Annotated in this window: 57 protein-coding genes and 5 tRNA genes (2 of these 62 running past the window's edge); 41 read left to right on the plus strand and 21 right to left on the minus strand. The window is 37.6% G+C overall.

All coding sequences use genetic code 11. The features are described from left to right. From coaE to ACFO5T_RS04965, 3 genes are all read left to right on the plus strand, one after another. A protein-coding gene (gene coaE, locus ACFO5T_RS04955) for a dephospho-CoA kinase (RefSeq protein WP_021778423.1) crosses the window boundary here: on the plus strand, positions 1-127 show its 3' portion. 473 nt of this gene lie to the left of the window's left edge; the window shows 127 of its 600 coding nt (coding positions 474-600); its start codon lies off the left edge, out of view; it ends in the stop codon at positions 125-127. A gap of 70 nt (positions 128-197) precedes the next feature. Next, positions 198-1781, plus strand: a complete 1584-nt coding sequence (locus tag ACFO5T_RS04960; protein WP_038600932.1) for a sensor histidine kinase — start codon at positions 198-200, stop codon at positions 1779-1781. A 1-nt stretch (position 1782) separates the two neighbouring features. After that, a complete protein-coding gene (locus tag ACFO5T_RS04965; RefSeq protein WP_021778425.1) occupies positions 1783-2493 on the plus strand; it encodes a response regulator transcription factor in 711 nt (236 codons plus the stop codon). Between the two features lie 48 nt (positions 2494-2541). Here ACFO5T_RS04965 and miaA read toward each other — a convergent pair whose 3' ends face one another. From miaA to ACFO5T_RS05000, 7 genes are read right to left on the minus strand one after another with little or no spacing between them, the layout of a single operon-like run. Continuing rightward, positions 2542-3495 (minus strand): tRNA (adenosine(37)-N6)-dimethylallyltransferase MiaA, encoded by a 954-nt coding sequence (gene miaA, locus ACFO5T_RS04970; protein WP_380032972.1) that lies wholly within the window; start codon positions 3493-3495, stop codon positions 2542-2544. Then, a complete protein-coding gene (locus ACFO5T_RS04975; protein WP_375251940.1) occupies positions 3446-4306 on the minus strand; it encodes an ion transporter in 861 nt (286 codons plus the stop codon). Before ACFO5T_RS04975 ends, miaA begins: the two co-directional genes overlap by 50 nt. A gap of 39 nt (positions 4307-4345) precedes the next feature. After that, positions 4346-5725 (minus strand): exonuclease domain-containing protein, encoded by a 1380-nt coding sequence (locus ACFO5T_RS04980; protein ID WP_380032974.1) that lies wholly within the window; start codon positions 5723-5725, stop codon positions 4346-4348. Between the two features lie 59 nt (positions 5726-5784). Next, positions 5785-6432 carry a YggS family pyridoxal phosphate-dependent enzyme gene (locus ACFO5T_RS04985; RefSeq protein ID WP_380032535.1) on the minus strand — a complete coding sequence of 216 codons (648 nt, stop codon included), beginning with the start codon at positions 6430-6432 and terminating at the stop codon, positions 5785-5787. Next, positions 6432-7652: a DUF1015 domain-containing protein gene (locus ACFO5T_RS04990; protein WP_375251942.1), complete on the minus strand. Its 1221-nt coding sequence runs from the start codon at positions 7650-7652 to the stop codon at positions 6432-6434. Before ACFO5T_RS04990 ends, ACFO5T_RS04985 begins: the two co-directional genes overlap by 1 nt. Before the next feature lie 29 nt (positions 7653-7681). Further along, positions 7682-8569, minus strand: a complete 888-nt coding sequence (locus ACFO5T_RS04995) for a 3-hydroxyacyl-CoA dehydrogenase family protein (protein ID WP_298347872.1) — start codon at positions 8567-8569, stop codon at positions 7682-7684. A gap of 56 nt (positions 8570-8625) precedes the next feature. Continuing rightward, positions 8626-9585: a Gfo/Idh/MocA family protein gene (locus ACFO5T_RS05000; RefSeq protein ID WP_375251943.1), complete on the minus strand. Its 960-nt coding sequence runs from the start codon at positions 9583-9585 to the stop codon at positions 8626-8628. Between the two features lie 181 nt (positions 9586-9766). Here ACFO5T_RS05000 and ACFO5T_RS05005 point away from each other — a divergent pair, with 181 nt between their 5' ends. The 4 genes from ACFO5T_RS05005 to ACFO5T_RS05020 all read left to right on the plus strand — a co-directional run bounded on the left by ACFO5T_RS05005 (position 9767) and on the right by ACFO5T_RS05020 (position 13649). Beyond that, on the plus strand, positions 9767-10408 hold the full coding sequence (locus ACFO5T_RS05005; protein WP_375251944.1) for a protein-L-isoaspartate(D-aspartate) O-methyltransferase: 642 nt from the start codon (positions 9767-9769) through the stop codon (positions 10406-10408). A gap of 58 nt (positions 10409-10466) precedes the next feature. Beyond that, positions 10467-11084 (plus strand): recombination mediator RecR, encoded by a 618-nt coding sequence (recR, locus tag ACFO5T_RS05010; RefSeq protein ID WP_035325222.1) that lies wholly within the window; start codon positions 10467-10469, stop codon positions 11082-11084. 35 nt (positions 11085-11119) lie between these two features. Continuing rightward, positions 11120-12250 carry a glycosyltransferase family 2 protein gene (locus ACFO5T_RS05015; protein ID WP_380032539.1) on the plus strand — a complete coding sequence of 377 codons (1131 nt, stop codon included), beginning with the start codon at positions 11120-11122 and terminating at the stop codon, positions 12248-12250. 79 nt (positions 12251-12329) lie between these two features. After that, entirely contained in the window at positions 12330-13649 is a 1320-nt protein-coding gene (locus tag ACFO5T_RS05020) for a dihydrolipoamide acetyltransferase family protein (RefSeq protein WP_380032541.1), read from the plus strand. A gap of 74 nt (positions 13650-13723) precedes the next feature. On the opposite strand, the gene ACFO5T_RS05025 is transcribed toward ACFO5T_RS05020, so the two are convergent. Together ACFO5T_RS05025 and ACFO5T_RS05030 are read right to left on the minus strand one after the other, a co-directional pair. Further along, a complete protein-coding gene (locus tag ACFO5T_RS05025) occupies positions 13724-14377 on the minus strand; it encodes a hypothetical protein (RefSeq protein ID WP_380032543.1) in 654 nt (217 codons plus the stop codon). Next, positions 14370-14840, minus strand: a complete 471-nt coding sequence (locus ACFO5T_RS05030; RefSeq protein WP_380032545.1) for a hypothetical protein — start codon at positions 14838-14840, stop codon at positions 14370-14372. Before ACFO5T_RS05030 ends, ACFO5T_RS05025 begins: the two co-directional genes overlap by 8 nt. Before the next feature lie 98 nt (positions 14841-14938). Between ACFO5T_RS05030 and ACFO5T_RS05035 the strand changes: the two genes are divergently transcribed. The 7 genes from ACFO5T_RS05035 to ACFO5T_RS05065 all read left to right on the plus strand — a co-directional run bounded on the left by ACFO5T_RS05035 (position 14939) and on the right by ACFO5T_RS05065 (position 18707). After that, positions 14939-15712, plus strand: coding sequence for an exonuclease domain-containing protein (locus tag ACFO5T_RS05035; protein WP_380032547.1), 774 nt, complete (start codon positions 14939-14941; stop codon positions 15710-15712). A 3-nt stretch (positions 15713-15715) separates the two neighbouring features. Next, positions 15716-16330, plus strand: coding sequence for a fumarylacetoacetate hydrolase family protein (locus tag ACFO5T_RS05040; protein ID WP_380032549.1), 615 nt, complete (start codon positions 15716-15718; stop codon positions 16328-16330). Between the two features lies 1 nt (position 16331). After that, positions 16332-16667, plus strand: coding sequence for an Hpt domain-containing protein (locus tag ACFO5T_RS05045; protein ID WP_021778441.1), 336 nt, complete (start codon positions 16332-16334; stop codon positions 16665-16667). Then, positions 16668-17918 carry a competence/damage-inducible protein A gene (locus ACFO5T_RS05050; protein ID WP_375251950.1) on the plus strand — a complete coding sequence of 417 codons (1251 nt, stop codon included), beginning with the start codon at positions 16668-16670 and terminating at the stop codon, positions 17916-17918. 191 nt (positions 17919-18109) lie between these two features. Continuing rightward, a complete protein-coding gene (gene rpmB, locus ACFO5T_RS05055; RefSeq protein WP_021778443.1) occupies positions 18110-18349 on the plus strand; it encodes a 50S ribosomal protein L28 in 240 nt (79 codons plus the stop codon). A 19-nt stretch (positions 18350-18368) separates the two neighbouring features. Next, complete coding sequence (rpmG, locus tag ACFO5T_RS05060; protein WP_013749890.1) at positions 18369-18551, plus strand: 50S ribosomal protein L33; 183 nt, start codon at positions 18369-18371, stop codon at positions 18549-18551. A 3-nt stretch (positions 18552-18554) separates the two neighbouring features. Continuing rightward, on the plus strand, positions 18555-18707 hold the full coding sequence (locus ACFO5T_RS05065) for a DUF4295 domain-containing protein (protein WP_021778444.1): 153 nt from the start codon (positions 18555-18557) through the stop codon (positions 18705-18707). Between the two features lie 177 nt (positions 18708-18884). Here ACFO5T_RS05065 and ACFO5T_RS05070 read toward each other — a convergent pair whose 3' ends face one another. From ACFO5T_RS05070 to ACFO5T_RS05100, 7 genes are all read right to left on the minus strand, one after another. Continuing rightward, positions 18885-19382 (minus strand): DUF192 domain-containing protein, encoded by a 498-nt coding sequence (locus ACFO5T_RS05070; protein WP_375251951.1) that lies wholly within the window; start codon positions 19380-19382, stop codon positions 18885-18887. Beyond that, positions 19369-20307, minus strand: a complete 939-nt coding sequence (gene lgt / locus ACFO5T_RS05075; protein WP_298347884.1) for a prolipoprotein diacylglyceryl transferase — start codon at positions 20305-20307, stop codon at positions 19369-19371. The genes ACFO5T_RS05070 and lgt overlap by 14 nt, the downstream gene beginning before the upstream one ends. Before the next feature lie 96 nt (positions 20308-20403). Further along, positions 20404-20658, minus strand: coding sequence for a membrane protein insertion efficiency factor YidD (gene yidD / locus ACFO5T_RS05080; RefSeq protein ID WP_375251954.1), 255 nt, complete (start codon positions 20656-20658; stop codon positions 20404-20406). After that, the gene (gene cysS / locus ACFO5T_RS05085) at positions 20658-22142 is read right to left on the minus strand and encodes a cysteine--tRNA ligase (RefSeq protein ID WP_375251955.1); all 1485 of its coding nucleotides are present in this window, start codon (positions 22140-22142) and stop codon (positions 20658-20660) included. The genes yidD and cysS overlap by 1 nt, the downstream gene beginning before the upstream one ends. 115 nt (positions 22143-22257) lie before the next feature. Next, a complete protein-coding gene (folE, locus tag ACFO5T_RS05090; protein WP_375251956.1) occupies positions 22258-22941 on the minus strand; it encodes a GTP cyclohydrolase I FolE in 684 nt (227 codons plus the stop codon). 120 nt (positions 22942-23061) lie between these two features. Beyond that, the gene (locus ACFO5T_RS05095; RefSeq protein WP_380032555.1) at positions 23062-23760 is read right to left on the minus strand and encodes a LytR/AlgR family response regulator transcription factor; all 699 of its coding nucleotides are present in this window, start codon (positions 23758-23760) and stop codon (positions 23062-23064) included. Further along, positions 23757-24809, minus strand: a complete 1053-nt coding sequence (locus ACFO5T_RS05100) for a sensor histidine kinase (protein ID WP_380032557.1) — start codon at positions 24807-24809, stop codon at positions 23757-23759. The genes ACFO5T_RS05095 and ACFO5T_RS05100 overlap by 4 nt, the downstream gene beginning before the upstream one ends. Positions 24810-25020: 211 nt before the next feature. Between ACFO5T_RS05100 and ACFO5T_RS05105 the strand changes: the two genes are divergently transcribed. Beyond that, positions 25021-25398 carry a MotA/TolQ/ExbB proton channel family protein gene (locus tag ACFO5T_RS05105; protein WP_021778453.1) on the plus strand — a complete coding sequence of 126 codons (378 nt, stop codon included), beginning with the start codon at positions 25021-25023 and terminating at the stop codon, positions 25396-25398. Between the two features lies 1 nt (position 25399). Here the strand turns inward: ACFO5T_RS05105 and ACFO5T_RS05110 are convergent, their stop codons facing one another. From ACFO5T_RS05110 to ACFO5T_RS05130, 5 genes are all read right to left on the minus strand, one after another. Continuing rightward, positions 25400-26248 carry a phosphatase PAP2 family protein gene (locus ACFO5T_RS05110; RefSeq protein ID WP_035325205.1) on the minus strand — a complete coding sequence of 283 codons (849 nt, stop codon included), beginning with the start codon at positions 26246-26248 and terminating at the stop codon, positions 25400-25402. Between the two features lie 52 nt (positions 26249-26300). Continuing rightward, on the minus strand, positions 26301-27038 hold the full coding sequence (gene lptB / locus ACFO5T_RS05115) for an LPS export ABC transporter ATP-binding protein (protein WP_021778455.1): 738 nt from the start codon (positions 27036-27038) through the stop codon (positions 26301-26303). Positions 27039-27136: 98 nt separating this feature from the next. After that, positions 27137-27496, minus strand: coding sequence for a carboxymuconolactone decarboxylase family protein (locus tag ACFO5T_RS05120; RefSeq protein ID WP_380032560.1), 360 nt, complete (start codon positions 27494-27496; stop codon positions 27137-27139). Between the two features lie 70 nt (positions 27497-27566). Further along, a complete protein-coding gene (gene tatC / locus ACFO5T_RS05125; RefSeq protein WP_298347891.1) occupies positions 27567-28406 on the minus strand; it encodes a twin-arginine translocase subunit TatC in 840 nt (279 codons plus the stop codon). After that, the gene (locus tag ACFO5T_RS05130; protein ID WP_380032563.1) at positions 28406-29371 is read right to left on the minus strand and encodes a KpsF/GutQ family sugar-phosphate isomerase; all 966 of its coding nucleotides are present in this window, start codon (positions 29369-29371) and stop codon (positions 28406-28408) included. Before ACFO5T_RS05130 ends, tatC begins: the two co-directional genes overlap by 1 nt. A gap of 85 nt (positions 29372-29456) precedes the next feature. Here ACFO5T_RS05130 and ACFO5T_RS05135 point away from each other — a divergent pair, with 85 nt between their 5' ends. From ACFO5T_RS05135 to ACFO5T_RS05260, 26 genes are all read left to right on the plus strand, one after another. Next, positions 29457-31652 carry a RecQ family ATP-dependent DNA helicase gene (locus ACFO5T_RS05135; protein ID WP_380032565.1) on the plus strand — a complete coding sequence of 732 codons (2196 nt, stop codon included), beginning with the start codon at positions 29457-29459 and terminating at the stop codon, positions 31650-31652. 103 nt (positions 31653-31755) lie between these two features. After that, positions 31756-31986, plus strand: coding sequence for a hypothetical protein (locus ACFO5T_RS05140; RefSeq protein WP_021778460.1), 231 nt, complete (start codon positions 31756-31758; stop codon positions 31984-31986). Further along, complete coding sequence (locus ACFO5T_RS05145; RefSeq protein WP_380032567.1) at positions 31983-33002, plus strand: potassium channel family protein; 1020 nt, start codon at positions 31983-31985, stop codon at positions 33000-33002. Before ACFO5T_RS05140 ends, ACFO5T_RS05145 begins: the two co-directional genes overlap by 4 nt. 97 nt (positions 33003-33099) lie before the next feature. Next, positions 33100-34785, plus strand: a complete 1686-nt coding sequence (locus ACFO5T_RS05150; protein ID WP_375253098.1) for an alanine/glycine:cation symporter family protein — start codon at positions 33100-33102, stop codon at positions 34783-34785. Between the two features lie 11 nt (positions 34786-34796). After that, complete coding sequence (locus ACFO5T_RS05155) at positions 34797-35681, plus strand: helix-hairpin-helix domain-containing protein (RefSeq protein ID WP_380032569.1); 885 nt, start codon at positions 34797-34799, stop codon at positions 35679-35681. Between the two features lie 54 nt (positions 35682-35735). After that, positions 35736-36920: an acyl-CoA dehydrogenase family protein gene (locus tag ACFO5T_RS05160; protein WP_375253094.1), complete on the plus strand. Its 1185-nt coding sequence runs from the start codon at positions 35736-35738 to the stop codon at positions 36918-36920. Between the two features lie 83 nt (positions 36921-37003). Further along, on the plus strand, positions 37004-37198 hold the full coding sequence (gene rpsU / locus ACFO5T_RS05165; protein WP_013749868.1) for a 30S ribosomal protein S21: 195 nt from the start codon (positions 37004-37006) through the stop codon (positions 37196-37198). A gap of 161 nt (positions 37199-37359) precedes the next feature. After that, on the plus strand, positions 37360-38250 hold the full coding sequence (locus ACFO5T_RS05170; RefSeq protein ID WP_380032572.1) for a tyrosine-type recombinase/integrase: 891 nt from the start codon (positions 37360-37362) through the stop codon (positions 38248-38250). A gap of 68 nt (positions 38251-38318) precedes the next feature. Beyond that, entirely contained in the window at positions 38319-38624 is a 306-nt protein-coding gene (locus ACFO5T_RS05175; RefSeq protein ID WP_021778466.1) for an HPF/RaiA family ribosome-associated protein, read from the plus strand. A 109-nt stretch (positions 38625-38733) separates the two neighbouring features. Continuing rightward, a tRNA-Thr gene (locus tag ACFO5T_RS05180) sits at positions 38734-38807 on the plus strand. A gap of 101 nt (positions 38808-38908) precedes the next feature. Beyond that, positions 38909-38990, plus strand: a tRNA-Tyr gene (locus tag ACFO5T_RS05185). A gap of 45 nt (positions 38991-39035) precedes the next feature. Further along, a tRNA-Gly gene (locus tag ACFO5T_RS05190) sits at positions 39036-39108 on the plus strand. A 48-nt stretch (positions 39109-39156) separates the two neighbouring features. Beyond that, positions 39157-39228, plus strand: a tRNA-Thr gene (locus ACFO5T_RS05195). A gap of 117 nt (positions 39229-39345) precedes the next feature. Continuing rightward, on the plus strand, positions 39346-40533 hold the full coding sequence (tuf, locus tag ACFO5T_RS05200; RefSeq protein ID WP_021778467.1) for an elongation factor Tu: 1188 nt from the start codon (positions 39346-39348) through the stop codon (positions 40531-40533). Between the two features lie 131 nt (positions 40534-40664). Beyond that, a tRNA-Trp gene (locus ACFO5T_RS05205) sits at positions 40665-40737 on the plus strand. A gap of 102 nt (positions 40738-40839) precedes the next feature. Continuing rightward, the gene (secE, locus tag ACFO5T_RS05210; protein WP_021778468.1) at positions 40840-41043 is read left to right on the plus strand and encodes a preprotein translocase subunit SecE; all 204 of its coding nucleotides are present in this window, start codon (positions 40840-40842) and stop codon (positions 41041-41043) included. A gap of 10 nt (positions 41044-41053) precedes the next feature. Then, the gene (gene nusG / locus ACFO5T_RS05215) at positions 41054-41608 is read left to right on the plus strand and encodes a transcription termination/antitermination protein NusG (RefSeq protein WP_021778469.1); all 555 of its coding nucleotides are present in this window, start codon (positions 41054-41056) and stop codon (positions 41606-41608) included. Positions 41609-41690: 82 nt separating this feature from the next. After that, positions 41691-42131 carry a 50S ribosomal protein L11 gene (gene rplK, locus ACFO5T_RS05220; RefSeq protein WP_021778470.1) on the plus strand — a complete coding sequence of 147 codons (441 nt, stop codon included), beginning with the start codon at positions 41691-41693 and terminating at the stop codon, positions 42129-42131. A 21-nt stretch (positions 42132-42152) separates the two neighbouring features. Next, the gene (rplA, locus tag ACFO5T_RS05225; protein WP_021778471.1) at positions 42153-42851 is read left to right on the plus strand and encodes a 50S ribosomal protein L1; all 699 of its coding nucleotides are present in this window, start codon (positions 42153-42155) and stop codon (positions 42849-42851) included. Between the two features lie 15 nt (positions 42852-42866). Continuing rightward, the gene (rplJ, locus tag ACFO5T_RS05230) at positions 42867-43388 is read left to right on the plus strand and encodes a 50S ribosomal protein L10 (protein WP_021778472.1); all 522 of its coding nucleotides are present in this window, start codon (positions 42867-42869) and stop codon (positions 43386-43388) included. 56 nt (positions 43389-43444) lie between these two features. After that, positions 43445-43819 carry a 50S ribosomal protein L7/L12 gene (gene rplL, locus ACFO5T_RS05235; RefSeq protein ID WP_021778473.1) on the plus strand — a complete coding sequence of 125 codons (375 nt, stop codon included), beginning with the start codon at positions 43445-43447 and terminating at the stop codon, positions 43817-43819. Positions 43820-44012: 193 nt separating this feature from the next. Beyond that, complete coding sequence (gene rpoB / locus ACFO5T_RS05240; RefSeq protein WP_021778474.1) at positions 44013-47834, plus strand: DNA-directed RNA polymerase subunit beta; 3822 nt, start codon at positions 44013-44015, stop codon at positions 47832-47834. 96 nt (positions 47835-47930) lie between these two features. After that, a complete protein-coding gene (gene rpoC / locus ACFO5T_RS05245; protein WP_375252878.1) occupies positions 47931-52232 on the plus strand; it encodes a DNA-directed RNA polymerase subunit beta' in 4302 nt (1433 codons plus the stop codon). A gap of 251 nt (positions 52233-52483) precedes the next feature. Then, entirely contained in the window at positions 52484-52804 is a 321-nt protein-coding gene (locus ACFO5T_RS05250) for a DUF3467 domain-containing protein (RefSeq protein ID WP_021778476.1), read from the plus strand. A gap of 265 nt (positions 52805-53069) precedes the next feature. Beyond that, positions 53070-56672, plus strand: a complete 3603-nt coding sequence (locus ACFO5T_RS05255) for a CheR family methyltransferase (RefSeq protein ID WP_380032578.1) — start codon at positions 53070-53072, stop codon at positions 56670-56672. Positions 56673-56676: 4 nt separating this feature from the next. Then, positions 56677-57671: the beginning of an ATP-binding protein gene (locus ACFO5T_RS05260; RefSeq protein ID WP_380032580.1), read on the plus strand. It continues 1213 nt past the right edge of the window; only the first 995 of its 2208 coding nucleotides appear in the window; it begins with the start codon at positions 56677-56679; its stop codon lies off the right edge, out of view.

The following is a 57671-nucleotide window of genomic DNA, read 5'->3' on the forward strand; positions in this document are numbered from 1 at the left end:
GTCTGATGATCGTAAGGCTGCAATGGCAGATGTTGTCGTAGAAAATATAAAACTCGAAGAAGCAAAAAACGCTGTGTCACGCATTCACACTCATATTATGGTGCGTCTAGATAAGGGTTGGGCATAGCATAACTACCGCTTGTTAACATTTGGTTAAACCGAAACCGCCTGAAATGTTAAAATCTTATTTTTGGGTAGTGAATAAAAAACTATTTTACTTATTAATTGTGCTTATGAGCTTGTCGCTCATAGGTATCATATTTGTACAAGGCTATTGGATATCTAGTAGTGTAGATGCTAAGCGTGAGCAATTTAGCTTTAACGCTAAGCAAGCACTATCTGCTGTGGTAGATAGAATAGAAAACCGAGAGCTAGAGGATTACTATTATCCGGTACAGAAAATGGTAGATAGTATTGGGCTTCCAGACGAGTTGTCTTTTGAAGAATACTTTTACATTAATGAAGATCTAGTAAATAATGAGATTACTTTATACAGTAGCGGCATTTTACAAGAAGATTTTAAAATCACAGCGCCAGGAGTTACAGGAGAAGAAGGGGATAGTATAGAGTTTAAAAGATATGCAAACAGAAGATCTACTCAAATCATAAAAAGGGGTAGTGTAGACGGTAATGAAAGTTCAACATCAAATAGAATACAAGAATTTTCTAGATTGCTCGATTACGAGAAATACCAATTTTCTGGAATTGTGAGCGATATAGCAAATAGAATTCCTATACATAATCGTGTTACAGAGGAGGAAATAAGTAAACTTCTTACTATTGAGCTTGTAGAGCGCAATCTAGAAACAGATTTTGAATTTGGAGTATATAGTAATGATCTATTAACAAGAGTACGATCTAAGGATTTTAAGTTTAGAAAGTCTGCACCGGGATATAGCGAGCCTATATTTCTATACGATAAAGACGTAAGTGATTACTCATTATATGTTCAGTTTCCTGGTGAGAAGAAGTTTGTTATCTCTTCTATATTAGGAATGGCAGGGTTATCTATAATTTTCACACTTATAATAGTGATCGCCTACTCAAGTGCATTACACCAGCTCAATAAGCAACGACAGATATCACAGATTAAGACAGATTTTATAAATAATATGACCCACGAGTTTAAAACACCTATTGCTACTATAAACCTAGCGCTAGATGCTTTAAAAAATTCAAAAATTTCTAGCAGTCCAGAAAAAGTAGCATACTATCAAGGTCTTATAAGAGAAGAAAATAAACGTATGCACGGACAAGTAGAAAATGTACTGCGCATATCTAAACTAGAGAAAAACGAATTAGATATTAATAAAGAGCGTCTCGATATGCACGAGCTTGTAGAAGATGCAAGTAACCATATATTGCTGCTAGTAGAAGATCGAGGAGGTTATATTAATCTTCACCTTGACGCAGAGCGCACACCAGTGCTAGCAAATGAGTCACATTTTACAAATGTGTTAGTCAATATAATGGATAATGCTGTAAAGTATACACCAGAAGATAGAGCGCCAGAAATAGATGTTTATACAGAAAACACAAAAGACTCCATTGTCATAAAGATAAAAGACAAAGGTGATGGAATGTCTAAAACTGTGCAGAAAAAAGTATTTGATAAATTTTACCGTGAGCATACGGGAGATATACATAACGTAAAAGGCCACGGCTTAGGGCTTGCATATGCAAAACGAATAGTAGATGATCACCAAGGTGAAATCTCTGTCGAAAGCGAAAAAGGAATGGGGAGCACATTCATAATCAAATTACCACTAATATCATTATAATATGGAAACTGAAAACAAAAAGATTTTACTAGTAGAGGATGATCCAAACTTTGGAACTGTTCTTAAGGATTACCTTATGATGAATGACTATGATGTCACTCACGCAAAGAATGGAATGGAAGGATTTGAAAAATTCAAAAAAGATGATTACGATCTATGTATCTTAGACGTGATGATGCCTTACAAAGATGGATTTACACTGGCAAAAGAAATAAGAGAGAAGAACGAAGAAATTCCTATTATCTTCTTAACGGCAAAAGCGCTTAAAGAAGATGTTCTTAAAGGGTATAAAGTAGGAGCAGATGATTACCTTAATAAGCCTTTTGATAGTGAGGTCTTACTTATGAAAATTAAGGCAATCATACAGCGCAAAGCGGTAGACTCTGTTGCAGACTCTAAGCAGTTTGAGTTTAACATAGGGAACTTCCACCTTAACTCTAAGTTACGTTTCTTAACATATAAAGAAGAAGAGCCTATAAAATTATCTCCTAAGGAGAATGAATTATTACGTATGCTTGCCCTACACGAGAATGACCTTATGCCCCGTGAGCTAGCACTTACAAAGATCTGGAGAGATGATAACTACTTTACTTCACGTAGTATGGATGTATACATCGCAAAACTACGTAAGTACTTAAAGAAAGATGACGTTGTTGAGATTCTTAACATACACGGAGAAGGTTTCCGTCTAGTCGTTAAGAAAGACGAGTAAGCATTTAATATCTAAAAGATATTAGTGAATTTATAAAACGTACCACTTTTATAAGTGGTGCGTTTTCTTGTTTAAAAATGAAGCGATTTCTTCAAAAGGAGTTTCAAAATCAAACCAGTGTATACTCGTATCTTTACGGTACCAGGTCATTTGTCTTTTGGCAAATCTTCGGGTGTTTGTTTTTATATTTTCTATGGCGCGCTCTAGGGTGACCTTCCCATCAAAATATTCAAAAAGCTCTCTGTAACCCACAGTGATGAGTGCATTATTTTGCTTTCGCGAAAGCAAACTTTCTACCTCCTCTACAAGTCCATTTTCAACCATAATATCTACACGTCTATTAATGCGATCATACATAATCTCACGGTCTGCCTTAAGGCCTATTTTTATGGTTTGAAAGTCACGAGCAGGTCTAGGTTTATCTCTAAAAGATGAAAATGGCTTACCAGATGACAGGCAAACCTCAAGTGCTCTGATCACTCGTTGTGTATTATCTATATCTACTTGAGAATAATAGGTGGGATCTTTTTCTTTAAGAAGCTTTTGTAGAGCTATTTTTCCGTCTGTTGCTAGTAAAGTTTTAAGGTCTTCTCTTACGCCAGGTTTTACATCTGGAAATTCATCAAGACCATTTATAACAGCGTCTACATACATTCCAGAACCACCTACCATAACGAGTTCATTGTGCGTTTTGTGCAAGGTTGTAATCTTTTGTATCGCATCTTTTTCAAAATGGCCTACACTGTACGGTTCATCTACAGATAAGTGTTGTATAAAGTGATGGGGTGCCGCTGCAAGTTCTTCTGGCTCTGGTACAGCTGTACCTATGTACATTTCCTTAAAAAATTGCCTGCTATCTGCAGAGAGAATCTCTGTATTAAAATGCTGGGCGACTTTTATAGAGAGAGCCGTTTTACCTATAGCGGTAGGGCCTACAATGGCAATAAGATACTTAGAAGTCACGATCAAGAGAGTTACCGCATTTATGACAAAACTCTGCATCATCACGATGCTTCTTTGCATTACAATTTTGGCAGCACTGTGTATTCATATGTACATAATCTTCACCATCTATTGTAACTTTAGAAGGTTCCATATCCTTTGCATACTCTGCGCTTACTATTCCTGTTGGTACCGCGATAATCCCATAACCTAAAATCATAATAAGGGCAGCTATAAATTGCCCAAGAGGTGTCACAGGTGCAATATCTCCAAAACCTACCGTAGTAAGGGTAACTATACACCAATATACACTTACAGGTATACTTGTAAAGCCACTTTCTTCTCCTTCTACCATATACATAATTGTACCAGCTATGATACAAAGTATAAGCACAGCAAATAAAAATATACTAATCTTTGCTCTAGAGTCTTTAAGAGCTCTAGATAATTTATTAGACTCACCTACGTATCTTGTAATCTTTAAAATTCTGAAGACCCTAAGCAAGCGCAGTGCTCTTACGGTTAATAGCGCATTTGAGCCTATAAAGAAAAAAGCTAGGTATTGAGGTATAGTAGAGAAGAAGTCTATAAGACCGTAGAAGCTAAAAATATAAGTGCTAGGTTTTTTGATAGTAACTATTCTAGCAAAATATTCTAGTGTGAAGAATATCGTGATAATCCATTCTCCTATCTCAAAATAATCGTGAAATCTTGCATCAATACTCTTTACACTCTCAAGCATTACCAGAGCAATACTTGCAAGTATAAGTATGAGTAATACTACGTCAAATAACTTTCCGGCAGGCGTATCTGCCTCATAAATAATATCGTGAAGTTTTCTACGCCAGGGTGATGTACTGTCTTTTGTCACTGTTTGTTGTGCCTATTATGTGATAAATGTACTACTTATCTATGAGTTTGAAATATGCTCTAGGGTAATCACCTTTAATCGCTTGCGACTTCTAGCATACGTTTGTATAATATGCTTTGCATCTCTATTATCAGACATAGGCTCTATAATAGTGTTTAAATAGTCAAGATCGCTTATATCATTGTTACGATCATAAAAACCTATTCCTTTAAATTTCCCATTTTCTATTAATACAAAAGAGCGCTCATTAGACTTACGACCACGATCTGTGATAATCATACTCTTGTTTTTATAGCTATGCTTATCTATAAATTGCTGTACTCGCTTGTTATATGAAGCTGGATCTTCTTTTTCTACACAGGCACCATTACACTTTTCAATCCCATAATTAAAACAACTACCAGATTTTGAATTAAACTGTGTTTTATTCATACACAGGTTGTAGGCAGCAATAATACGTTCCAGACTACTCTTTGCACTCATTGTATTGCTATAGGTAGTAATTGACTCCTTACGTCCATCTGCACGTTCTGTCTTAAGATGTATGTAACCTTGCTGGTCTGTAAAGTGTGTAAGTTGTACCTTAAATTTTGTGCGTCTTAGGGCTCTATTATACTTAGGTTTATAGTGTTTTATAGCATCGTTCTCTTTAAGTAATGCTAGAAGTTCACTTCCCGTTTGTACAAAAGTGACACTCTCAACTTCGTCTTGTATTTTTTTACTTTTGCGGTTGTCGTTTGTAAAATGCTGGGTAAGCCGCTTCTTCATATTTTTACTTTTCCCAATGTATATGATGGTCTCATTTACATTATGCATAAAGTATACTCCAGTCTCAGAAGGAACAGATTTTATAAGCTCCTTGAGCTTAGTATCCATATGCTTTTTAGGAAAAGAGCGCGTCGCTTTTTTAAAAACTATTTGCTCTGGATCTTTTGATAGTAGTAGTTCAAAGAGTTTTACAGTAGCAATCGCGTCGCCATCTGCACGGTGACGATTAGACATTGAGATGCCTACAGCCTTTGTGAGTTTTCCTAAGCTGTAACTGTCGTGCCCTGGTAAGAGCTCTTGTGATAGCTCAACGGTACAGAGTGTTGTTCTATCAAAGTGATATCCTAACCTATCAAACTCTAGACTAAGTATGCGGTAGTCAAACTGTGCATTGTGAGCAACAATGGTACAACCCTCAGTGATTTCTATTATGCGCTTTGCAACTTCGTGAAATTTTGGCGCATTACGTAACATTTCATTATTTATACCCGTAAGACCTACTACAAAAGCCTGTATAGGTCGCTCTGGGTTTACAAGGGTGACAAACTCATCAACAACTGTCTGTCCGTCAAATTTATAAATAGCTATCTCCGTAATACCTTCTTCGTTGTATTTTCCACCGGTGGTTTCTATGTCTAGTATTGCGTAAATAAGTCTATTGTTTTGCTCGTAAAACGAGTACTATAATTAAATTGTTGTGTGTATAATGGCTATCTAGCGCCAAAAATACTACTCCCCACACGTATCATCGTGCTGCCGTTATCTATGGCTAGTTTATAATCACCACTCATACCTGATGATAAAATGGTGAGATTTGCGCTTTCGCGAAACCGTAAAAATAATCCTTCAAGCAGTTCAAATTCTGCCTGTACCTGCCGTTGATCATCTGTAAAGGTTGCCATACCCATAAGGCCTACTACGTTTACATTAGGATAGTTGTCAAGCTCTTTGGATTGAAAAAGCGAGATAACATCATCTACCGTCATACCAAATTTTGAATCTTCTCGCGCAATTTTTACCTGTATAAGTACATCTATCACACGATTATTTGCAAGGGCTTGTTTGTTAATTTCTTTGAGGAGCTTTATACGGTCTACCGCGTGCACGAGACTTACAAAGGGAGCCATAAACTTGACCTTATTAGTCTGTACGTGACCTATCATATGCCATTGTATATCTTTTGGCATTTCTTCCCACTTCTCTGTCATTTCTTGGATTTTATTTTCTCCAAAAATGCGTTGTCCAGCCTCATAGGCTTCCATAAGGTCTGCTACGGGTTTTGTTTTTGAAACCGCAACAAGGGTTACGTGTGGTGGGATGCTTTCGCGAAAGCGTAATATATTATCTGCTATACTCATTAAAATTCGTAAATCGTGACGCCGCTGCGTAGTTTAGGTTCAATATACGTACTTTTTGGTGGCATTTTAAGCCCTGCGTCTGCAATTTCTTTTAAGTCTTCTATGGTGATAGGAAGCATTCCAAAACTCACAACAAACTCTTTACTGTCTACACGGTCTGTAAGGCTTGCGATATCACGCCTCCCGTCTATATATTCTATACGCTTGTCATTGCGTAAATCTGTGATGCCTAAAATAGGTTTTAACACAGTCTCATATAATATTTGAGTATCTAGTCGCTCAAGGGGCGTGTCAAAAGTTCTAAGTTTATGGCGTAAATACAAACTGTAGTACTCACCATCTAGATACATACTAAAGTGGTATTTCTTAGATGGTCTATAGGGTAGTTTTCCTCTGTTTTGAATTCTAAAATGGCTGTCTAATGCTATGAGGAAAGCTTCTTTAGTAAGACCGTTAAGGTCTTTTATAAGTCTATTAAATTCATAAATAAGCAACTCAGACTCTGGAATTAAAAAGCTCATAAAGTGATGGTATGTCTCTTGATGCTCTGGGTGTGCATCAGAGAGTAGTGCAGAGGAGGAGGAGCGATGGTGCCCATCTGCAATATAAAGATCACCTAGTTGCTCAAAGGCTTCTTGAAGTGCTGTTATAGTTGAGTTATCTGTAACTGGCCACAAGTAATGTGTGTCTCGGTACGTAGTTGTAAACTCATACTCTGCACGTGTACTCATTACATCTTGCAATATCGCTTTTATACTGGAGTCATCTTGATAGGTGAGTAGTACAGCTTCTGCATTAAAACCTACCGTCTCAAGATAGTCTTTAAAGAGTAGCTCACGATCTTGCAGGGTGTCTTCGTGCTTTTTTATGACATCATTTTTATAGTCTTCTACAGAGGCACTTCCCACAATACCGTGAAAGGTGTTCTGGTCTCTATCTACAATCTTATATATGTAAAAAGCAGGTTTATTTTCTTTTATAAAAATGCCATCTTCTTTGAACTCTTGATATCTATTACGCACAAGTTCAAATCGCTGTTTACCTGTAATCTCTTTGTGAAATTTATATCCAGGATTTATAATGTGCAAAAAAGAAAACGGATTACGTGCCATACGGTGATCTCGCCCCTCTTGATCATAAAATTGATATGCACGTGTGGCTACTAGACCTACTTTATCTCTTGTAGGTCGCACAGCGCAGAAGGGGGAGATTTTTGCCATAATATGATGCGTATCTTAGTTGTGTAGTATTATGAAAACATTGCGGCTACCTTATCTGCCTTGCGTGATTCTTTATAATCATAAAAACCTTCGCCAGACTTAACCCCATACTTTCCTGCACGTACCATATTTACTAGTAATGGGCACGGTGCGTACTTAGGGTTTTTAAAACCTTCATACATTACTTCAAGTATAGATAGACATACGTCAAGACCTATAAAATCTGCTAGTTGTAATGGTCCCATAGGGTGCGCCATACCTAGCTTCATCACGGTGTCTATTTCATAAACGCCAGCTACACCATTATATAAAGTCTCAATAGCCTCATTAATCATAGGCATAAGGATACGGTTTGCTACAAAACCTGGGTAGTCATTTACCTCTACAGGTACCTTGCCTAGCTTTTCTGAAAGCTCCATAATAGTTTGCGTGGTTGCATCACTAGTAGAGTATCCTCTTATGATTTCAACAAGCTTCATAATAGGTACAGGATTCATAAAATGCATCCCTATAACGAGTTCAGGTCTTTTTGTGACTGCCGCAATCTGTGTGATTGAAATAGAAGAGGTATTTGTGGCAAGGATACAGTCATCACCAGTAGCTTCATCTAGTGATTCAAAAATTTTGAGTTTGAGATCTACGTTTTCTGTAGCAGCCTCTACTACAAGTCCAGCATATTCTACACCTTCTTCTAGGTTAGTAAAAGTGGTGATATTATCTAGCGTTTGTTGCTTTTCTATGGCAGTGATACGCTCTTTTGCAACCATTCTATCTAGGTTTTTTGAGATGGTGTTCATCCCTCTATCTAGTGATTCTTGTGAGATGTCTACAAGCTGTACTTTGTAACCGCTTTGAGCAAAAGTGTGAGCAATACCATTACCCATTGTTCCTGCTCCTATAACTGCTATGTTTTTCATAATTGTGATGCTTAGTGTCTTTCCCAGTAGGAAAGTGTGTGTTTGAATATGTGTGTTTAAAAATCTGCGATAATCATTTTGGCTACGCGCAGTGCTTCTGTACCTGCCTCAAGTGAGACGATAGGAGTAGTGTTTTCTTTTATTGCTTTCGCGAAAGCGTCTAGCTCATCAAGTATTGCATTATTGCTAGGCACCTCTGGATTGTCGAAATATATTTGCTTTTTGAGCCCCTCTGCATTTTGAAGAATCATCGCAAAGTCATCTGGATTTTCTGGTGCATCCTTCATTTTTACAACTTCTACTTTTTTTTCTAAAAAGTCTACAGAGATATAGGCGTCTTTTTGAAAGAAACGAGCCTTACGCATATTTTTCATAGAGATGCGGCTAGAAGTGAGGTTTGCTACACAGCCGTTTTCAAACTCGATGCGTGCGTTTGCAATATCTGGTGTTTCAGATATAACAGAGACACCGCTAGCGTTTACACTTTTTACAGGGCTTTGTACCACGCTTAATATCGCATCTATGTCGTGTATCATAAGATCTAGCACAACAGGCACATCTGTACCTCTAGGGTTAAACTCTGCTAGTCTATGCGCTTCTATAAACATAGGGCTCTTTATACCTTCATTTACCGCCATAAATGCTGGGTTAAAACGCTCTACTTGACCTACCTGTCCTAACACATTGTGCTCTTTTGCCAGGGCGAGTAATTGCTCTGCTTCTTCTACCGTACTTGTGATAGGTTTTTCTATAAAGAGATGTTTACCGGCTTTAATTACTTTTTCTGCACTTGTGAAGTGATATGTGGTAGGCGTTACAACATCTACCATATCACAGGCGTCTATAAGTGCTTCTTCACTATCAAATGCTACGTAGCCAAACTCTGTTGATATGGCGTCACGTACCTCTTTTGAGGTGTCGTAAAAGCCTACCAGTTCATAGTTTTCTGATAGTTTAAGAAGTTTTAAGTGTATTTTTCCTAAGTGGCCTGCACCTAGAACGCCAGCTTTGAGCATAGTATATTGTTTTTTACAAAAATAAGGTTTTTAGTTGCTTTTATGATGTCTTGATTTTGGGGTGTGAAGATTTTTAATAACCTGCTGGTAGCATTGATTTTGAAAATAAAATGGGGTGCTCTTGATAAATCATTTGTGATTGAGAGTGAGTTTTATTGTAAAAAAACTATTTTAGTAACCGATGAAAGACACTACTCGCCACCAAGGAAAACGCCGCCAACTCGTACAAATACTAAAAGATAAAGGCATTACAAATAGTCTAGTACTTAAGGCTATAGGTAAAATACCACGTCACTTTTTTATGGATAGCAGTTTTGAGCATCACGCCTACCAAGATAAAGCGTTTCCTATTGCGGCAGATCAAACCATCTCTCAGCCTTATACTGTAGCTTTTCAAAGCGAGTTGCTAGAGATAGAAAAAGGGCACAATGTACTAGAAATAGGTACGGGTAGCGGGTACCAAACAGCGGTGTTGTGTGAGCTTGGAGCAAAAGTATATTCTATAGAGCGCCAGCAGGAGCTATATAAAAAGACAAAATTATTCCTCACAAAACTGGGATACAGACCTCGTTATCTAAGTTTTGGAGATGGTTATAAAGGATTACCAGAATATGCGCCTTTTGATAGTATTATCGTGACAGCTGGAGCACCATTTGTACCTAAACCATTACTGGCACAACTCAAGGTAGGAGGGAAGCTTGTGATACCCGTAGGCGACGACCCGCAAATAATGCATCGCTATATAAGAACCTCTGCAACCTCTTTTGAAAAGAAAGAGTATGGAGAGTTTAGATTTGTGCCATTACTGGAGGATAAAAATTAAAGGACGGCTATTGTCCCTAGCCTACTACTTATTTTCTAAAGAAGTATCTTTGTAACCTATGGAATTCTCTTCAAAACTTCTTGAAAACGCAGTCTATGAGATGTCTCAACTCCCGGGAGTTGGTAAGCGCACAGCCTTGCGACTTGTGCTGCATTTATTAAGGCAGCCAGAGAGCCAGACGCACCATCTTACTGAGGCGCTTAACACGATGCGAGACACCATCAAGTTTTGTAAAAAATGCCATAATATATCAGATGTAGAGTTATGCGAGATTTGTTCTAACCCTAATAGGGATGCATCATTAGTTTGTGTGGTAGAAGATGTGAGAGACGTTATGGCTATTGAGAATACAAGCCAGTATCGTGGCTTGTACCACGTGCTGGGCGGAAAAATAAGTCCGCTGGATGGTGTAGGTCCACAAGATCTTAATATTTACTCCCTCATAGACAAGGCAAAAAGCGGAGAGGTAAAGGAGGTGATATTTGCATTGAGCTCCACGATGGAAGGGGATACTACAAACTTTTATATTTATAGACAACTGGAGGCTTATGACATTAAGACCTCTACTATTGCCCGCGGTATTTCTGTAGGTGATGAGCTTGAGTATGCAGATGAGGTTACCCTAGGAAGAAGTATCTTACATCGCATACCTTTCGAAAATTCCTTAAAGAGTTAGAAAGTTTATAAAATACTCACTTTAAAAAATCCTGCTTGCAATTATCTATTGTCATTGTAAACTATAATGTAAAAGACTATCTACATCTGTGTTTAGATAGTGTTACTGCTAGTATACAAAATCTAGATGCAGAGATTATAGTCGTAGATAATGCGTCTATAGATGGTAGTGCAGCAATGGTAAGAGACCTGTTTCCTCAAGTTATTCTTATTGCAAATAAAGATAATGTAGGTTTTTCTAAAGCAAATAATCAAGGCGTAGCTGTAGCTCAAGGTGAGTATGTCTGTATTCTCAATCCAGATACGGTAGTGGGCGAAAACACGTTTAATGATGTATACGCTTTCGCGAAAGCGCAACAAAAATTAGGCATCATAGGAATACAGCTGGTGGACGGAACCGGTAGATTTTTACCAGAAAGCAAAAGAAACATCCCTACACTTAAAGTATCGCTCAATAAGATGATAGGTGATGCTAGACATTATTATGCTTCACACCTTACAAACGATGAAATAGGAGAGGTATCTGTACTTGTAGGTGCTTTTATGTTTATGCCTCGTGCAGTTTATACAGAAGTAGGCGGTTTTGACGAGCGGTATTTTATGTATGGTGAAGATATCGACCTCTCGTATACCGTATTACAAGCGGGTTATGTAAATTATTACCTTGGGGATACTGTTATTATACACTTTAAGGGAGAAAGTACCGTAAAAGATAAACGTTATAGAAAGCGTTTTTATGGAGCAATGCAGCTATTTTATGATAAGCATTTGTATAGAAATGTATTACAACAAACGTTAGTGAGGTTAGGTCTAGGCGTTGCAAAAGCCAAGTCTTGGATTACTCATTTTAAAAACCAGGCGATCATAAAAGATCATCAAAAAATTAAAGAGTATATACTGCTGTCTAATAATGATGATCTGACGAGAAAATTGTCACAAAGTGTCAATAATACGGTTGTGACCCAAAACGAGCTATCTACTGTAAAGAGCGGTCAAGAAATACTCTTTGATGCCCAGTATACGGGCTATGAGAAAATAATTAAGGAAATTATAACACACGCCAGTAGTGGTGTTTCTTATAAACTAATACCTAAAAAGAGTACTTTTGCGATAGGCAGTAATAGTAGTGAAGGAAGAGGAGAGGTAATCACGTTTGAAATAGAATAGTGATTTATTCTCACCTTAAAACCGAATAAATTACTATTTTTGTAAAAATAACAATTGAAAACAGCTACATTTTACGAATATGGCAAGATTTGAATTAAAGCTACCAAAAATGGGAGAGAGTGTTGCAGAAGCAACGCTTACATCGTGGTTAAAAGAAGTAGGAGATGTCATAGAGGCAGACGAGCCTGTACTTGAGATCGCAACAGATAAGGTAGATAGTGAAGTGCCTAGTGAAGTAGACGGAGTACTAGTCGAAAAACTTTTTGATGTAGATGCTGTGATAGAAGTGGGCCAAACCATTGCTATTATAGAAACAGATGGTGAAGGTGGTGATACAGCAACTACAGAGACTACTGTACAAGAGGTTGTAGAAGAAGCTCCTGCAGAGGCAGCGGCCGTTGCTCAAACGGTAACAGCAGCCCAAGATGCGGTAGCAGCACCAGTAAGTTCTGGAGATAGATTTTACTCGCCGCTTGTGCGCAATATGGCAAAGCAAGAAGGAATCTCTCAATCTGAACTTGATGCAATACAAGGATCTGGTAAGGACGGTCGTGTGACTAAGGATGATATGGTGTCATACCTTGCAAACCGCGGTACTCAAAAAGCCGCTCCAGCAACACAAGGTGTTAAGGCGCAGCCAGCACAAAAAAGCGCACCAGCCAAAAAAGCCGCTCCAGTAAGCGTAAATGGTGAAGATGAAGTGATAGAGATGACTCGTATGGGTAAACTCATATCGCACCATATGGTAGCATCTGTGCAGACCAGTGCTCACGTACAATCATTTATTGAGGCAGACGTAACTAATATCTGGAGCTGGCGTAAGAAGAATAAAGATGCATTTGCAAAGAAGGAAGGTGAGAACCTTACATTTACTCCTATATTTATGGAGGCAGTGGCAAAAGCAATACGTGATTACCCACTTATAAATATTGCAGTAGATGGTGATCGTATTATAAAACGTAAAAACATAAACCTAGGTATGGCTGCAGCTTTACCAGATGGTAACCTTATTGTACCGGTTATAAAAAATGCAGACCAGCTTAACCTTGTAGGAATGGCAAAATCTGTAAATGATCTTGCTGGTAGAGCTCGTGATGGTAAGTTAAAACCAGATGATACAGCCGGAGGGACATATACTGTGACAAACGTAGGTACCTTTGGGTCTATAATGGGAACACCTATTATAAACCAGCCACAAGTTGCTATACTTGCTCTTGGAGCTATACGCAAAGTACCTGCAGTGATAGAAACGCCAGATGGGGACTTTATAGGTATACGTATGAAGATGTTCTTATCTCACTCTTATGATCACCGTGTGGTAAATGGAGCGCTAGGAGGTCAGTTTGTAAAGAGAGTAGCAGAGTACTTAGAAAACTTTGATGTAAATAGAGAGATATAATAGTCTCTTATCTCAATAATTAAAAAAAGCGCAACCTCAGGTTGCGCTTTTTTTATAAGATCACTTATCGTTTTCTATTCCAAGGTGCTCCAGTCATAACTATTTATAAAAGCATCTATATCTTCTATATCGTAGCTCTTTTTGCCTTTGTGCATAATAACGGGTAAACCTACTTTACCACCATTGTGGCCATCACTTTTAAGATGTTGAAACATAAAATCTGCTACTTTTTTATGTTTTGATACAACGAGAGTTCGGTATTTAAGGTGGTTGTCATTTAGGTAATTAATAAGCACTTCACATTTGTCACAGTTATCTTCTGTAAAGACCGTAAACTCACTTGCCTTAATAGGACGTATGTTTACGTAAGCTTCGTCGTCTTCTCCTTTGCGCTTGCTTATAGATTGTAGCTTGTTGTTGTAGTTAAATATATTGGTATAGGTAGGGTTGGCACCTCTTAACGGTATTAAAGTAATCATAAGTACCTTTTCATTAGGCGGTATTTTTTTTATAACCGGTCTATCTGCACTACGTCTAAAGCCTTCGCCCTGTACAATGAGAAAAGCTTCTTGTTCTTGATCTGTATTGTTTTGGGCATAAAGAAGCCATCGCTTAGGCTGCTTTTCTTCTATGAGCTCTACATCTGGGGTGGAGGTGTTTTGCGCTTTCGCGAAAAATACCATACTCGCAGTAAGTAAGACGGTGTATATAAGTTTTAATCTATTCATTGGTTTTGTGAAGTTTTAAGCTTTTGGTTATTGCATATTCAGATTTGAAAAACTGAATGTAGGTAGGTTGAGTTTTTGGGGAGTTATTACGTGGTGATTTTTTAAAAAATCGGGCCTTTGAGCCGTTTAGATTTATGGTGTACTTATCATCTATATCTTGTGGTGAGTTTGTAAATGACACTATTTTACCTTTAAAAGTCCATTGCCCTCTTGCATACCAATGCTCTTCTGGCTGTCCTTTTAATTGTCTTGAGTTGTGGTATTCAAAAGTTCCATCTGGCGATAGTATAAGTTGCCATTGCACAGGTAGGCTAGTCACTTCGGGGTTTGTGATGAGCGCTTTTCTGTAGTCATTTGTATAGGTCCCTATTACATCTTTGGTAGTAAAGGCCGAGGTTTGGGCAAAGGAAACTTTCGCGAAAGCGAAAAAAATAACAACGAGATTTAAGTATTTTATATTCATAATAGAATGAAATCAAATCTTATACCAAGATAACATTTCTGAAATTTTTAATAGTTAGAGGTTTAAACATTGTAATTATAAACAAGTATTTTTGTGAAATGCAATTAAATATAACAAGACCCATTTGTTTTTTTGACCTTGAGACCACAGGTGTTAATGTCGCAAAAGATAGGATTGTAGAGATATCTATCCTTAAAGTTTTTCCAGATGGAAGAGAGGAGGAGTTTACAGAACGTATAAATCCCATGGTACCTATACCAGCAGTAACGACTGCAGTACACGGTATAAGTGATGCAGATGTGGCAGACAAGCCTACCTTTGCAGAGCGAGCAAAGGAGATTTATGATATTATAAAAGACTCAGATCTTGCTGGTTTTAATTCAAACAGATTTGATATACCGCTTCTGGTTGAGGAGCTACTGCGATCAGGCATAGACTTTGATATGAAAAATCGCAACGCGATAGACGTGCAAAACATTTTTCATAAAATGGAGCAGCGCACACTGGTTGCAGCATACAAGTTTTATTGTGATAAGGACCTGACTAATGCGCACAGCGCATCTGCAGATACGTGGGCTACCTATGAGGTTTTAAAATCTCAGCTGGATAGATATGATGAGCTGGAGAACGATATGAAATTTTTAGGCGACTTTAGTACGCGTAAAAGAAATGCAGATTTTGCTGGTTTTATAGGGTATGATAAGGATGATGTAGAGATTTTTACATTTGGAAAACACAAGGGTAAGAAGGTAGAAGAAGTGCTAGAGAAAGAGCCGGGATATTTTGGGTGGATTCAAAATGCAGACTTCCCTTTATACACAAAGAAGGTACTTACAGCAATAAAACTACGTAAGCTTAATACTAAAGGATAATTTATGAAACTTATTTGTATAGGTCGCAATTATGCAAAGCATATAGAAGAGCTAGATAATGAAAGACCAGAGCATCCGGTTGTTTTTTTGAAGCCAGATTCTTCTATATTATTAAGTAAACACCCCTTTGTGATTCCACCATTTTCTAATGATGTGCATCACGAAGTTGAGGTGCTTGTTAAGATTAAAAAGATAGGAAAGCATATAGATGAGAAGTTTGCTGCTACCTATTATGATGAGATAGGTCTCGGTATAGATTTTACCGCTAGAGATCTACAAGCGCAGCTTAAGGAAAAAGGGTTGCCTTGGGAAAAAGCAAAGGGATTTGATGGTGCTTCGGTTATAGGGACTAAATGGTTGCCAGTATCAGACTTTGAGAGTGTAGATGATATCTCATTTAGACTAGAGTCTAATGGAGATGTTGTGCAGCAGGGCTCTACAAAGGAGATGCTCTGGAAAATAGATGCTTTAATAAGCTATGTCTCTCAATATTTTACACTTAAGATAGGAGACATTATATTTACAGGTACGCCAGCTGGCGTTGCACGTGTAGAAGAAAACGATAAGTTAAAAGGATTTATAGGAGATACAGAGATGTTCTCAATAAACGTAAAATAATATGTCAAGACATTACAATCTAGAAAAAGTAAGAGAGATCGCCGGTGGTGATGAAGATTTTGTAGCAGTCATTGTTTCAACTTTCTTACAAGAAATACCGCCAGATCTTGAGTCTATGCAAAATGCTATTGAGAATGTAAACCATAAAATGGCATATCAATTTGCGCATAAGATGAAACCTAATTTAGATATGTTTGGTATAGATCTTCTAGATCAAATTAAGGCAATGGAGAAGTGGAGTGATACAAATAAGCCTACATCTGCCATACAGACTAAGCTAGATGATATTACAAATACCCTTACTACGGTAATTGCAGAGCTACAAGAAGACTTCTAGATGAAAGCAGAAATAATTACAATAGGTGATGAGATACTCATAGGCCAGATTGTAGATACAAATAGTGCATACATATCTTCAGTTCTTAATAAAATAGGGGTTTCTGTATATCAGATAACGTCTATACAAGATGATAAGGCACATCTTTTAGAAGCTTTTGCTGCAGCGCAAAGTCGTACAGATCTTGTCATAATCACAGGAGGGCTAGGTCCTACTAAGGATGATATCACAAAGCATACGCTTTGTGAATACTTCAGCGATGAGCTAGTACTTGATCAGAGTGTGCTTGATCACGTGACATACTTGTTTAAGGAGTATGTAAAAAAACCGATGCTTGAAGCAAATAAGACACAAGCACTAGTGCCCAGTAAGGCACAAATCCTTGTAAATAAATTTGGTACAGCACCTGGTATGTGGATTGAAGATAAAGACACCGTCTTTATCTCAATGCCGGGAGTCCCTTATGAAATGAAGGGGCTTATGGAAAATGAAGTGCTACCAAGGCTTCAAGAGCAGTTTAAGTTACCCTACATACTTCATAAAACTTTCTTGACCTATGGAATGGGAGAGAGTGCTATCGCAGAGCGTATAGAAGCTTTTGAAAATGAGCTACCCGCTACTATAAAGCTAGCCTACTTACCTTCACTAGGGAGAGTGCGCTTACGTCTATCTACATCTGGACCAGAACAAGATGTGCTTGAAAAAGAAATGGCTATCCAGACCCAAAAGCTTTTGCCACTAATAGACGATATTTTTGTAGGGTTTGAAAGTGATGGAGAGCTAGAAGAGGTTGTTGCAAAATTGCTTGTAGATCATAATAAAACATTAGCCATTGCAGAGAGCTGTACTGGAGGTCAAATGGTAGAACGTTTTACAAAGCACGGTGGCGCATCTCAATATCTTAAAGGAAGCCTAGTGACCTATGCTACACAGTCTAAAATAGATATACTAGGCGTAGATCCTGCAGTTATAGACAAGCATTCTGTAGTAAGTGCAGAAGTTGCGTCACAAATGGCGGTAAACGCAAAGCGTCTCTATAAATCAGACATAGGTATATCTACCACTGGTAATGCTGGACCTTCTAAGGGTGATAGTGATGCAGAGGTAGGTACGGTATACATAGGTATCGCTACAGATAAAGGAGTTACTGCACATCACTTTATGATGGGTAATCACCGCAAGAGAGTAATAGGTAAGAGTGTTAATAAAGCACTTGAGCTATTAAGAGATGTGATACGTAAGGAGGGGTAAAATGTTTTTTGGTACGCTTTCGCGAAAGCGTAATAAAACTCCTTCTATTATATAAATTATAGGGCTCTATTGTAGAAAATAAGAGCCATAAAATAAATTAACAGGAAAAAACTAGAAATAAGTTTTGTAGTGACCTATAAAATTACGTATTTTTGCACCCTGTTTTGAAATAACTATTTAAAGTTTTAGGAATGTCTAGAGTTTGTGAGCTTACAGGTAAAAAAGCAATGGTAGGAAACAATGTTTCCCACGCGATGAATAAGACGAAGCGTAAATTTAACGTGAATCTTATGAAAAAACGTTTTTACCTTCCAGCAGAGGATAAGTGGATCACTTTGAAAGTGTCTGCATCTGCATTAAAAAATATCAATAAGAAAGGAATCGACGCGGTTGTTAAAGAGGCTCGCGCAAACGGATTCTTAACTAAATAATCCCATAAAGTAAACCGAGATGGCAAAGAAAGGGAATAGAGTACAAGTAATCTTAGAGTGCACAGAGCACAAAGCGACTGGTCAACCAGGAACGTCAAGATACATCACGACAAAAAATAAAAAGAACACACCTGACCGTATGGAGTTGAAGAAATTCAACAACGTACTTAAGAAGATGACTGTTCATAAAGAAATCAAATAAGTTATGGCAAAGAAATCAGTTGCATCGTTACAGACAGGATCAAAGCGTTTAACTAAAGCGATCAAAATGGTAAAATCTCCAAAAACTGGAGCTTACACTTTTGTTGAGTCAGTAATGTCTCCAGATCAAGTAAGCGATTTCTTAGCTAAGAAATAAGCTTTACTTTAAGATAGTTCAAAACCCGTTTCATTTATTGAGACGGGTTTTTTGTGCTTTATCAACATAAGCGAGCACAAAAAGTAAATCCTCCTATCAAAAGTTTGATAGGAGGATTTGTTATGTGATTTATTTTAAAGTAGTACTTTATTGTAACTAGTGGGTGTTAAAATCGTATTAGTTAGTAAATTTCCACTCTACATAGTCGCCTACTTCTATAACCCATTCTTCAGATAGGCCTCCATTTATTTTTAATACGAGTTGTGCTGGTACTTGAGAAGGTAAAAATGTACTATCATCTAGAGGAGTTGTATTCTCTGCAAAGCTCACGATTCTATTATCTCCGTTTATAAAGATAATATCTAGTGGGTAGCGTATGTCTTTCATAAAGTACCCACGTAAATCCTCTTCTGGATACAAAAATAACATACCTTGATGGGCTTTTAAAAGGCCTCTATTTTTGAGATCTGTTTCTTGCTCAAAGGCAGTATCTGCTACTTCTACATCTATTGTTCTTATAAGTTTGCCAGAAGCTTTATATAGTGATAATTCTCCCTCTTTATTAAATGCAGGAGTCTCCATAGTTATTACTTTATCAGAGCCACTAGTATTATTACAACTGCTTAATGTTAATAAGGCAGCGAGTGATAGCGTAAAGGGTTTAATTAGTTTCATTAATAGGTTTTTTAGTAAATGCGGTAATAACAAAGTAGAGTCCAATAAGGATAAAGGGAATACTCAATACTTGCCCTGTGTTAAGGTTAAATATCCAGTCCTCTCTACCTTCTACTTGTTCTCTCTTGAAGTTTTCGACCACAAGGCGCACTGTCATAAGAAGAAGTAAAAATAATCCAAACAAGAATCCAGGTTTTTTACGCGCTTCGGTTTTCCAGTATAGAAGGTATAATATGATAAATACAAATACATAGCCAAATGCTTCCATAAGTTGCCCCGGGTATCGGTAAGGAATACTACTTATTATTTCGGCAAATTGTGGATCTTCTGTAAGGGCTTGATATGCCTTTTTTGGGTTTTGTATGTTTGTAAGGCTTACAGCACGTCGCTCAGAAATCTCATCTTGTACAAACTGTATGCCTAGTGGACCATCTGTAATTTTACCCACCATTTCTGAGTTTAAAAAGTTACCTATGCGCACAAAAATAGCTCCAGATGCGCAGGTAATAACTACGCGGTCTAAAATCCATAGCACAGATTTATGTAAGATTTTTTTATTGTATAAATAAAGGCCAAATATAGTCGCGATGGCAGCACCGTGACTGGCAAGGCCTCTAAAACCAGTAAACTCAAATTCTGGTACAAACCTAAACGGAAGAATTACAGATAGTGGGTCTTCCCATAAAAGCTCTGTTTGATAAAAAAATACGTGACCTAACCTAGCTCCCAGTAGTATAGAAACGACTGCGTAGATAAAAAGACTATCTAATTTTTCTATAGCAACCTCCTCACGTTGAAACATCTTTTTCATCAAGTAAAAACCTAATGAAAATGCCACTACAAACATCAAACTGTAAAAATGGATGGTGATAAAACCTAAATCTAATCCAGATACTGGGTTCCAAGTAAATTTGAGTGCAAACATATTTTCTATTTTGATCTTTTTAGCACCGTACTTATGACGCTGTGTTTATAATTATGGACAGCAAGTTAAAACCTTAATGGCAGATAGTAAAAAGCTTTAGTCATTATTTAAGGGTTCTTTTTCTGGCACGGGATCATAACCTTGGCCACCCCAAGGATGGCAAGATAAAATACGTTTTAATGCTAGCTTTCCTCCTGTTAAAAGTCCGTGCCTTTGTAAAGCCGTCTTGGTGTAATGAGAACAAGTGGGTGAGTAGCGGCAGGTGCTAGGTGTCCACGAGGAGATAAATTTTTGGTAAAACCAGATGATTCCTAAAAAGGGAGCAATTGCTATTTTCTTTGCAGAAGTCATTAGTTTACAGTAAAGGTAGTACCCTCACGACCATCTTTCAGTTGAATTCCTAGCTCTATAAGTTCATCTCGTATTTTGTCACTTAGTGCAAAATCTTTGTTTTCGCGTGCTTCCTTACGAAGTTTTATAAGCAGCTCTACGGTGCCACTTAATTTTGAGTCGTCCGCTTTCGCGAAAGCGTTATGGTCTTCAAGTCCAAGTACGTCAAAAACGAATGCATTAATCGTCTCAAGTAATAACTTAAGGTCACTTGCAGTGATGGTTGCTTTTCCGTCTTTAATAAGGTGTATTTGCTTTACTGCATCAAAAAGATGTGCAATGAGTATCGGAGTGTTAAAATCGTCATTCATCGCGGCGTAGCAAGACGCCTTCCAGTCGTTTACATTAAAGCTACTTTTTTTAGATGTGTCTAGATTTTTTGCAATCTTAAGCGCTTCCATTAGTCTGTTAAAACCTTTTTCACTCGCTAGTAATGCGTCATTTGAGAAGTCCATAATGCTGCGGTAGCTACTCTGTAAGATAAAAAACCTTGCAACGCTAGGGGCAAACCCTTTTGTTAAGTGGGGACTGTCTCCTGTAAAAATCTCACCTGGGTTGATACTGTTACCAGTACTCTTTGCCATTTTCTGACCGTTAAGAGTTAGCATATTTGCGTGTAGCCAGTACTTTACAGGCTCTGTTCCTATTGCAGCTTCATTTTGAGCAATCTCACACTCGTGGTGAGGGAACTTAAGATCCATACCACCACCGTGTATATCAAACTGTTCTCCTAGATATTTTGTGCTCATTGCAGTACACTCTAGGTGCCACCCTGGGAAGCCATCACCCCACGGGCTAGGCCAGCGCATTATGTGCTCAGGTTCGGCTTTTTTCCAAAGTGCAAAATCTTGAGGATTATTCTTCTCATCTTGAGCACTAAGGGCTCGAGTGTTTGTAATCATATCTTCTAGCTTGCGGCCAGAAAGTTTACCATACTCGTGGTCTTCATTAAATTTTATTACATCAAAGTATACAGAGCCATTTTTCTCATAAGCATACCCGTTGTCTATAATCTTTTTGATTATTTCTATTTGCTCTATGATGTGACCTGTAGCTGTAGGTTCTATACTAGGAGGTAAGAAATTAAATTTATTGAGAATGTCGTGAAAGTCTAGCGTGTACTTCTGTACAACTTCCATAGGCTCAATTTGCTCTAGTCTTGCTTTTTTTGCAATCTTATCTTCTCCTTGATCTGCATCATCTGTGAGGTGACCAGCATCTGTAATATTACGCACATAGCGCACTTTATAACCTAAGTGTTTGAGATACCTAAATATCATATCAAAACTCATAAAGGTGCGCACATTACCTAAGTGTACATTACTATATACCGTAGGACCGCACACATACATACCTACATAACCCTCGAGTAGAGGTGTGAAGATTTCTTTCTTTCCAGAAAGCGAATTGTAAACTGTGAGTTCTTGATCTTGGTATAAAGGCATTTTATGTGCTATTTATGTGTGTAACGAAGGTAAATATCTTAATTGTAAAACTCAAAAAGCGGTCACTAAAAAGAAACCGCTTTTTTATAGGTATGTATAAGCAAGCTGTAGCTTCTTAAAAATCTGTGTCTAGCTTGATGTAGTCTAAAAATTCTCTACGTGTAGCTTCTTCTTTAAACTTCCCACCAAACTCGCTAGTTACCGTGCTACTTTCTATATCACGTATACCACGGCTGTTTACACAAAGGTGTTTTGCATCTATAACGCAGGCTACATCTTCTGTGCCCATAGCACGTTGTAATTCTTGCACAATTTGCATAGTGAGTCGCTCTTGTACTTGAGGACGCTTTGCATAGTAGTCTACAATGCGGTTCATTTTACTAAGCCCTACTACGGTTCCGTTTGAGATGTATGCTACGTGTGCACGACCTACTATAGGTAGTAAGTGATGCTCACAAGTAGAGTATACTGTAATGTTTTTTTCAACTAGCATCTCTCCGTATTTGTAGTTATTATCAAATACTGAAACATTAGGCTTATTATCAGGATGTAAACCAGAAAATATCTCGTTTACAAACATCTTTGCCACACGTTTTGGTGTTCCTTTAAGGCTGTCGTCTGTCATATCTAGCCCTAGGGTTTCCATAATGTGAGCGACGTCTTTCTGGATGCTTACAAGTTTATCTGCATTGCTCATTTCAAAAGCATCTGCGCGCAATGGGGTAACCGCACTGGTCCCTATGTGATCATCACCTATTGCTTCAATCTGTTCTAATTGTCTTTCTAATTCTGTTTTCATAGTATGCGGTACTCCTTTTAATGGGGTCTTTTACGCTTTCGCGAAAGCGTAATCAACACATTATTTTTACCTCAGTCGTTAAGACTTTTAAAGGCTTGCAAAGGTACGCAATAAACTGCGTTATTTTATAGAACTTAATGACTGAAGCGTTGTATCTCGATAGCTTCTACTTATAGGGATAACGGTTTTATCTATAGTGATGTGCTCATTTGTGTAGCTATCTATTTTTTGCACAGCAACTACGTATGAGCGATGGGTTCTTAAGAATTGTTTTGTGGGCAATTTTTCTATAGTAGATGATAGTGTCTCGCGGGTAACAATTATCTCATCGTTGGTGTGAATTTTTAGGTAGTCACCTAGACTTTCTATATAAAGAATACTGTCAAAGTCTACCTTCACCATTTTACGGTCAGATCTAAAAAAGGTAAATGTATCTGTAATGGTTTTTTGTGCTGGCTTATCTACTTCGTTATAAAATTTTTGTAGGGCCTTCATTAATCTTTCTAGTGAGATAGGTTTAAGTAGGTAGTCTACTGCTTGAAGATCAAAACCATCTATGGCATACTCACGGTAAGCGGTGGTAAAAATAATCTTAGTATTACCTTGTATTGCTCTGGCAAACATAAGACCTGTGACCTCTGGCATATTTATGTCTAAAAATACAAGGTCTACATCGTGAGCACTTAGAGCGCTAAAACCCTGTGCGGCATTTTTACAAGAGGCTTTCACGCTTATTTGTTCAATTTTTGAAAGGTGACTTTCTAAAATCTCACGTGCCATAGGCTCGTCGTCTATTATGATTGCATTGTACGTTCTCATTGATCTAATGTAATGTTTACATCTAGGTAAAACCAGTTGTCTTTTAACTCACTTGTGAGTGTGTATCTCTGTGGGTAAAGCACATCAAGTCTTTTTTTACTGTTTTTAAGGCCAAGACCGTGATTAAGCGTGTTGTTTTGAGCAGCTTTTACTGTATTTTTTATTGTAAAATGTAATCGCTTATCTACCACCTCAAGATGTATGTTTATAATAAGGAACTCATCTATAGGTCCTCCGTGTTTAAAAGCATTTTCTACAAACGCGATAAATAACATAGGCGGGACTTGAATATCTCGCTGTATGTTTTTTGTAAAGGTCACGCTTAGAGACTCTCTAAAACGCACCTGCTCAAGACCTATATAAGAATCTATATATCCAGTCTCTTCAGATATGGCAACGGTCTTTTTCTTTATTTGATTAAGTGAGTAATCGAGTAGATTAGATAATTTGAGAATCAGGTCAGGAGTGTGCTTAGATTCTTTTAGGGCTGCTCCATAAATCGTATTAAGTGTGTTAAATAAAAAATGTGGGTGTATTTGTTCTTTAAGGTAATGGAGTTCCTTTTCTTTAAGTAGTAATTGCCCTTCTAGAATTTTATTTTCTAATACACTATTGCGATGTATTGCCTTGTAGTTGTATTTGAGGAGTTGTGCAAGTGAGACTAACCCAGCCACGAGGTACACAAGTATAAAAACAAAAACAAAGTTGCGTGTGAGCAAGGGCATTTGCTTCATATCATAATTAGATAAAAAGATAAAGTTTATGAAGGTGATTATAATTATTAAAAACAGTGAGCCTACTACAGTGTATAATAGGTATGCAGTAAAAAAAATATATCTCTTTTTGAGAAGGAAACGTGGTATTAGATAATATGCAATAATGTAGGTTACTACGATAGTAATAGGTAAGAGGCTAGTTGCAAAGTGTATGACAAACTGATCTTTATCTGCCGCATAGCTAAAGAAATAAATGTAAAATAACCATACTAATACCCATAGTACAATATGTATAGGTAAGTAAATGGTTTTTTTAAGCAAAGATGCTAGCATCTCACAAAGATGACAAAAAAATGATAGCCCTTATTTATTTTGAGATGAATAACGCTTTATATGCTGTCTATAACCTAACAGGCTGGTGGTTATTCGTTGACGGATTTTAAATTGCTATATTGGAAGTATAAACTGGTACTCGTCGCAAATAATATTAAGAAGTATTTTATCTCTCTAGATTTACATCACATTAATCTTAAAAACTAAAGTTATGTCACAAATTATCGATCGTATTAATGAAGGAGGGCCATTATTTATGGTACCTATTTTACTTGTTTTACTTGCAGTAGTAGTCTTATTTATTTTAGCACTTGTAGGTAAAAAGCGTGTAAGAAATACACTAGAGCTCATAGGTCATCTCAGTCTTTTTGCACTTATGTGGGGACTTCTCGGGTCTACTATAGGTCTTATTACGGCCTTTGATGCTATAGAGGGAAATGGAAATATCTCACAGCCTATGATGGCAGGAGGACTCAAAGTAGCCTTGCTATGTACCGTTTTTGGGTTACTATGCTTTGTGATAAGCAGGGTAGTAATGCTTGTGCTTACTATAAAAGCACAGAAGCAAGAAAATTTACCAGTAAGTTAATCTAGAAGGTACCAGTAAGCCCGGCGCGACCTAAGCCTACATTAAATTTCCAAGAAATGCTATTGTTTTTCTTAGAGCCGTCGGGATATACATTTGCCTTGTTCATATAGTTATCTATAGAATCTACAATCACAATACTAAGTGCAGCACTAAGGGCAACGTCTGTAAGCCAGTGGGCTCCACCCCATAATCTTTGTAAAGGAGCTATAGAGCCTATGGCATAAATACCAACCTTTACCCAAACATTATCAAATTGCTTTGCTACTGCGTGAGCCATTGTTACAGAAAGAATGGTGTGACCAGAAGGGAATGCTCTAAAACCAGCCTCGCCACTATAAGGATTAAAGCTAAATTTACCTTGACCATTAGTAGGTCTACTTCTTCCTGTTGATGCCTTAAGAAGTGTTTGTAATAATCCAGCGGTCACTGCAGATGAGGTCATTAAAGCTCCAGTACGACGTACTTTTTCATTTTTTGTAAATAACCCAAAAAGATAAGTGCCGGCTGTAATTCCATAAGCTACTTGAGGGCTCCCCAGTCGCTCTCCAGCTTCATCAAGTACCGTAGGGATATCTTCTCTTCTATCTATAAAGTAGTTTTCTACATCATCATCTACAAAGTAGAGGAGTGCAGTACCACCTACAATGGCTCCTGCCACAATAAAGTCATCCTTTTTCCATCGCAGAGGGCCTGTGTATGCGTGGCCTATGCCTTTAAGCATCACCTTTGTATCGTAAAAAGCAAGTTTTAAAATCCCCAGAGTATCTTGCTCTTGAGAAGGAATAGGTGTTTGTGCTTTACAAAAAACAGAAAATAGGACTACAAGTATGAGTGTATAAGTATATTTCATAACAAGATGTATAGAGGGTGCTCTTAATTATAAGATTGTATGTAAGCTTTAATTAAAAAAGCTTCTTTTTTCTTAGTTCAAAGTTCTGACCTAGATAGACTTTTCTCACCATCTCATCTGCTGCGAGTTCTTCTGGCTCTCCGTGTTTGAGTATACTTCCTTCAAACATTAGGTAAGTGCGGTCTGTGATAGCCAGCGTTTCTTGCACATTGTGATCTGTGATAAGGATGCCTATATTTTTATTTTTGAGCTGTGCAACGATGCGCTGTATATCTTCTACAGCAACTGGGTCTACACCGGCAAAGGGCTCATCTAGTAATATAAAAGATGGCGAGGTAGCAAGAGCTCTAGCAATTTCTGTACGTCTACGCTCTCCACCAGATAAAAGGTCACCACGGCTTTTACGTATATGCCCTAAGCTAAACTCTTCTATAAGCTCCTCCATCTTGTGAAGTTGCTCTTTTTTAGACAGTTTAGTAAGTTGTAAAACGCTTAGTATATTATCTTCTATACTCAGTTTTCTAAAAACAGAAGCTTCTTGCGCTAGGTAGCCTATACCGTTTTGCGCTCTTTTATACATAGGGTATTTAGTAATATCTTGCTGGTCTAGGTATATGTTACCGCCATTAGGTTTTACAAGACCCACTATCATATAAAACGACGTAGTCTTCCCGGCTCCATTAGGGCCTAAGAGCCCTACAATTTCACCTTGGTTAACCTCTACAGAAATCCCTTTTACAACCTTTCGGCCTTTGTAAGATTTCATTAAGTTTTCTGCGCGTAGTTTCATAGATAACAAATATACGTATTGTTTAAGCCTTTATTTTAAAGATCTATAACGCTCATTAAGAACGAGCATTGTAGATCTTTATAACAGAAAAGAAATGCTTATTGATTTCCTTTCTTTTCATCTAGGGCTTCCCAGTACTCATAAGCACGGCGTAGGTGTGGTATTACTATAGTTCCTCCTACAAGAGTACCTATACTAAGTGTTTCCATCACCTCCTCTTTTGTCACGCCCTCGTCGTGGCAGCTTTCTAAGTGATATTTTACACAGTCATCACAGCGTAGCACTGTAGAGGCAACAAGACCTAAAAGTTCTTTTGTTTTTTTATCAAGAGCACCTTCGGTAAAAGCGTTTGTGTCAAGATTAAAGATGCGCTTTACAATTTTGTTATTGTCTGCGAGTATTTTATCATTCATTTTTGAACGATAGCTATTAAAGTCGTCTATTATGTTGTTACTCATAATGTAAGTGGGGGTTTACGCTTTCGCGAAAGCGTACAACGATTAATTATTAATAATTTTTACCTGTTCCTTATGCGAGACCGGCTTTTTTGAGTCGGCGTTTTTCTCTTCTTATTACACCTCTTGAGATAAAAATACTAACCTCGTAAAGTATAATTATTGGTATAGCAACAATGACTTGTGTTGATATATCTGGCGGTGTGATTATGGCAGCCAAAATTAATACAATTACAAGCGCATACTTTCTGTTTTTCTTTAAAAATTCTGGTGTAACTAGGCCTATTTTAGTTAAAAAATACATAATGATAGGTAGTTCAAATATAAAACCAGAGGCTAGTACAGATGCACGCACAAGCCCTATAAATGAGTCTATGTCAAATTCATTTTGAACGGCTTCAGATATTTTAAAAGTGGCAAGAAAGTTTATAGAAAGTGGTGCTACTACAAAGTATCCAAATGCTGCTCCCATAAAGAAAAGCAATGAGGCAACAACTATAAAACCCTTACTAGATTTACGCTCATTCTCATATAAGCCTGGTGAGATAAATTTCCAAAATTCATAAAGTATGTATGGAAAACCTATCACAACGCCCGCCATAATGGAGGTCCATATAGCTGCGCTAAACTGTCCTGCAACCTTTCTACTCTGTATGATAAAATCCATATCACCATCTGCAATGCATCCTTTTTCTGCCCCAAAGAAGCGTGATATCTCACACAGTATGTCGTAAGAAACAAAGTCAGGACTTTGTGGTCCAAAGATGATTTTAAAAAGTGTTCCCTTAAAAATAAAAGCGACTACACCTATGATAACTACTGCTAGTGTTGCTCTTATTAAATGCCATCTTAATTCTTCAAGATGATCCAGAAAGGACATCTCATCTGGATGTTTTTTTTCTTTTTTTGCCATTATGCGATTCCTTCTTTTATGAGGTCGTGTATATGTACAACGCCAGCATAGTTCCCATCTTTTACGACCAGTAGCTGGCTTATGTTATGTTCTTCTAGAATATCTTTTGCAGCGATTGCCATAGCTGTGTGATTTACAGTTTTTGGATTTTCGCTCATAATCTGTTGTGCTGTAAGGCCTTCTAGTGAGTCGTTTTTCGCAAGCATTCTACGCAGGTCCCCATCTGTGATTATTCCTTGGATAACCCCATTTAGAACGACAGCGGTTACACCTAGTCTTTTTTTAGAGATTTCAACGATAACCTCTTTAATGCTTGCATCTGGTGTTACTGCAGGGTTCTGGTGTGTGGCACATATATCTTGTACTGTAAGATATAATCGCTTGCCTAGCGCACCTCCTGGGTGATACTTTGCAAAGTCTTTTTCTGTAAAACCTCTTAGATCTAGTAGGGCTACAGCAACCGCATCGCCTATAACGAGCTGTGCCGTTGTGCTTGTAGTAGGAGCAAGGTTATTAGGGCAAGCCTCTTCTTTTACAAAAGCGTGTAAAACATAGTCTGCCTCATTGCCTAAAAATGATGTTTTATTTGAAGTAATTGCAATGAGTGTATTCTTAGTTTTTTTAATAAGTGGGACTAAGGCTTTAATCTCTGGTGTTGTACCACTTTTTGAGATACATATTACAATATCATCTATAAGTATACTCCCTAGGTCGCCGTGTATTGCATCTGCCGCGTGCATAAATAGTGCAGGAGTACCCGTACTGTTAAGCGTTGCAACTATTTTTTGAGCTATAATGGCGCTTTTACCTATACCTGTAATAACAACTCTACCTTTTGATGAGTAAATAGCTTGCACTGCTTGAGCAAATTCTTCATCTATAAGAGATGATAGATTTGCAATGGCGGCTTGCTCTATGTTAATGGTTTTCTGTGCGCTAGCAATGATTTGCTGAGTAATGTTCAAAACTTGGTTTTGTTATGATTTGTTTAACGTGGGGAAATTACTATCTTTAGAAAACACAAAGGTATGTAAAAATGCATTTGAATAGATGAAGACAGAACAAATAGACTTACACAAAGAACTTAAGAAATATTTTGGCTTTGGTCAGTTTAAGGGTTTGCAGGAAGAGGTAATTAAAAGCATTGTAGGAGGAAACCACACCTTTGTTATAATGCCTACTGGTGGTGGTAAATCACTATGTTACCAACTGCCAGCTCTTATAGCAGAGGGAACCGCTATTGTGGTATCTCCTCTCATAGCTCTTATGAAAAATCAAGTAGATGCCTTGCGCGGTATCTCACAAGATGAGGGCATTGCTCACGTTTTAAATAGTTCTCTTACTAAAGGAGAGATTAAAACGGTTAAAGAGGATATAGCAAGAGGTGTTACAAAACTGCTGTATGTTGCTCCAGAATCACTTACCAAAGAAGAAAATGTAGAGTTCTTACGTGAGCAGAAAATATCTTTTCTGGCTATAGACGAGGCACACTGTATCTCAGAGTGGGGTCACGACTTTAGGCCTGAGTATAGAAACCTTAGAAAGATTATAGGAAGAATAGGTGATAATATCCCTATCATAGCTGTAACAGCTACTGCCACACCAAAAGTGCAAGAAGATATTCTTAAAAACTTAGGGATAACAAACGCAAATACTTTCAAAGCTTCCTTTAATAGACCTAACCTTTATTATGAAGTGCGTCCTAAAACAGCACAAGTAGATGCAGATATCATTCGTTTTGTAAAGCAAAATGAAGGTAAGAGCGGCATAATCTATTGCCTTGCACGTAAACGTGTAGAAGAGCTCGCACAAACGCTACAGGTCAATGGACTTAAAGCAGTGCCTTATCACGCAGGTCTAGATGCAAAGACTAGAGCAAGACATCAAGATATGTTCTTAATGGAAGATGTAGATGTTGTGGTTGCAACTATAGCCTTTGGTATGGGTATAGATAAGCCAGATGTGCGCTTTGTGATTCATCACGATATACCTAAAAGTATAGAGAGCTATTATCAAGAAACAGGTCGTGCTGGTCGCGATGGAGGTGAGGGACATTGTCTTGCTTTTTATGCCTATAAGGATATTGAGAAGCTCGAGAAGTTTATGAGTGGTAAGCCCGTTGCAGAGCAGGAAATAGGTCACGCACTATTGCAAGAAGTTGTCGCATTTGCAGAGACAAGTATTTCTAGAAGAAAGTTTATCCTTCATTATTTTGGTGAAGAGTTTGATAATGCAACTGGAGAAGGTGGGATGTTGGATGATAATATGCGCAACCCAAAGAAGAAGCACGAAGCAAAAGGTGAACTTGTAAAAGTGCTTACTGTTATACGTGACACAAAAGAAATTTATAAGAGTAAAGAAGTAGTCTTCACGCTTAGGGGTAAGGAAAACGCAATCATCACCTCTCATAAAACACACGAGCAAGCATTCTTTGGAATAGGTAAAGGCCAGAAAAAAGAATATTGGTTTGCACTATTAAGACAAGCTATTGTCGCAGGATATATTAAAAAAGATATAGAGACCTATGGTGTGATAAAAATGACACCTAAAGGTCTTTCCTTCATAGAAGAACCATCTTCATTTATGATGACAGATGATCATACCTTTGGGGTAGATGCAGACAATACAATTATCTCTGCCCAAAAAGCTGGCGGTGCAGATAAAAAACTGATGGAAATGCTACGTGACTTGCGTAAAAAGGTTGCCAAAAGGCTCGATGTACCTCCATTTGTAGTTTTTCAAGACCCATCATTGCAAGATATGGCTATAAAGTATCCTATCACCATTCAAGAGCTAGGTAACGTACACGGTGTAGGCGATGGAAAGGCAAAAAAGTATGGAAAAGATTTTGTAAAGCTCATACAGACTTATGTGGAGGAAAATGATATCCTTCGTCCAGATGATCTTGTTGTTAAAAGTACAGGAGCAAACAGTGGTCTTAAACTTTATATTATACAAAATGTAGATCGTAAACTGCCGCTAGATGATCTTGCTTCTGCAAAGGGTAAGGAAATGCCAGATTTTATAAAAGAGATGGAAGCCATAGTTTTTAGTGGTACCAGACTCAACATAGACTATTGGATTAATGACATACTTGATGAAGATCAACAAGAAGAGTTACACGATTACTTTATGGAGGCAGAGACAGATAAAATAGATGTCGCTATGGAAGAGTTTGATGGAGAATATGAAGATGAGGAGCTTCGTCTGTATAGAATTAAATTTATGAGCGAGGTCGCAAACTAGGCTCTTATAGCGTGAGGTGTATAATTACGCTTTCGCGAAAGCGTAACAAAAACCATCGCCAGCACATCCACTTTTAGTTACAATAGTTTTTTTAAGTATCACGATGCTAAAATTTGTTTACAACATACGACACTATTTTGAAAAACGTGGCTTTTACGTATCATCGAGGCTTGCAGATAGGTTAGGTATGCGAGCAAAGAATGTACGTCTTTTTTTTATTTACGTATCGTTTGCAACGCTGGGAGCAGGTTTTGCATTGTACCTAACCGTAGCCTTCTGGCTTAAACTTAAAGATCTCATTTATACAAAACGAACCTCTGTTTTTGATCTATGAGACTATTCTCTCTATTTAAACATAAGATTTATCTTGCTGTTATACTTCTTGTAATTACTCTTTTTATAGGTGTTGTAGGGTATAGATTTATCGCAGATTATAGCTGGGTAGACGCTATGTATATGACGGTTATAACCATTACCACGGTAGGTTTTGGAGAAGTGGTGCCACTTACTCCAGAGGCAAAGATTTTTACTATAATACTTATTTTACTTAGTGTAGTAATTGTAGGTTTTGCTATTACCGTAATCTCTGAGTATATATTGAGCAGAAGTTCTTACAATGATTTAATACATAGAAAGGTGCAACAAGAAATAGATAAAATGAATGATCACATTATAGTGTGTGGTTATGGTCGTAATGGTCAAGAAGCTGTTCAAAAATTAATGGCATACAACAAGCAGTTTGTTGTGATTGAAATGGATACAGATATTATTGAAAAATATGAATCTGATAAGAATATTCATTTTGTAAATGGTAATGCAAATGAAGATGAAATTCTTGAAAAAGCAGGAATAGACCGTGCATCTGCATTATTATGTGCATTGCCTGAAGATGCAGATAATCTCTTTATTGTATTAAGTGCGAGGCAGCTTAATGGTACATTAAAAATTATAAGTAGAGCAACGGCAGAAACTTCACAAAAAAAGCTCAAACTTGCTGGAGCAGATAATGTGATTATGCCAGATCGCATAGGTGGTGACCATATGGCATCACTGGTGGTTGTTCCAGATCTTATTGAATTTTTAGACAACTTATCTGTAGTGGGAGAGGAGGATAGTATAAATGTTGAGGAAATAGGTTTTAGTCAAGTATGTCTAGATGGTAAAGAAGCCACTATTAAAGAAATTAATTTACGGTACAGAACTGGGTGTACTATTATAGGATATAGATCTCCATCTGGCAAGTACATTGTTAACCCTGAAGCAGATATGAGGATAGAAAAAGAATCTAAACTCATCGTTATAGGAAGGCCTGAACAAATCAAAAAACTACACGCTACTTTCGGTATTTAGTAAATGTGTACTATTTTAAGAGACTTTCCTTTGAATAAGGGGCATTTTTTTAGATATTGCTAGCTGAATTTTTATTATAACCAAACACATACATATGATGAAGAAATATCTTCTATTCATTTTATCAGCATTTATTCCATTAATTTCATTTGCACAAAACAACCAAGAAGTAGGAATTGATCAAAAAATTGATCAAGCATTCCAGCCTGTTTCAGATTTCTTTTCTTCTATCGTATTTTTTGAAGTAGCAGGTACTCCATTTGTACTTATATTACTTGTAGCAAGTGCTGCATTTTTTACAATTTACTTTGGTTTTCCAAACATTAGATATTTCTGGAGAGCTATCCAGACGGTACGTGGTAAATATGAAGATATTGAAAAACACGGGGCTACAGAGCTTTATGGAGAAGATGGTATCGCTCAAGGGCAAGATCTTACTAAAGTAGACATTGAAGATCATATTGAAAAAATAGATGACGACCTCGCTGTAGATGGTGATATTGTAGATACAATACGTGATGAAAGTTCAGATGGTGAAGTTTCTCACTTTCAAGCACTGGCAACAGCAGTTTCTGGTACCGTAGGTAATGGTAACATTGCAGGGGTTGCGCTAGCAATCGCATTAGGAGGACCAGGTGCAACATTCTGGATGATAGTTTGTGGTTTATTAGGGATGTCTACAAAATTTGTAGAGTGTACTCTAGGAGTACAATACAGAGATGTAGGTGAAGATGGTACCGTATACGGAGGGCCTATGTATTACCTTACTAAGGGGCTTAAAGCAAGAGGATTTGCAACAATAGGTAAAGTAGCAGCTGTAATTTTTGCAATCTTCTGTATAGGTGGATCTTTTGGTGGAGGTAACGCTGCACAATCTAACCAGGCAACCATTGTACTTAAAGAAATGTTTAATATGACAAGTGCAGCCTCTGGTTTTATAGTAGGTATTGTTCTTGCAATTATAGTAGGTATTATCATTATAGGTGGTATAAAACGTATTGCTCAGGTAACTGAGAAGGTGGTACCATTTATGGCAGTTATGTATGTTCTTGCTTGTTTATATATCATCTTTAGTAACTTTAGTCTTATAGATGATGCTGTAGCACTTATAGTGCAAGAAGCTTTTACTCCTACAGCAATTGGAGTAGGAGGTTTTATAGGAGTACTACTAGTTGGATTTAAAAGAGCTGCCTTTTCAAATGAGGCTGGTGCAGGTTCTGCATCTATTGCGCACTCTGCAGTACGTACAAAATATTCTGCAAGTGAGGGGCTAGTTGCATTATTAGAGCCTTTTATTGATACAGTACTTATCTGTTCTATGACCGCATTAGTAATCATTATCTTCAATTTCGGAGGATTCTTTGAGTATGGAGGAGACGGTACAGGTGCAGTATTAATAGGTGGAGAATCTTTTGAGGGTGCAGGTATTACTTCAAAGGCATTTGCAGAGTACATTCCTTACTCTAACGTGTTCTTAACGATAGCAGTTGTACTATTTGCAGTATCAACTATGATTTCTTGGTCTTACTACGGGTTACAATCTTGGAAATTCCTTTTCGGGCGTGGTAAAGTAGCAGATCTTGTATATAAAATATTATTCTTAACCTTTGTAGTGGTAGGAGCTTCTGCAAGTATGAATTCAATCTGGGCATTCTCAGATGCAATGATATTTGCAATGGTATTTCCTAATATGGTAGGTCTTTTCTTCTTATTCCCTGTGGTGAAAAAGCAGCTTAAAAGATACCTTGATGCTATAAAGCTTAAGGAGCAAGCTATAGACTAAGATCATATAAAATGAAACTATTTAAATCCCATTTTGTTTACGACAGACGTAAGCGAAATGGGATTTTATTTTTTGCCATACTTTGTCTTGCCTGTCTAGGAGTTATTGCTGTTAGTAAAAATCTTACAGATTCTCCTGCTGCAACACTGCAAGAAGATGCTCGTGTCCTGGCTTTTCAAAAAGAAATAGACTCGCTTAAAGCGATTGAGCTAGAAAGAAGAAAGCCTAAAATTTATCCTTTTAACCCTACATTACTCACAGATTATAATGGGTATAAACTCGGGATGAGTACAGAGGAAATAGATAGAGTAGTACGCTTTCGCGAAAGCGGAAAATGGTTTAACTCTACAGCAGAGTTTCAGCAAGTCTCAAAAGTATCAGACTCACTACTGGCGCAAATATCTCCCTATTTTAAATGGCCAAAATGGTTGCTAGAGCAACGCAAGACTCCACAAAAGAAAAATAATTATAAGAAGAAGTGGAAAACCGCCGAAGAGAAAGGAATGCTTAATAGCTTAACATATGAAGATTTACTCGCAATAGAGGGTGTAGATGAAAATGCTGCTACTGCTATTATACGACATCGTGATAAGGTGGGAGGTTATCAGGTGGATTTTCAGATTTACAGTGTCTATGGTGTAGATAAATCTGTAAAGAGGCTTGTGCTTAATCATTATACGGTAAAAAATAAGCCAGAAATCCGTTTTGTAAATGTAAATACTGCGACAGCATCAGACCTTTCTACGGTTCCATTGCTTAATTTTGATTTGGCAAAAGAAATAGTAGACTATCGTACGCTTAGAGAGGGAATTAGCTCACTAGAAGAATTGAAAGATTTGGAGGGTATGACAGACTTCAAATATGACATAATAGCGTTATATTTACAAATAAATTAAAATGTGCTATGATTACCTGCGATATCTTCAGTAAGCAGGGGTAAAAATAAGAATATGACAGATATGTATTTTACAGAGGAGCATAACCTCTTTCGCGAAAGCTTAAAAGATTTTCTTCAAAAAGAAGTAGTCCCACATATTGATAAATGGGAAGAAACTGGACAGATAGAACGTTTTATCTGGAAGAAATTTGGAGATATGGGATTCTTCGGGATTGCTTATCCAGAGGAGTATGGAGGGATGAACCTTGATTTCTTTTATACTGTAATACTACTAGAGGAGTTACAGAAGATTAATAGTGGAGGATTTGCAGCCGCTATATGGGCGCACGCTTATCTTGCGATGACGCACCTCAATGCAGAGGGAGATACTAGAATAAAGTCTGAATATCTTGCGCCTAGTATCGCTGGTGATAAAATAGGGTGTCTGTGTATTACAGAACCTTTTGGGGGAAGTGATGTGGCTGGTATGCGCACAACAGCTGTAAAAGAAGGTGATCACTATATTATTAATGGCTCAAAAACCTTTATTACAAACGGTGTTTACTCAGACTATCTAGTGGTTGCCGCAAAGACGGCACCAGAGCTAGGAGGTAAGGGTATGAGTATATTCCTTTTAGATAGAGATATGCCTGGTATTAATGCTACAAAACTTGATAAATTAGGTTGGAGAGCATCAGATACTGGTGAGATTTCTTTTGACAATGTAAAAGTTCCTGCCGAAAATTTAATGGGGGAGGAAAATGCTGGTTTTGGGTACATAATGCAACACTTTGCATCAGAACGTTTAATTATGGGTATCAATGCACACGCTAGAGCAGAGTATGCTATAGAGTATGCGTTAGGTTATATGAAAGAGCGTACCGCTTTTGGAGTTACAATAGATAAGTTTCAGGCATTACGCCACAAGCTAGCAGAACGTACAGCAGAGGTGGAGATGTCTAAAGCTTTTAATTATACAGTGGCTCATCGTCTAGGTAATGGCGAGTATGTTGTAAAAGAAGCAACTATGTCTAAGCTTACAGCAACAAAAATTGCAGACGAGGTAATTTATGATTGTTTACAGATGTTAGGAGGTTACGGTTATATGGAAGAATACCCGCTAGCTCGTATGTTACGTGATAGTCGCCTAGGTCCTATAGGTGGAGGAACATCTGAAATCTTACGAGAGATCATTGCAAAAATGGTTATCGATAAGAAGACTTACAAGCCTAAAACAGAAGAAATTTCAAAAAAATAAAGGTTACTGTTGCGGGATTGTTTTTTAAGCGTATCTTTGCAGTCTGAAAACCGAATAAGAATTTAAAGAAAGGAGGTCCCACTATGTTAATTATACCAGTAAAAGACGGAGAAAATATAGATAGAGCGCTTAAACGTTTTAAGCGTAAATTTGATCGCACAAAGACTATGCGTAATCTTAGAGAGCGCAAGCAGTTTACAAAGCCTTCTGTAGTAAGAAGACGTGAGATTCAAAAAGCATCATACATTCAAGGAATGAGAGATGCAGAGAATATCTAGTATTTATTAATCCGTCGTCACGTATAGCGTGATCTGGATTAACAGGGAGACTCATCCTCTCTCAATCATATATAACCGTTGTGTTGTAAAGTGTATCTTTACAGTACAACGGTTTTTTTATTGCTTGTAATTTAATCGTGTGTGTTTATATTGTTTTTATAATGTCGCTTAAACCATTCTTAGAATATCTCAATCTTGAGAAAAATTATAGTAAGCATACGGTGCTTGCTTATGAGAAGGATGTTACAAGTTTTTTTATCTTTTTAGAAAAGAATTATGGTGAAAGGGATCCAGTTAAGGTAGCTTATTCTCAGATAAGAGCCTGGATTATATCGCTGGTTGATGCGGGACTGTCTAGTCAGAGTGTAAATAGAAAGGTATCTTCTCTTAAGTCATATTATAAGTTTTTACTTAAAACGGGTGATGTTTTAGTATCGCCGCTCGTAAAACATAAATCTCTTAAGGTTTCAAAACGAGTACAAATTCCATTTTCCGAAAAAGAAGTAGCTGTTGTACTTGAGGAATTAAGAGAATCTCAAGACTTTACTTCACTGCGCGATCTTCTTGTAGTAGAATTGTTGTACGGTACTGGGATGAGGAGGGCAGAGCTTATTGATCTAACTATGGGCAGTGTAGACCTTTCTCAAAAAATACTTAAAGTAAAAGGTAAAAGAGATAAAGAACGTTTTATACCATTGCTACCGGGAGTAATAACAACCCTAGAGAGATATATGGTTGAGCGAGCACAGGTGGCTCGGTCTGGTAATAGTGAACCTTTACTTGTTACTTTGAAAGGGTTAAAAGTGTATAGTACACTTGTGTACAGAATTATAAATCGCTATTTTAGTGAGGCTTCTGATAAGTTTAAGACGAGCCCGCATATATTAAGACATTCTTTTGCGACTCACCTTCTCAATCAAGGAGCAGATTTAAACGTTGTAAAAGAGCTTTTGGGTCACGCGAGTCTAGCCTCTACACAGGTATATACACATAATAGTATAAAGGCTCTTAAAGATGTATACTCAAAAGCCCATCCTCGCACTAAAAAATAGAAGAACAACGTTTAATATGTAAAACACTACGAGAGTGTTTTGTGTGTAACCAATTAAACCATATTCTTATGAAAGTAACTGTAGAAGCTCCAAAGTTTGATGCAGATGTCAAACTCACTAATTTTATAAAGAAGAAAGTCGGAAAATTGGAACATTTTTATGATAAGATTATTCATACCGATGTTTATCTAAAACTAGAGCCTAATGAAAGGCCAAATAATAAAATTGTAGAATTATTAGTAAGTGTGCCTGGCGATGAATTTATCGTTAAAAAGATGGCAAAATCTTTCGAAGAGGCTACAGATGTGTGTGTTCAGTCTATGGAAAGAATACTTTTAAAACGTAAAGAAAAAATAAGATCACGTGTGATGTAATTTTTTTCAAAAAAAAGTTTGGGTAGGGATAAAAATTACCTACATTTGCAGTCCGTTAGAAATAGCGGACTTTTTTATGCTTCTTTTGGGAAGTATGGGTGAGTAAAAAGCCGATGTAGCTCAGCTGGCTAGAGCAGCTGATTTGTAATCAGCAGGTCGTGGGTTCGAGTCCCTCCATCGGCTCTTTTTTTAACTTAAAAATAAAGTTAAAAAGTTCTTTAAAATATTGTTTTATTATCAAAAAGATTTGCTTAGTTTTGCGCACTGAAATTTGATAACAAATAGGGGAGATACTCAAGCGGCCAACGAGGACTGACTGTAACTCAGTTGTTTTTAACTTCGCAGGTTCGAATCCTGCTCTCCCCACACCTTTAATCTCACTCTATATGTATATGGGGTGAGTTTATAAACGCGGGAGTAGCTCAGTTGGTAGAGCGTCAGCCTTCCAAGCTGAATGTCGCCAGTTCGAACCTGGTCTCCCGCTCTAAATGCCTTTGAGGTGTTGAGCTTTCGCGAAAGCGTAAATTTACCAGCCGACGTAGCTCAGGGGTAGAGCGTTTCCTTGGTAAGGAAGAGGCCACGGGTTCAATTCCCGTCGTTGGCTCAAAACAAAATATTAATAATGAGTGCTGGTCGCACTCACTTTTCGTGTTTAAATGAGAAGGGACTCGATCACTAGTAAATAGTACACTAATAATAACTAAGATTAAATAATTACATTATGGCAAAGGAAACATATGATCGTTCGAAACCCCATTTAAATGTTGGAACTATCGGGCACGTAGATCACGGTAAAACAACTTTAACTGCTGCGATTACGAAAGTATTGGCAGATGCTGGTTTTTCAGAAGCTTCTGCTTTTGATCAAATTGATAATGCTCCTGAGGAAAAAGAAAGAGGTATAACAATTAACTCTTCACACGTTGAGTATGCGACTGAAAACCGTCACTACGCACACGTTGACTGTCCAGGTCACGCCGATTACGTAAAGAATATGGTAACTGGTGCTGCTCAAATGGATGGTGCTATTCTTGTGGTTGCTGCTACAGATGGTCCTATGCCACAAACTCGTGAGCACATCCTTCTTGGTCGTCAGGTAGGTATTCCACGTATCGTTGTATTTATGAATAAAGTAGATATGGTTGATGATGAGGAGCTTCTTGAGCTTGTAGAGATGGAGATTAGAGATCTTCTTTCTTTCTACGAGTATGATGGAGATAATGGTCCTGTTGTAGCTGGTTCTGCACTTGGAGCGTTAAACGGTGAGCAAAAATGGGTTGATACAGTATTAGAGCTTATGGCTGCTGTTGATTCTTGGATCGAAGAGCCATTACGTGAGACTGAAAAAGATTTCCTAATGCCTATCGAGGATGTATTCTCTATTACTGGTCGTGGAACTGTTGCTACAGGTCGTATCGAAACTGGTATCGCAAACACTGGAGATCCTGTTGAGATCATCGGTATGGGTGCTGAGAAACTTACTTCTACTATTACAGGTATTGAGATGTTCCGTCAGATCCTTGATAGAGGTGAGGCTGGAGATAACGCTGGTATCTTATTAAGAGGTATTGAGAAGTCTCAAATCTCTAGAGGTATGGTAATCGTTAAGCCAGGATCTGTAACACCACACGCTAAGTTTAAAGCTGAGGTTTATATCCTTAAGAAAGAAGAAGGTGGACGTCACACTCCATTCCACAATAACTACCGTCCACAGTTTTACGTACGTACAACTGACGTAACTGGTAACATCGGTCTTCCTGATGGAATCGAGATGGTAATGCCTGGTGATAACTTAACTATTACTGTTGAGCTTATCCAGCCTATCGCACTTAACATCGGACTACGTTTTGCAGTACGTGAAGGTGGTAGAACAGTAGGAGCTGGTCAGGTTACTGAGATTTTAGATTAATTTTATCTAGATAATAAATAAAAGTAAAGGTGTTCTGTTTTTTCAGAACGCCTTGACTTTTGTTAAAGAGAAGGTTATTACGCTTTCGCGAAAGCTTAAAAATTTATCTCAAGTAGGTTAGTCCTACGGATACGGGTTTAGCTCAGTTGGTAGAGCACTGGTCTCCAAAACCAGGTGTCGTGAGTTCGAGTCTCTCAACCCGTGCAATTTATGAGTATTTACACAATGTGTCTTGCTCATTAGAATTTTGGAATTTACTAGAAGATTATTAGATATCTTATCTACTTCTAAAACGATATAACTATTATGGCTGGATTAATTAATTACGTTCAAGAATCATATAACGAATTGAAAAATCACGTAACGTGGACACCACTTCCAGAGGCTCAGCGTCTTATGGTTGTAGTAGCTGTGTTTTCGATACTATTTTCTTTAGCTATATGGGGTGTTGATACTGTTTTTAGCAATGTAATTAAGTTATACTTTGATAAAATAGTAGGAACAAATTAATTAAGACGATATGGCTAAAGCAAACAGCACCAAGCAGTGGTATGTGGTAAGGGCCGTTAGTGGTCAAGAGAATAAAGTTAAGGCATATATCGAGCAAGAAATTTCACGATTAAGTCTAGAAGATAACATTGAGGAAGTTTTAGTTCCTACAGAAAAGGTTATTCAAATACGTAACGGTAAGAAAGTAAACAAAGAACGTGTTTACTTCCCAGGTTACATAATGGTTAAAGCAAATCTAGCTGGAGAAATACCTCACATCATTAAGTCTATTAATGGTGTTATAGGATTTTTAGGAGAAGTAAAAGGTGGTGATCCTGTTCCGTTAAGAAAGGCGGAGGTGAACCGTATGCTAGGTAAGGTAGATGAGCTTGCTGTAAAACAAGACAGCGTTGCAATACCATTTACTATAGGTGAGACTATCAAGGTTATAGATGGTCCTTTTAATGGTTTTAATGGAACTGTTGAAAAAGTAAATGAAGAAAAGCGTAAGCTTGAGGTGATGGTGAAAATTTTTGGAAGAAAAACACCATTAGAGCTTAGCTATATGCAAGTTGAAAAGGTATAAGAAATTAATTGTTACATTAATATATTTTGGATTTTGTTCTATTGCTTCCACTTTATGAACAGATCAGTTTAAATTTTTAGAAATGGCAAAAGAAGTAAGTAAGGTTGTAAAGTTACAAGTACGAGGAGGTGCCGCAAACCCTTCTCCACCAGTAGGACCTGCTTTAGGTGCTGCCGGCGTAAATATTATGGAGTTCTGTAAGCAGTTTAATGCTAGAACTCAAGATAAAGCTGGTAAAGTACTTCCTGTTGCGATAACTGTATATAAGGATAAATCTTTTGATTTTGTAATCAAGACTCCTCCTGCAGCAGTTCAACTATTGGAAGCAGCTAAAGTAAAGAGTGGATCTGGTGAACCAAACCGTAAGAAGGTTGCAAAAGTTACTTGGGATCAAGTACGTGCAATTGCAGAGGACAAAATGCCTGACCTTAATGCATTCACTGTAGAAAGTGCAATGAAAATGGTAGCAGGTACAGCTCGTTCAATGGGTATAACGGTTAAAGGTGGAGATGCACCAGCTTAACAGCTTAAAAAGAAAACAATAATGGCAAAATTAACAAAAAAGCAAAAAGAAAATCAGTCGAAGATTGAAGCGGGTCAAACCTACAATCTAGCTGAAGCTTCTGCTTTAATCAAAGAAGTAAGTAACGTAAACTTTGACCCTTCTGTAGATATTGCTGTACGTCTTAATGTAGATCCTCGTAAAGCAAACCAGATGGTGCGTGGCGTGGTAACTCTTCCTCACGGAACAGGTAAAGACGTAAAAGTGCTAGCTCTTGTTACTCCAGATAAAGCGGGAGAAGCTGAGGCAGCAGGAGCAGACTACGTAGGTCTTGATGAGTACCTTGAGAAAATCAAAGGTGGTTGGACAGATGTAGACGTTATAATCACAATGCCTAGTGTAATGGGTAAATTAGGACCTTTAGGACGTGTCTTAGGACCACGTGGTTTAATGCCTAACCCAAAGACAGGTACAGTAACTATGGATATTGCAAAAGCAGTTTCTGATGTAAAAGCTGGTAAAATCGACTTTAAAGTTGATAAGACTGGTATCATCCACGCCTCTGTAGGTAAGGCATCTTTTGATGCAGAAAAAATTGCTGGTAACGCAAGAGAATTAATAACAACATTAGTAAAGCTTAAGCCTACAACTGCAAAGGGTGTTTACATAAAAAGTATTTTTATGTCAAGTACAATGAGCCCTTCTGTAGAGGTTGATACTAAGCGTTTTGCTACTGACTAGTTTAAATTTTAGATTATGACAAGAGAAGAAAAATCAATAGTAATTCAAGATTTAACTACGCAGTTAGGAGAGAACGCTCACATATACCTTACTGATATTTCTGGACTAGATGCTGGGACGACTTCAAATTTACGTCGTGCTTGTTTCAAGGCAGGAGTAAGTTTATCTGTAGTTAAGAACACATTGCTTGCAAAAGCAATGGAAGCATCAGACAAAGATTTTGCAGAACTTCCTGAAGTTTTAAAAGGGAACACTGCAATTATGTTTTCTGAGACTGGAAATGCACCAGCAAAGGTAATTAAGGAGTTTCGTAAGAAATCTGAGAAGCCTTTATTAAAAGGAGCATTTATAGAAGAAGCTATCTACGTTGGAGATGATCAACTAGATAACCTGGTAAATATCAAATCAAGAGAGGAACTTATTGGAGACATCATTGGATTACTTCAATCTCCTGCTAAGAACGTTGTTAGCGCTCTTAAGTCAAGTGGAGGAACCCTTGCTGGTATTATCAAAACCCTTTCTGAAAAGGAAGGTTAAGCAGTACGCACTATTATTTATTATATAACAATTACAATTTTCAAAAACGATAGAAAATGGCAGATTTAAAAGAATTCGCAGAACAATTAGTTAACCTTACAGTAAAAGAAGTAAATGAGTTAGCTACTATTTTAAAAGATGAGTATGGTATCGAGCCTGCTGCTGCAGCTGTAGCTGTTGCTGCTGGTGGAGCTGGTGGTGGAGACGCTGCTGAGGAGAAGTCAGAATTTGACGTAATCCTTAAGGCTGCTGGAGCTTCTAAGCTTGCTGTAGTTAAGCTTGTAAAAGAATTAACTGGATTAGGTCTTAAAGACGCTAAAGGATTAGTAGATGGTGCTCCATCTCCAGTTAAAGAAGGTGTTGCTAAAGATGAGGCAGAAGCACTTAAAGCTCAGTTAGAAGAAGCTGGTGCAGAAGTTGAGCTTAAGTAAGCTTACCATAATAAATAGATAAAGGTTTAGACTAGTTGTGTCTGTCAAAGGCGCAATTTGGTCTAAACCATTTGTCGTATAAAGTAGTTACCTTTTTTTGTAACTCGACTTTTTCTTGATTTCGGTCGTTAATATAAAATCTTTTTAGACTTGCTAAGGGGCAAGTTTAGTTCTAATCAAATTCCGTTCGTTGATGATGCAAGATGCAAAACAAGGAGAAAGAATCAGTTTCTCATCGGTAAAGAATAGACCTGATTATCCAGACTTTTTGGATATTCAAGTAAAGTCTTTCCAAGATTTCTTCCAGCTGGAAACAAAGTCTGATGAGAGAGGTGATGAGGGTCTTTACAATACTTTTCTCGAGAACTTCCCAATTACAGATACTCGTAACAACTTTGTACTCGAGTTTTTAGATTATTTTGTTGATCCACCTAGATATTCTATACAAGAGTGTATAGAGCGTGGACTTACTTATAGTGTGCCGTTAAAAGCACGTCTAAAATTATACTGTACAGACGAGGAACACGAAGATTTTGAAACAATCGTACAAGATGTATATCTTGGTACAATCCCATATATGACTCCTAGCGGAACATTTGTGATCAACGGCGCAGAGCGTGTTGTTGTTTCTCAATTACACCGTTCTCCAGGGGTATTCTTTGGACAGTCGTTCCACGCAAATGGAACAAAACTATATTCAGCACGTGTAATTCCTTTTAAAGGTTCGTGGATAGAATTTGCGACAGATATTAATAGTGTTATGTATGCTTATATCGATCGTAAAAAGAAATTACCTGTTACTACACTTTTCCGTGCTATCGGTTTTGAAAGAGATAAAGATATTCTTGAGATATTTGATCTTGCAGAAGAGGTTAAAGTTTCTAAAACAGGGCTTAAAAAATATCTTGGTCGCAAGCTTGCTGCACGTGTTCTTAACACTTGGCACGAGGATTTTGTTGATGAAGATACAGGTGAAGTAGTATCTATCGAGCGTAACGAGATAGTACTTGATCGTGATACAGTTCTTGAAAAAGAGCACGTAGAAGAAATTCTTGAGGCTGGAGCAAAAACTGTATTACTTCACAAAGAAGATAATCAGCAGGCAGATTATGCGATTATCCATAATACATTACAGAAGGATCCAACAAATTCTGAAAAAGAAGCTGTTGAGCATATCTATAGACAATTACGTAATGCAGAACCGCCAGATGAGGAAACTGCACGTGGTATTATAGATAAGTTATTCTTCTCAGACCAACGTTACAACTTAGGTGAAGTAGGTCGTTATAGAATGAATAAGAAATTAGGTCTTGATATCGAGATGGATAAGCAGGTGCTTACTAAGCTAGATATTATTACCATTATAAAATACCTAATTGAGTTAATCAATGCAAAAGCAGAGATTGATGATATTGATCACTTATCAAACCGTCGTGTACGTACAGTAGGTGAGCAACTTTCTGCCCAGTTTGGTGTAGGTCTTGCTCGTATGGCTCGTACAATACGTGAGCGTATGAACGTACGTGATAATGAGGTGTTTACTCCTATTGATTTGATTAATGCAAAGACATTGTCTTCTGTAATTAATTCATTCTTTGGTACAAACCAGTTATCACAGTTTATGGACCAAACTAATCCACTTGCTGAGATTACGCACAAGCGTCGTCTATCTGCACTTGGGCCAGGAGGTCTATCACGTGAGCGTGCAGGATTTGAAGTACGTGATGTACACTACACACACTACGGTAGATTATGTCCTATTGAAACACCAGAGGGGCCTAACATTGGTCTTATATCTTCACTAGCTGTTTATGCTAAGGTTAATAATATGGGATTCATTGAGACTCCGTATCGTAAGGTTGAAGGTGGTAAGATAGATTTAAAATCAGAACCACAATACTTAAGTGCTGAGGAAGAAGAAGGGATGTTAATAGCGCAAGCAAACAACCCTATGAATGATGAAGGTACAATTACTGAAGAAAAAGTAATTGCACGTATGGAAGGTGATTTCCCAGTAGTAGATCCAGATACAGTACATTATGCAGATGTTAGTCCTAACCAGATTGCATCTATCTCTGCATCACTTATTCCATTCTTGGAACACGATGATGCAAACCGTGCACTGATGGGGTCGAATATGATGCGCCAAGCAGTACCACTTATTATGGCAGATGCGCCTATCGTGGGAACAGGTCTGGAACGTCAAGTAGCTACAGATTCTAGAGTACTAATTAATGCAGAAGGTGCAGGTACAGTAGAGTATGTAGACGCAAATATGATTACTATAAAATATGATCGTACAGATGATGAGCGTCTCGTAAGTTTTGACGAGGATTCTAAATCTTACAATCTTATTAAATTCCGTAAGACTAACCAGGGTACAAATATCAACCTTAAACCTATTGTAAAAGTAGGAGATAGAGTTGAGCGTGGTCAAGTATTGTGTCAAGGGTATGCTACCGAGAAAGGTGAGCTTGCTCTAGGACGTAATATGAAGGTGGCCTTTATGCCTTGGAAGGGATATAACTTTGAGGATGCGATTGTAATATCAGAAAAAGTAGTACGTGACGATATCTTTACTTCTATACACATTGATGAGTACTCTCTTGATGTAAGAGATACGAAGTTAGGTAACGAAGAGCTTACTAATGATATTCCTAACGTTTCTGAAGAGGCTACAAAAGACCTTGATGAGAACGGAATGATCCGTATAGGTGCAGAAGTAAAACCTGGTGATATTTTAATAGGTAAGATTACTCCAAAAGGAGAGTCTGATCCTACTCCAGAAGAAAAATTACTTCGCGCAATATTTGGAGATAAAGCAGGAGACGTAAAAGATGCTTCCCTTAAAGCATCTCCATCTTTACACGGTGTAGTTATAAACAAGAAATTGTTTGCTAGAGCGATAAAAGATAAGCGTAAACGTGCAAAAGATAAAGAAGACATCGCAGTACTTGAAGATAAGTATGATGTGAAGTTTGACGATTTACAGGCTGTATTAATTGAAAAATTATTCAAACTTGTAAATGGTAAGACTGCTCAAGGTGTAATGAATGATCTAGGTGAAGAAGTGCTTCCTAAAGGAAAGAAATTTACACTCAAGATGCTTAACTCTGTAGAAGATTACACACACCTTACACAAGGTACTTGGACTACAGATGATAAGACTAATACACTTATTGCAGACTTATTACACAACTATAAGATTAAAGAAAACGATCTACAAGGTAACTTACGTCGTGAGAAATTTACAATCTCAGTAGGAGATGAGTTACCAGCTGGTATCATCAAGCTTGCTAAGGTTTATATTGCAAAAAAACGTAAGCTTAAAGTAGGAGATAAGATGGCGGGACGTCACGGTAACAAAGGTATCGTTGCACGTATCGTACGTCAAGAGGATATGCCATTCCTTGAGGATGGAACTCCTGTAGACATCGTTCTTAACCCACTAGGTGTACCATCACGTATGAACATTGGTCAGATTTATGAGACTGTGTTAGGATGGGCAGGTCAAAAATTAGGAAGAACATATGCGACGCCTATTTTTGATGGAGCAACACTAGATCAGATTAACGCACTTACAGACGAGGCAGGTATACCACGCTTTGGTCATACATATTTATATGACGGAGGTACTGGAGATCGTTTTGATCAACCAGCAACGGTAGGAGTTATCTATATGCTTAAATTAGGGCATATGGTAGACGACAAGATGCACGCGCGTTCTATCGGGCCGTACTCTCTTATTACGCAACAACCTCTTGGAGGTAAGGCGCAGTTTGGAGGGCAACGTTTTGGTGAGATGGAGGTATGGGCTCTTGAGGCATATGGAGCTTCGGCAACATTGCGTGAGATCCTTACTGTAAAATCTGATGACGTGATTGGTCGTGCTAAGACGTATGAGAGTATTGTAAAAGGAGAGCCTATGCCAGAGCCAGGTCTTCCTGAATCTTTCAACGTATTAATGCACGAGCTTAAAGGACTGGGACTAGACATTCGTCTAGAAGAAAAGTAAATGGTTTTTGGAAAGTGGAGTCTCTCGGGATTCCGCTTTCGCGAAAGCGTAACAATAACCATTCACAACAATAATTAATTCGACATACACAGAATTATGGCAAGAAATAATGACAATGTACAACAGCCGAAGTTTAACGCTATCTCTATTGGTCTTGCGTCTCCAGAATCTATTCTTGGGGCATCAAAAGGAGAAGTCTTAAAGCCGGAAACAATCAACTACAGAACGCACAAGCCAGAGCGTGACGGGTTGTTCTGTGAGCGTATTTTTGGTCCCGTAAAGGATTATGAGTGTGCTTGTGGTAAATATAAAAGAATACGCTACAAAGGGATCGTTTGTGACCGTTGTGGTGTAGAGGTGACAGAGAAGAAAGTACGTCGTGATCGTGTAGGACACATTAACCTTGTGGTTCCTGTGGCTCACATCTGGTACTTTAGATCTTTACCTAATAAAATAGGGTACTTACTTGGTCTTCCATCTAAGAAGTTAGATATGATCATTTATTACGAGCGCTACGTGGTTATACAACCAGGTATTGCAAAGAATGAAGAGGGTGAAGACCTTAATAAAATGGATTTCCTTACGGAAGAAGAGTACTTAAACATACTTGACAGTTTACCGCAAGAAAACCTATACCTTGATGATGAAGATCCAAACAAATTTATCGCCAAAATGGGTGCTGAATGTTTGATCGAACTTTTAAGAAGGATAGATCTTAACGAGCTTTCTTATGAGTTACGTCACAAGGCAAATAACGAGACGTCTAAGCAACGTAAAACGGAGGCACTTAAACGTCTTCAAGTTGTAGAGGCATTACGTGATGCAAATAAAAACCGTGAGAATCTTCCAGAATGGATGATTATGAAGGTTGTACCAGTAATTCCACCAGAATTACGCCCACTAGTACCACTAGATGGAGGTCGTTTTGCAACATCAGATCTTAATGATCTTTACCGTCGTGTAATTATACGTAACAACCGTCTTAAGCGTTTGATGGAAATCAAAGCGCCAGAGGTAATCTTACGTAATGAGAAGCGTATGCTACAGGAGTCTGTAGATTCACTTTTTGATAACACACGTAAATCTTCTGCAGTAAAAACAGATTCTAACAGGCCATTAAAGTCTCTTTCTGATTCTTTAAAAGGTAAGCAAGGGCGTTTCCGTCAGAACTTACTTGGTAAGCGTGTAGATTACTCAGCACGTTCTGTAATTGTTGTAGGACCAGAATTAAAGTTATTTGAATGTGGTATTCCTAAGGGAATGGCAGCAGAACTTTATAAGCCTTTTGTAATACGTAAGCTTATAGAGCGTGGTATTGTAAAGACTGTAAAATCTGCAAAGAAAATAATAGACAAAAAAGAGCCTGTAGTTTGGGATATATTAGAGAATGTTCTTAAAGGACATCCTATTCTCCTTAACCGTGCTCCTACGCTTCACCGTCTAGGTATACAGGCATTCCAGCCTAAGCTTATTGAAGGTAAAGCGATACAATTACACCCACTTGTGTGTACAGCATTTAACGCCGATTTTGACGGTGACCAAATGGCAGTACACTTACCGCTTGGGCCAGAGGCGATTCTTGAGGCGCAGTTATTAATGCTTGCTTCTCATAATATCTTAAACCCTGCGAATGGTGCTCCAGTAGCAGTACCTTCTCAGGATATGGTATTAGGTCTTTACTATATGACAAAGGCCAGAAAATCGACTCCAGAGTTTCACGTAAAAGGAGAAGGAATCACTTTCTACTCTGCAGAAGAGGTAAATATTGCCTATAATGAGAAACGTGTAGACATTAATGCAATCATTAAAATACGTGCTAAGGATTTTAATGAAAACAAAGAGCTTGTTTATAAAGTAATGGAGACGACTGTAGGTCGTGTGCTATTTAACGAGGCTGTACCAGAAGAAGCTGGATATATAAACGAAGTACTTACTAAAAAGTCACTACGTGATATTATAGGACGTATTCTTAAGGTAACAAGTGTGCCAGTTACAGCAGCTTTCCTTGACCGTATTAAGACTATGGGATATGGATTTGCATTCCGTGGAGGATTATCATTTTCACTAGGAGATATTATTATACCAGATGAGAAGCACGGTATGATAGACGAGGCAAATGAGCAAGTAGAAGGTATTACAGGATCTTATAATATGGGTCTTATTACTAATACAGAGCGTTATAACCAAGTTATTGATGTGTGGACATCTACAAACGCGACTCTTACAGAGCTTTCTATGAAGCGTATCCGTGAGGATCAACAAGGGTTTAACTCGGTGTATATGATGCTTGACTCAGGAGCACGTGGATCTAAAGAGCAGATACGCCAGCTTACAGGTATGCGTGGTCTAATGGCAAAACCTAAGAAATCTAACGATGGAGGTGGTGCTATTATTGAAAATCCGATTCTTTCTAACTTTAAGGAAGGTCTTTCAATTCTTGAGTACTTTATCTCTACGCACGGTGCACGTAAAGGTCTTGCAGATACCGCTCTTAAAACGGCAGATGCAGGTTACTTAACACGTCGTCTAGTAGATGTATCTCAAGATGTAATCATAAACAGTACAGATTGTGGTACATTAAGAGGAGTAGAAGTAGCTGCGTTAAAGAAAAACGAAGAGGTGATAGAATCTCTAAGTGCTCGTATCATAGGTCGTACATCTCTTAATGATGTTATAAACCCACTTACTAACGAGGTAATCGTTGAGGCTGGTGTTGAGATAGATGAAGATATCGCAGAGATTATAGGAGCTGCACCAATAGAAACTGTAGAAGTACGTTCTGCGCTTACTTGTGAGGCTAAGAAAGGTATTTGTGTAAAATGTTACGGTCGTAACCTAGCTACTAATAAAACGGTACAAATGGGTGAGGCAGTAGGAGTAGTTGCAGCACAGTCTATTGGAGAACCAGGAACACAGCTTACACTTCGTACCTTCCACGTAGGAGGGGTTGCAGGAGGTGTGTCTGAAGACTCTAGCGTAACAGCTAAGTTTGACGGTAAACTGGAGATAGAAGATCTTAAGACAGTAATGGGAGAAGATAATGAAGGTAACCCTGCAGAAATCGTAATCTCTCGTACTTCTGAAGCAAAAGTTTCAGATCCTAAGACGGGTATCACACTTAGTACAAATACAATTCCTTACGGTTCACAAATTTTTGCCAAGTCTGGTGATAAGGTAAAAGCTGGAGAGGTAATCTGTAAGTGGGATCCATTTAACGGAGTTGTGATTTCAGAATTTGCCGGAAAAATTAAGTTTGAGTCTATTGAGCAAGGTATAACTTACCGTGTAGAAACAGATGAGCAAACAGGTTTCCAAGAAAAAGTAATTTCTGAATCTAGAGATAAGAAAAAAATACCAACATTAATCATTGAGGATAGCAAAGGAAACGCGCTACGTTCTTACAACTTACCAGTAGGAGCTCACCTTATGATAGATGATGGAGATAAGATTAAAGAAGGAAAAATTCTTGTAAAAATACCTCGTAAGTCTGCAAAGGCTGGAGATATTACAGGAGGTCTACCACGTGTAACAGAATTATTTGAAGCACGTAATCCATCTAACCCAGCAGTAGTATCTGAGATAGACGGTGTAGTATCTTTCGGAAAAATAAAACGTGGTAATCGTGAGATTATCGTAGAGTCAAAACTTGGTGAAGTTAAGAAGTACCTAGTAAAATTATCTAACCAAATTCTTGTACAAGAAAATGATTATGTAAGAGCAGGTATGCCACTTTCTGATGGTTCTGTAACGCCTAACGATATATTAAATATCAAAGGCCCATCTGCAGTACAACAGTACCTTGTTAACGAAGTACAAGAAGTATATCGTCTACAAGGGGTGAAGATTAACGATAAGCACTTTGAGGTTGTAGTACGCCAGATGATGCGTAAAGTACGTATACAAGATCCAGGTGATACTATCTTCTTAGAGAACCAGCTTATTCACAAAGCAGACTTTATCGAAGAGAATGATGCTATGTACGGAATGAAAGTCGTAGAAGACGCAGGAGAATCTGAAAACCTTAAACCAGGGCAGCTAGTATCTCCACGTGAACTTCGTGATGAAAATTCTTTACTAAGAAGAGAAGATAAGAATCAAGTAACTGCGCGTGATGTGCAACCAGCTACTGCTTCTCCTATCCTTCAAGGTATTACAAGAGCATCGCTACAGACTAAGTCATTTATTTCTGCAGCATCTTTCCAAGAGACAACAAAAGTACTTAACGAAGCTGCTGTAAGCGGTAAGATAGATTACTTAGAAGGTCTTAAAGAAAATGTAATTGTAGGTCATAAAATTCCAGCTGGTACGGGTATGCGTCGTTATGATGACATTCTTGTAGGTAGCAAGGAAGATCTAGCAAATATGATGCAAGAAAAGCAAGAAGTAAACTATAACTAGTACCTATTGTACTAACAGTATAGTTAGATATAAAATCCCGTTTGACTTTTTTGTCAAACGGGATTTTTATTTTCATTGAGTATGTAAACAGCATTTTGACTAAGTAATACACTAGTATCAGTACAAAGTGGTAAGGTTTTTATTCCGCTTTCGCGAAAGCGCACCAATCCTTACCTTCACAATAGATAAAGTGATGTATGGACATTGCTCACTCCCATAAATTGATTTAAAAATTAACAAAGACACCAATAATGGCAGACGATAAAAAACAAAACCAAAACCAGAAGAAAATAAACATAGAGCTTACAGAAGATATGGCTCAGGGTACTTATTCTAACCTAGCAATTATAAATCACTCTGTATCTGAGTTTGTGGTAGATTTTGTAAATATTATGCCTGGCACCCCTAAAAGTAAGGTGAAGAGTCGTATAATTCTTACTCCTCAACACGCAAAGCGACTTGCTAAGGCACTAGCAGATAATGTAAAACGTTTTGAAAATGCACACGGCGTTATAAAGGACTACGAGAAGCAGCCAGTGCCACTTAATTTTGGACCTACAGGTCAAGCTTAAGTCCTATTTTTTTAAATTTTACTTTGTCTATAAACGGTTTATTTTAGCTATTTTTGATTTCTTAATTTTTTGTTAAAATGTTCTCATTTGGCTAAATTATGAATGCTATTAATGCAATGCATCTATAATCATAATCAATTTAAATGAGCTCATTATGAAAATGTTAAAATAAATCGTAAATTTCTAAAGCGAAATAATTTTTGAGACTCTAGTGTGAAAATTAGTGACTTAAACAGGTGTATATTTCTCACTAAATTTCTATTTCTTGAAAATCTCAAAAAATAAAAAACACATCATTGTTGCTGTAGGGGCAAGTGCAGGAGGTCTAGAGGCTCTCAATGCTTTTTTTGATAATGTGGTAGAAAATTATGACTACAGTTATGTAATCATACAGCATCTATCACCAGATCATAAGAGCTTAATGGCAGAGTTACTTGCAAAGAAAACTAAAGTGCCTATAGTAGCGGTTACAGACGATTCTATAATTGAGAGAAACTGTATTTATGTGATTCCTCCTACTATGAATCTTGTAATACAAGATGGACATCTCAAGTTACTAGACAAGCCAGAGGCAAAAACGCTCAATTTACCCATAGATTTATTTATGGAGTCTCTAGCAGTGGCCTATGGTAGAGATGCTGTAGGTGTTATATTAAGTGGTACGGGTAGTGATGGTACACGTGGTATACAGGCTATAAAAAAACAAGGCGGACTAGTCCTTGTACAACAACCAGAAGATGCTAGCTTTAATGGTATGCCATCTAGCGCAATAAATACGGGTGATGTAGACTATATCGTTCCTGCAAGGGAAATGATAGGTGAGATACATACGTATTACAATGATGGTCTCATTGTAAACTATGATGATGAAACTTCTCAAAAAGTAAATGAGCAGTTGCGCACCATTTTAAACATATTGCATAGTAGCACTACAATAAATTTTAACTACTATAAAAGACCTACCATATTAAGACGTACAGAGCGACGTATGAATAGTCTTAAAATCAACACCTTTGATGAGTATATTAACTATCTCCATATGCATTCTGAAGAGGTCATTATTTTATATAAAGAGTTTTTAATAGGTGTGACAAAATTTTTTAGAGATACAAAAGCGTGGGATTTACTTGAAACAGAAACCATACCTGCAATTGTAAGTCATAAGCATAATGGTGATATTATAAAGGTTTGGGACGTGGCTTGTTCAACAGGAGAAGAGTCATACTCTATAGCCATCCTTTTTGAAGAAGAAATTAAGAAGCAAAATAAGGATATAACGCTCAAAATTTTTGCTACAGATATTTCTCAAGAACATATACAAAGTGCATCTGCAGGTTTATTTACAAAGAGAGTAGTAGATAACGTTCCACCTTCAAAATTAAATAAATACTTTAGTCAAGAGGGTGATGAGTTTAAAATCAACCCAGATCTCAGGAATAAAATTATTTTTTCAAATCACGATATTTTAAAAGATCCTCCATTTAAAAATATGGATATGGTTATATGCCGTAATCTTTTAATATATCTCAAGCCAGAGGTGCAAACCGCCGTTTTGCATACCCTGCATTACTCGCTTAAACGTGATGGGTATTTATTTTTGGGTTCTAGCGAGTCTCATACAGCTTTACGTAACTCTTTTGAAGCTGTAAATGGAAAGTTGAATATTTTCAAAAACATTATCCCATCAGAAAGATTGCATAGTGAGCTTCTTACCTCAAAGGTTAAAAAGGGTAGTAGTACGCTTTCGCGAAAGCAAAAACAAAAATCGGTCACACCTTCGGTATCCTTTGACGGAGATATTAAAATGTGTATTTCTGATGCGATTATTTCACAGTTTGATACCGCTAGTGTTTATATAGAAAGTGATTTTAAAGTAGTAGATGCAATGGGGGCCTTTGCAAAATATGCTCAGTTACCAGAAACAGGTTTTTCACTAGACTTGCTTAAAATGCTACCAGATAATCTCAAGACTGCTGTAAATAGTGCGACCAGAAAGGCTAAGCGCACTAAAAGCGATTTTATTTATAAAAATGTGGCTACACAAAAGTCTGGTGTAGACACTATGGTAAATGTTATTGTAAAGCCCATATTTAAAAATAATACAGATGACTGTGATTATGTAATCACATTTATTGAGCAAGAGTTTACTCCAGATACAACCATACAGACGGGTGTTATGAGTCTTGCTACTACACCAGATGCACGTATTAAAGACCTCATTGATGAAATCGAGGAGACTAGAGGAGAGTTAAAAAAGGCCTTAGAAGATGCAGAGAGTAGCAATGAAGAATTACAAACACTTAACGAGGAGTTACTAGCCTCAAATGAAGAGTTACAAAGTACTAATGAAGAGTTGCAAAGTGTAAACGAGGAGCTGCATACCGTTAATGTTGAGCACATAGAAAAAATGGATGATCTTGCCTTGCTCAATGCAGATATGGATAACATACTCAATAGTACACAGATTGCTACTATATTTTTAGATAGAGAGCTTACTATAAGAAAGTTTACTCCTTCTATACAAGAACATTTTAAGTTAATAAAACAAGATGTAGGGAGGCCTATCGAGCATTTCTTAACCCAGCTGGGTACAGGTGCTAAGTCTATGCTCAAAACCAAGATCGAGAAGGTAATGGAAACTGGCATAATAAACGAAACCCAGATTAATAAAAAAGATGGGCGTTCATACATAAGGCGTATATCTCCATTTTATACAGGAACTAAAAAAATAGAAGGTTCTGTCATCACATTTGTAGACATTACAAAAACAGTAGAATCTCAAAAGAAACTCAAAGAAAGCCAGCAAAAGTTTAAAGACTTCTACGAGAATGATCCCGTGATGCACGCTAGTGTAAACCCGTCTACAGGTCGTATAGTAGAGTGTAATAAAATATTTCTAGACACTCTTAAACTTAAGTCTAGAGATGAGGCAATAGGTAGACGCATATTTGACTTTTATACAGACCAGTCTAAGGCAAAAGGATTGGGTCTTCTTGATCAGATTCAAAAAACTGGGGTTATAGAAGGAGAGCAAATGACACTTGTAGATATAGATGGAAATCATATACCTATCATTCTTAATTCAGAGCTCGTAGTTCCAGAGGTGGGATCTTCATACTCTAGATCTACTTTAATAAATATATCAGACTTGCAGCGCGCACAGCAACTTATGTATGATAAAAATGAGGAGCTGCAACGCATTAATACAGACCTAGAGCAGTTTGTCTCTATTTGCTCGCACGATTTACAAGAGCCTCTTGGTACGATACGTTTTAGCAGTGATGTAATTTTAAAGAAATTTAGTGACAATCTAGATCCAAAAGCCACAGAGTACCTAGGTTACATATATGGTGCCGCTGGTAGAATGGCAGACCAAATTAAAGGCTTATTAGAACATAGTCGCATAGGTCAAGAACTGGAGCGTACTGAGGTAGATGTGCAAGAGTTATTAGAAATTGTAAAATATGACCTAGGTAAGCGTCTTAGAGAGTGCAATGGCAAAATACACTTAAGCAGGATGCCTTCTATATGGGCTTATAAGACAGAGCTTAGATTATTGTTTCAAAACCTCATAGGAAACTCTCTTAAATATTGCAAACCAGATGTGAGCCCGGTGGTGCGCATTTCTTCTTTTGAAGATGAGGGCTATTGGACATTTGTGATTAATGACAACGGTATAGGCATCGCTCAAGATGATCTAGATAATGTGTTTAAAATATTTGGTAGAGCTGCTACTCAGCACAAGTATGAGGGTACCGGTGTGGGGCTTGCTCATTGTGAGAAAATTGTAAAACTGCACGACGGGACCATTTGGGTAGACTCGCAAGTTAATGTGGGTAGTACATTTTACTTTAAAATAAAAAAGTAAATATATGTCAGGCCCTTCTACTTTATATCCAAAGAAAATAGACCTTACTAATTGTGACAAGGAGCCTATACATTTACTAGGTCAAGTACAATCACACGCCTATCTCTTTGTGATAGATGTACTTAATAAACAACTTGTGCGTGCATCTGAAAATGTATTTGATTTGCTTTCGCGAAAGCGTGAAGACATTCATACAATCACGCTTAATGATATTTTTGGACCTAGTGCTCCTACCATTGCATCGCATATTGAAGGTAAAAATACTCAGACTATTGAAGCCGAAGTTAAAGGAAAGAGATATGTAGTGATTACTCACTATAGAGAAAATCTTATTTACATTGAGCTAGAACCTATAGTAGCGCAAGCAGAAGCTCATATAATACAGCGACAGCTTTCAGATATTGTTACAGATCTTAGTCAAGCTATTACAGTGAGTGAGATGTGTGATAAAACGGCAAATCTCATAAAAAGCTTAACCGGTTATGACCGTGTAATGCTTTATAAATTTGATCAAAACTGGAATGGCACAATCATCTCTGAGTCTCGTGAAGAGGTATTAGAAAGTTGGCTAGGGATGCATTACCCTGCTACAGATATTCCTCAGCAGGCTCGTAAAAGCTTCTTAAAGCAAGGGGTGCGCATCATTGCAGATGTTGCCTCTCAGACATCTGCCGTATTTCCAGAGCTTAATGAGCAGGGGCAGCCGTTAGACCTCACGAATTGTGAGTCTAGAGCCTCTTCTCCTATACATATAGAGTATCTAGAGAATATGAAAGTAGGAGCTACTCTTACTGCTGCTATTGTAAGTAATGGAACTTTATGGGGGCTTATAGCTTGCCACCATTACAGCTCTAAGTTTACAAATTATTACCAGCGGCAAACTATAAAATTTTTGACTCAAGTTTTTTCTACGCAGCTTACCTTACGTTCTTCAAACGAGGTTCTTGCGCGTATTAATGCTACCACAGCAAGTCGAGCAAAACTTGTAGAACAAATGAG

It is taken from the genome of Dokdonia genika, from assembly GCF_042652845.1.
GTDB classification, from domain to species: Bacteria; Bacteroidota; Bacteroidia; order Flavobacteriales; family Flavobacteriaceae; genus Dokdonia; species Dokdonia donghaensis.

What these genes read in the sequence shown, in the direction of transcription:
- ACFO5T_RS04965 (WP_021778425.1), top strand. Translation starts at nt 1,783, where the DNA reads ATGGAAACTGAAAACAAAAAGATTTTACTAGTAGAGGATGATCCAAAC.
- miaA (WP_380032972.1), bottom strand. Translation starts at nt 3,495, where the DNA reads ATGCAGAGTTTTGTCATAAATGCGGTAACTCTCTTGATCGTGACTTCT.
- ACFO5T_RS04985 (WP_380032535.1), bottom strand. Translation starts at nt 6,432, where the DNA reads ATGAGTATAGCAGATAATATATTACGCTTTCGCGAAAGCATCCCACCA.
- ACFO5T_RS04990 (WP_375251942.1), bottom strand. Translation starts at nt 7,652, where the DNA reads ATGGCAAAAATCTCCCCCTTCTGCGCTGTGCGACCTACAAGAGATAAA.
- ACFO5T_RS04995 (WP_298347872.1), bottom strand. Translation starts at nt 8,569, where the DNA reads ATGAAAAACATAGCAGTTATAGGAGCAGGAACAATGGGTAATGGTATT.
- ACFO5T_RS05000 (WP_375251943.1), bottom strand. Translation starts at nt 9,585, where the DNA reads ATGCTCAAAGCTGGCGTTCTAGGTGCAGGCCACTTAGGAAAAATACAC.
- ACFO5T_RS05005 (WP_375251944.1), top strand. Translation starts at nt 9,767, where the DNA reads ATGAAAGACACTACTCGCCACCAAGGAAAACGCCGCCAACTCGTACAA.
- recR (WP_035325222.1), top strand. Translation starts at nt 10,467, where the DNA reads ATGGAATTCTCTTCAAAACTTCTTGAAAACGCAGTCTATGAGATGTCT.
- ACFO5T_RS05020 (WP_380032541.1), top strand. Translation starts at nt 12,330, where the DNA reads ATGGCAAGATTTGAATTAAAGCTACCAAAAATGGGAGAGAGTGTTGCA.
- ACFO5T_RS05025 (WP_380032543.1), bottom strand. Translation starts at nt 14,377, where the DNA reads ATGAATAGATTAAAACTTATATACACCGTCTTACTTACTGCGAGTATG.
- ACFO5T_RS05030 (WP_380032545.1), bottom strand. Translation starts at nt 14,840, where the DNA reads ATGAATATAAAATACTTAAATCTCGTTGTTATTTTTTTCGCTTTCGCG.
- ACFO5T_RS05035 (WP_380032547.1), top strand. Translation starts at nt 14,939, where the DNA reads ATGCAATTAAATATAACAAGACCCATTTGTTTTTTTGACCTTGAGACC.
- ACFO5T_RS05040 (WP_380032549.1), top strand. Translation starts at nt 15,716, where the DNA reads ATGAAACTTATTTGTATAGGTCGCAATTATGCAAAGCATATAGAAGAG.
- ACFO5T_RS05045 (WP_021778441.1), top strand. Translation starts at nt 16,332, where the DNA reads ATGTCAAGACATTACAATCTAGAAAAAGTAAGAGAGATCGCCGGTGGT.
- ACFO5T_RS05050 (WP_375251950.1), top strand. Translation starts at nt 16,668, where the DNA reads ATGAAAGCAGAAATAATTACAATAGGTGATGAGATACTCATAGGCCAG.
- rpmB (WP_021778443.1), top strand. Translation starts at nt 18,110, where the DNA reads ATGTCTAGAGTTTGTGAGCTTACAGGTAAAAAAGCAATGGTAGGAAAC.
- rpmG (WP_013749890.1), top strand. Translation starts at nt 18,369, where the DNA reads ATGGCAAAGAAAGGGAATAGAGTACAAGTAATCTTAGAGTGCACAGAG.
- ACFO5T_RS05065 (WP_021778444.1), top strand. Translation starts at nt 18,555, where the DNA reads ATGGCAAAGAAATCAGTTGCATCGTTACAGACAGGATCAAAGCGTTTA.
- ACFO5T_RS05070 (WP_375251951.1), bottom strand. Translation starts at nt 19,382, where the DNA reads ATGAAACTAATTAAACCCTTTACGCTATCACTCGCTGCCTTATTAACA.
- lgt (WP_298347884.1), bottom strand. Translation starts at nt 20,307, where the DNA reads ATGTTTGCACTCAAATTTACTTGGAACCCAGTATCTGGATTAGATTTA.
- yidD (WP_375251954.1), bottom strand. Translation starts at nt 20,658, where the DNA reads ATGACTTCTGCAAAGAAAATAGCAATTGCTCCCTTTTTAGGAATCATC.
- cysS (WP_375251955.1), bottom strand. Translation starts at nt 22,142, where the DNA reads ATGCCTTTATACCAAGATCAAGAACTCACAGTTTACAATTCGCTTTCT.
- folE (WP_375251956.1), bottom strand. Translation starts at nt 22,941, where the DNA reads ATGAAAACAGAATTAGAAAGACAATTAGAACAGATTGAAGCAATAGGT.
- ACFO5T_RS05095 (WP_380032555.1), bottom strand. Translation starts at nt 23,760, where the DNA reads ATGAGAACGTACAATGCAATCATAATAGACGACGAGCCTATGGCACGT.
- ACFO5T_RS05100 (WP_380032557.1), bottom strand. Translation starts at nt 24,809, where the DNA reads ATGCTAGCATCTTTGCTTAAAAAAACCATTTACTTACCTATACATATT.
- ACFO5T_RS05105 (WP_021778453.1), top strand. Translation starts at nt 25,021, where the DNA reads ATGTCACAAATTATCGATCGTATTAATGAAGGAGGGCCATTATTTATG.
- ACFO5T_RS05110 (WP_035325205.1), bottom strand. Translation starts at nt 26,248, where the DNA reads ATGAAATATACTTATACACTCATACTTGTAGTCCTATTTTCTGTTTTT.
- lptB (WP_021778455.1), bottom strand. Translation starts at nt 27,038, where the DNA reads ATGAAACTACGCGCAGAAAACTTAATGAAATCTTACAAAGGCCGAAAG.
- ACFO5T_RS05120 (WP_380032560.1), bottom strand. Translation starts at nt 27,496, where the DNA reads ATGAGTAACAACATAATAGACGACTTTAATAGCTATCGTTCAAAAATG.
- tatC (WP_298347891.1), bottom strand. Translation starts at nt 28,406, where the DNA reads ATGGCAAAAAAAGAAAAAAAACATCCAGATGAGATGTCCTTTCTGGAT.
- ACFO5T_RS05135 (WP_380032565.1), top strand. Translation starts at nt 29,457, where the DNA reads ATGAAGACAGAACAAATAGACTTACACAAAGAACTTAAGAAATATTTT.
- ACFO5T_RS05140 (WP_021778460.1), top strand. Translation starts at nt 31,756, where the DNA reads ATGCTAAAATTTGTTTACAACATACGACACTATTTTGAAAAACGTGGC.
- ACFO5T_RS05145 (WP_380032567.1), top strand. Translation starts at nt 31,983, where the DNA reads ATGAGACTATTCTCTCTATTTAAACATAAGATTTATCTTGCTGTTATA.
- ACFO5T_RS05150 (WP_375253098.1), top strand. Translation starts at nt 33,100, where the DNA reads ATGAAGAAATATCTTCTATTCATTTTATCAGCATTTATTCCATTAATT.
- ACFO5T_RS05155 (WP_380032569.1), top strand. Translation starts at nt 34,797, where the DNA reads ATGAAACTATTTAAATCCCATTTTGTTTACGACAGACGTAAGCGAAAT.
- ACFO5T_RS05160 (WP_375253094.1), top strand. Translation starts at nt 35,736, where the DNA reads ATGACAGATATGTATTTTACAGAGGAGCATAACCTCTTTCGCGAAAGC.
- rpsU (WP_013749868.1), top strand. Translation starts at nt 37,004, where the DNA reads ATGTTAATTATACCAGTAAAAGACGGAGAAAATATAGATAGAGCGCTT.
- ACFO5T_RS05170 (WP_380032572.1), top strand. Translation starts at nt 37,360, where the DNA reads ATGTCGCTTAAACCATTCTTAGAATATCTCAATCTTGAGAAAAATTAT.
- ACFO5T_RS05175 (WP_021778466.1), top strand. Translation starts at nt 38,319, where the DNA reads ATGAAAGTAACTGTAGAAGCTCCAAAGTTTGATGCAGATGTCAAACTC.
- tuf (WP_021778467.1), top strand. Translation starts at nt 39,346, where the DNA reads ATGGCAAAGGAAACATATGATCGTTCGAAACCCCATTTAAATGTTGGA.
- secE (WP_021778468.1), top strand. Translation starts at nt 40,840, where the DNA reads ATGGCTGGATTAATTAATTACGTTCAAGAATCATATAACGAATTGAAA.
- nusG (WP_021778469.1), top strand. Translation starts at nt 41,054, where the DNA reads ATGGCTAAAGCAAACAGCACCAAGCAGTGGTATGTGGTAAGGGCCGTT.
- rplK (WP_021778470.1), top strand. Translation starts at nt 41,691, where the DNA reads ATGGCAAAAGAAGTAAGTAAGGTTGTAAAGTTACAAGTACGAGGAGGT.
- rplA (WP_021778471.1), top strand. Translation starts at nt 42,153, where the DNA reads ATGGCAAAATTAACAAAAAAGCAAAAAGAAAATCAGTCGAAGATTGAA.
- rplJ (WP_021778472.1), top strand. Translation starts at nt 42,867, where the DNA reads ATGACAAGAGAAGAAAAATCAATAGTAATTCAAGATTTAACTACGCAG.
- rplL (WP_021778473.1), top strand. Translation starts at nt 43,445, where the DNA reads ATGGCAGATTTAAAAGAATTCGCAGAACAATTAGTTAACCTTACAGTA.
- rpoB (WP_021778474.1), top strand. Translation starts at nt 44,013, where the DNA reads ATGATGCAAGATGCAAAACAAGGAGAAAGAATCAGTTTCTCATCGGTA.
- rpoC (WP_375252878.1), top strand. Translation starts at nt 47,931, where the DNA reads ATGGCAAGAAATAATGACAATGTACAACAGCCGAAGTTTAACGCTATC.
- ACFO5T_RS05250 (WP_021778476.1), top strand. Translation starts at nt 52,484, where the DNA reads ATGGCAGACGATAAAAAACAAAACCAAAACCAGAAGAAAATAAACATA.